The sequence below is a fragment of the Methylobacterium carpenticola genome (assembly GCF_042748905.1).
Taxonomy (GTDB): Bacteria; Pseudomonadota; Alphaproteobacteria; order Rhizobiales; family Beijerinckiaceae; genus Methylobacterium; species Methylobacterium carpenticola.
On record NZ_JBHZEO010000001.1, the window covers coordinates 2,132,475 to 2,188,910 of the forward strand.

At 71.5% G+C, this 56,436-nt stretch carries 46 protein-coding genes and 1 pseudogene (2 of these 47 running past the window's edge); 34 read left to right on the forward strand and 13 right to left on the reverse strand.

Annotated features, from left to right (window positions below; translation table 11 throughout):
* A protein-coding gene (locus tag ACE101_RS10125) for an NAD(P)/FAD-dependent oxidoreductase (RefSeq protein WP_379128693.1) crosses the window boundary here: on the forward strand, positions 1–210 show its 3' end. Its footprint begins 1,050 nt before the window's first position; only the last 210 of its 1,260 coding nucleotides appear in the window; the start codon falls outside the window, past its left edge; it ends in the stop codon at positions 208–210.
* Between the two features lie 58 nt (positions 211–268).
* On the opposite strand, the gene ACE101_RS10130 is transcribed toward ACE101_RS10125, so the two are convergent.
* Positions 269–1,849, reverse strand: coding sequence for an ABC transporter substrate-binding protein (locus ACE101_RS10130; protein WP_379128695.1), 1,581 nt, complete (start codon positions 1,847–1,849; stop codon positions 269–271).
* A 321-nt stretch (positions 1,850–2,170) separates the two neighbouring features.
* Between ACE101_RS10130 and ACE101_RS10135 the strand changes: the two genes are divergently transcribed.
* The gene (locus ACE101_RS10135) at positions 2,171–3,382 is read left to right on the forward strand and encodes an MBL fold metallo-hydrolase (protein ID WP_379128697.1); all 1,212 of its coding nucleotides are present in this window, start codon (positions 2,171–2,173) and stop codon (positions 3,380–3,382) included.
* An 18-nt stretch (positions 3,383–3,400) separates the two neighbouring features.
* Here ACE101_RS10135 and ACE101_RS10140 read toward each other — a convergent pair whose 3' ends face one another.
* Entirely contained in the window at positions 3,401–4,468 is a 1,068-nt protein-coding gene (locus ACE101_RS10140; RefSeq protein WP_379128700.1) for a tyrosine-type recombinase/integrase, read from the reverse strand.
* A gap of 243 nt (positions 4,469–4,711) precedes the next feature.
* Between ACE101_RS10140 and ACE101_RS10145 the strand changes: the two genes are divergently transcribed.
* From ACE101_RS10145 to ACE101_RS10180, 8 genes are all read left to right on the forward strand, one after another.
* Positions 4,712–5,608: a polysaccharide deacetylase family protein gene (locus tag ACE101_RS10145; RefSeq protein ID WP_379128703.1), complete on the forward strand. Its 897-nt coding sequence runs from the start codon at positions 4,712–4,714 to the stop codon at positions 5,606–5,608.
* 184 nt (positions 5,609–5,792) lie between these two features.
* Positions 5,793–6,545, forward strand: coding sequence for an SDR family NAD(P)-dependent oxidoreductase (locus ACE101_RS10150; protein ID WP_379128706.1), 753 nt, complete (start codon positions 5,793–5,795; stop codon positions 6,543–6,545).
* A complete protein-coding gene (locus tag ACE101_RS10155; protein WP_379128709.1) occupies positions 6,517–7,419 on the forward strand; it encodes an ABC transporter permease in 903 nt (300 codons plus the stop codon). Before ACE101_RS10150 ends, ACE101_RS10155 begins: the two co-directional genes overlap by 29 nt.
* Before the next feature lie 10 nt (positions 7,420–7,429).
* Positions 7,430–8,242: an ABC transporter permease gene (locus ACE101_RS10160; protein ID WP_379128712.1), complete on the forward strand. Its 813-nt coding sequence runs from the start codon at positions 7,430–7,432 to the stop codon at positions 8,240–8,242.
* Positions 8,243–8,284: 42 nt separating this feature from the next.
* Positions 8,285–9,385 (forward strand): ABC transporter substrate-binding protein, encoded by a 1,101-nt coding sequence (locus tag ACE101_RS10165; protein ID WP_379128714.1) that lies wholly within the window; start codon positions 8,285–8,287, stop codon positions 9,383–9,385.
* Positions 9,386–9,394: 9 nt separating this feature from the next.
* Entirely contained in the window at positions 9,395–10,507 is a 1,113-nt protein-coding gene (locus ACE101_RS10170) for an ABC transporter ATP-binding protein (protein ID WP_379128716.1), read from the forward strand.
* Between the two features lie 32 nt (positions 10,508–10,539).
* On the forward strand, positions 10,540–11,706 hold the full coding sequence (locus ACE101_RS10175) for a M20 family metallopeptidase (protein ID WP_379128718.1): 1,167 nt from the start codon (positions 10,540–10,542) through the stop codon (positions 11,704–11,706).
* The gene (locus tag ACE101_RS10180) at positions 11,703–12,587 is read left to right on the forward strand and encodes a MurR/RpiR family transcriptional regulator (RefSeq protein WP_379128720.1); all 885 of its coding nucleotides are present in this window, start codon (positions 11,703–11,705) and stop codon (positions 12,585–12,587) included. The genes ACE101_RS10175 and ACE101_RS10180 overlap by 4 nt, the downstream gene beginning before the upstream one ends.
* A gap of 177 nt (positions 12,588–12,764) precedes the next feature.
* Here ACE101_RS10180 and ACE101_RS10185 read toward each other — a convergent pair whose 3' ends face one another.
* From ACE101_RS10185 to ACE101_RS10195, 3 genes are read right to left on the reverse strand one after another with little or no spacing between them, the layout of a single operon-like run.
* A complete protein-coding gene (locus ACE101_RS10185; protein ID WP_379128722.1) occupies positions 12,765–13,601 on the reverse strand; it encodes an ABC transporter permease in 837 nt (278 codons plus the stop codon).
* A complete protein-coding gene (locus tag ACE101_RS10190) occupies positions 13,598–14,497 on the reverse strand; it encodes an ABC transporter permease (RefSeq protein ID WP_379128724.1) in 900 nt (299 codons plus the stop codon). The genes ACE101_RS10185 and ACE101_RS10190 overlap by 4 nt, the downstream gene beginning before the upstream one ends.
* Positions 14,494–15,576: an ABC transporter ATP-binding protein gene (locus ACE101_RS10195; RefSeq protein ID WP_379128726.1), complete on the reverse strand. Its 1,083-nt coding sequence runs from the start codon at positions 15,574–15,576 to the stop codon at positions 14,494–14,496. Before ACE101_RS10195 ends, ACE101_RS10190 begins: the two co-directional genes overlap by 4 nt.
* Before the next feature lie 249 nt (positions 15,577–15,825).
* Between ACE101_RS10195 and ACE101_RS10200 the strand changes: the two genes are divergently transcribed.
* The 7 genes from ACE101_RS10200 to ACE101_RS10230 all read left to right on the forward strand — a co-directional run bounded on the left by ACE101_RS10200 (position 15,826) and on the right by ACE101_RS10230 (position 25,069).
* Positions 15,826–16,863, forward strand: coding sequence for an ABC transporter substrate-binding protein (locus ACE101_RS10200; protein ID WP_379128728.1), 1,038 nt, complete (start codon positions 15,826–15,828; stop codon positions 16,861–16,863).
* A gap of 74 nt (positions 16,864–16,937) precedes the next feature.
* Entirely contained in the window at positions 16,938–18,986 is a 2,049-nt protein-coding gene (locus tag ACE101_RS10205) for a hydantoinase/oxoprolinase family protein (protein ID WP_379128730.1), read from the forward strand.
* On the forward strand, positions 18,983–20,998 hold the full coding sequence (locus tag ACE101_RS10210) for a hydantoinase B/oxoprolinase family protein (RefSeq protein ID WP_379128733.1): 2,016 nt from the start codon (positions 18,983–18,985) through the stop codon (positions 20,996–20,998). Before ACE101_RS10205 ends, ACE101_RS10210 begins: the two co-directional genes overlap by 4 nt.
* 11 nt (positions 20,999–21,009) lie before the next feature.
* Positions 21,010–22,179, forward strand: coding sequence for an NADH:flavin oxidoreductase/NADH oxidase (locus ACE101_RS10215; protein ID WP_379128734.1), 1,170 nt, complete (start codon positions 21,010–21,012; stop codon positions 22,177–22,179).
* Between the two features lie 13 nt (positions 22,180–22,192).
* Positions 22,193–22,948 (forward strand): SDR family NAD(P)-dependent oxidoreductase, encoded by a 756-nt coding sequence (locus ACE101_RS10220; protein WP_379128736.1) that lies wholly within the window; start codon positions 22,193–22,195, stop codon positions 22,946–22,948.
* 35 nt (positions 22,949–22,983) lie between these two features.
* Entirely contained in the window at positions 22,984–24,270 is a 1,287-nt protein-coding gene (locus tag ACE101_RS10225; protein WP_379128737.1) for an NAD(P)/FAD-dependent oxidoreductase, read from the forward strand.
* A gap of 187 nt (positions 24,271–24,457) precedes the next feature.
* Entirely contained in the window at positions 24,458–25,069 is a 612-nt protein-coding gene (locus ACE101_RS10230) for a helix-turn-helix domain-containing protein (protein WP_379128739.1), read from the forward strand.
* On the opposite strand, the gene ACE101_RS10235 is transcribed toward ACE101_RS10230, so the two are convergent.
* The 3 genes and pseudogenes from ACE101_RS10235 to ACE101_RS10245 form a co-directional block, all read right to left on the reverse strand.
* A complete protein-coding gene (locus tag ACE101_RS10235; RefSeq protein ID WP_379128741.1) occupies positions 25,051–25,989 on the reverse strand; it encodes a GntR family transcriptional regulator in 939 nt (312 codons plus the stop codon). The genes ACE101_RS10230 and ACE101_RS10235 overlap by 19 nt on opposite strands.
* 102 nt (positions 25,990–26,091) lie before the next feature.
* Positions 26,092–26,628, reverse strand: a pseudogene (locus ACE101_RS10240) (IS630 family transposase); the annotation flags it as partial.
* A 17-nt stretch (positions 26,629–26,645) separates the two neighbouring features.
* Positions 26,646–27,065 (reverse strand): winged helix-turn-helix domain-containing protein, encoded by a 420-nt coding sequence (locus ACE101_RS10245; RefSeq protein ID WP_379126108.1) that lies wholly within the window; start codon positions 27,063–27,065, stop codon positions 26,646–26,648.
* Positions 27,066–27,366: 301 nt separating this feature from the next.
* On the opposite strand from ACE101_RS10245, the gene ACE101_RS10250 reads away from it, so the two are divergent.
* The 7 genes from ACE101_RS10250 (at position 27,367) to ACE101_RS10280 (ending at position 33,999) form a co-directional block, all read left to right on the forward strand.
* Positions 27,367–28,503: a mannitol dehydrogenase family protein gene (locus tag ACE101_RS10250; protein ID WP_379128742.1), complete on the forward strand. Its 1,137-nt coding sequence runs from the start codon at positions 27,367–27,369 to the stop codon at positions 28,501–28,503.
* Positions 28,500–29,183, forward strand: a complete 684-nt coding sequence (locus ACE101_RS10255; RefSeq protein WP_379128744.1) for an amino acid ABC transporter permease — start codon at positions 28,500–28,502, stop codon at positions 29,181–29,183. The genes ACE101_RS10250 and ACE101_RS10255 overlap by 4 nt, the downstream gene beginning before the upstream one ends.
* 12 nt (positions 29,184–29,195) lie before the next feature.
* Entirely contained in the window at positions 29,196–29,849 is a 654-nt protein-coding gene (locus tag ACE101_RS10260) for an amino acid ABC transporter permease (protein WP_379128747.1), read from the forward strand.
* The gene (locus ACE101_RS10265; protein WP_379128750.1) at positions 29,833–30,561 is read left to right on the forward strand and encodes an amino acid ABC transporter ATP-binding protein; all 729 of its coding nucleotides are present in this window, start codon (positions 29,833–29,835) and stop codon (positions 30,559–30,561) included. Before ACE101_RS10260 ends, ACE101_RS10265 begins: the two co-directional genes overlap by 17 nt.
* Before the next feature lie 38 nt (positions 30,562–30,599).
* On the forward strand, positions 30,600–31,388 hold the full coding sequence (locus tag ACE101_RS10270) for a transporter substrate-binding domain-containing protein (protein WP_379128753.1): 789 nt from the start codon (positions 30,600–30,602) through the stop codon (positions 31,386–31,388).
* Positions 31,389–31,461: 73 nt separating this feature from the next.
* Entirely contained in the window at positions 31,462–32,472 is a 1,011-nt protein-coding gene (locus tag ACE101_RS10275) for a zinc-binding alcohol dehydrogenase family protein (RefSeq protein ID WP_379128755.1), read from the forward strand.
* 6 nt (positions 32,473–32,478) lie between these two features.
* Positions 32,479–33,999: a UxaA family hydrolase gene (locus ACE101_RS10280; RefSeq protein WP_379128758.1), complete on the forward strand. Its 1,521-nt coding sequence runs from the start codon at positions 32,479–32,481 to the stop codon at positions 33,997–33,999.
* 766 nt (positions 34,000–34,765) lie between these two features.
* Here ACE101_RS10280 and ACE101_RS10285 read toward each other — a convergent pair.
* From ACE101_RS10285 to ACE101_RS10295, 3 genes are all read right to left on the reverse strand, one after another.
* Entirely contained in the window at positions 34,766–39,010 is a 4,245-nt protein-coding gene (locus ACE101_RS10285; protein ID WP_379128760.1) for a hypothetical protein, read from the reverse strand.
* A 129-nt stretch (positions 39,011–39,139) separates the two neighbouring features.
* Entirely contained in the window at positions 39,140–40,516 is a 1,377-nt protein-coding gene (locus ACE101_RS10290) for an HlyD family type I secretion periplasmic adaptor subunit (RefSeq protein WP_379128762.1), read from the reverse strand.
* Positions 40,517–40,519: 3 nt separating this feature from the next.
* Entirely contained in the window at positions 40,520–42,286 is a 1,767-nt protein-coding gene (locus tag ACE101_RS10295; protein ID WP_379128764.1) for a type I secretion system permease/ATPase, read from the reverse strand.
* A gap of 369 nt (positions 42,287–42,655) precedes the next feature.
* Between ACE101_RS10295 and ACE101_RS10300 the strand changes: the two genes are divergently transcribed.
* Complete coding sequence (locus ACE101_RS10300; RefSeq protein ID WP_379128766.1) at positions 42,656–42,970, forward strand: helix-turn-helix domain-containing protein; 315 nt, start codon at positions 42,656–42,658, stop codon at positions 42,968–42,970.
* Positions 42,971–43,438: 468 nt separating this feature from the next.
* Here ACE101_RS10300 and ACE101_RS10305 read toward each other — a convergent pair whose 3' ends face one another.
* On the reverse strand, positions 43,439–43,906 hold the full coding sequence (locus ACE101_RS10305) for a YaiI/YqxD family protein (RefSeq protein ID WP_379128769.1): 468 nt from the start codon (positions 43,904–43,906) through the stop codon (positions 43,439–43,441).
* A 235-nt stretch (positions 43,907–44,141) separates the two neighbouring features.
* Between ACE101_RS10305 and ACE101_RS10310 the strand changes: the two genes are divergently transcribed.
* The 5 genes from ACE101_RS10310 (at position 44,142) to ACE101_RS10330 (ending at position 52,155) form a co-directional block, all read left to right on the forward strand.
* Positions 44,142–47,261, forward strand: a complete 3,120-nt coding sequence (locus ACE101_RS10310; RefSeq protein ID WP_379128772.1) for a hybrid sensor histidine kinase/response regulator — start codon at positions 44,142–44,144, stop codon at positions 47,259–47,261.
* Between the two features lie 270 nt (positions 47,262–47,531).
* The gene (locus tag ACE101_RS10315; RefSeq protein ID WP_379138583.1) at positions 47,532–49,862 is read left to right on the forward strand and encodes a TonB-dependent siderophore receptor; all 2,331 of its coding nucleotides are present in this window, start codon (positions 47,532–47,534) and stop codon (positions 49,860–49,862) included.
* A 9-nt stretch (positions 49,863–49,871) separates the two neighbouring features.
* Positions 49,872–50,189 (forward strand): iron transporter, encoded by a 318-nt coding sequence (locus ACE101_RS10320; RefSeq protein ID WP_379128775.1) that lies wholly within the window; start codon positions 49,872–49,874, stop codon positions 50,187–50,189.
* The gene (locus ACE101_RS10325; RefSeq protein ID WP_379128777.1) at positions 50,186–51,769 is read left to right on the forward strand and encodes a PepSY-associated TM helix domain-containing protein; all 1,584 of its coding nucleotides are present in this window, start codon (positions 50,186–50,188) and stop codon (positions 51,767–51,769) included. Before ACE101_RS10320 ends, ACE101_RS10325 begins: the two co-directional genes overlap by 4 nt.
* Positions 51,766–52,155: a DUF3325 domain-containing protein gene (locus ACE101_RS10330; RefSeq protein WP_379128779.1), complete on the forward strand. Its 390-nt coding sequence runs from the start codon at positions 51,766–51,768 to the stop codon at positions 52,153–52,155. Before ACE101_RS10325 ends, ACE101_RS10330 begins: the two co-directional genes overlap by 4 nt.
* Here the strand turns inward: ACE101_RS10330 and ACE101_RS10335 are convergent.
* On the reverse strand, positions 52,139–52,651 hold the full coding sequence (locus tag ACE101_RS10335) for a DUF3016 domain-containing protein (RefSeq protein WP_379128781.1): 513 nt from the start codon (positions 52,649–52,651) through the stop codon (positions 52,139–52,141). The two genes, ACE101_RS10330 and ACE101_RS10335, sit on opposite strands and share 17 nt — an antisense overlap.
* Positions 52,652–52,861: 210 nt before the next feature.
* Between ACE101_RS10335 and ACE101_RS10340 the strand changes: the two genes are divergently transcribed.
* The 4 genes in view from ACE101_RS10340 to ACE101_RS10355 are tightly spaced (at most 6 nt apart) and all read left to right on the forward strand, a layout consistent with a single transcriptional unit that may run on beyond the window.
* Positions 52,862–53,680 carry a GntR family transcriptional regulator gene (locus tag ACE101_RS10340; protein ID WP_379128783.1) on the forward strand — a complete coding sequence of 273 codons (819 nt, stop codon included), beginning with the start codon at positions 52,862–52,864 and terminating at the stop codon, positions 53,678–53,680.
* Positions 53,677–54,897, forward strand: a complete 1,221-nt coding sequence (locus tag ACE101_RS10345; protein WP_379128786.1) for an ABC transporter substrate-binding protein — start codon at positions 53,677–53,679, stop codon at positions 54,895–54,897. Before ACE101_RS10340 ends, ACE101_RS10345 begins: the two co-directional genes overlap by 4 nt.
* Before the next feature lie 6 nt (positions 54,898–54,903).
* Positions 54,904–55,776: a branched-chain amino acid ABC transporter permease gene (locus ACE101_RS10350; RefSeq protein ID WP_379128788.1), complete on the forward strand. Its 873-nt coding sequence runs from the start codon at positions 54,904–54,906 to the stop codon at positions 55,774–55,776.
* On the forward strand, positions 55,773–56,436 hold the 5' portion of the coding sequence (locus ACE101_RS10355) for a branched-chain amino acid ABC transporter permease (RefSeq protein WP_379128790.1). It continues 311 nt past the right edge of the window; only the first 664 of its 975 coding nucleotides appear in the window; its start codon is at positions 55,773–55,775; the stop codon falls past the right edge of the window. The genes ACE101_RS10350 and ACE101_RS10355 overlap by 4 nt, the downstream gene beginning before the upstream one ends.

Consider the following 56,436-nt stretch of genomic DNA (forward strand, 5'->3'; position numbering starts at 1 on the left):
GGCATCGGGGCGGGCACCGTGTTCGGCACGCAGGCGGCCGTCGCGCTCCTCGACGAGGACCCCGACGCGCTGCCGATCACGCCGATCGCGCACCACGCCGAGCGCTTCGCGGGCCTGCGGGCGGCCTATTACGAACTCGGCGCGACGCTCACCCACGCGGTCTCGCCCCCGCCGTTCGGCGGCGTCCCGTCCCGGACCTCCCCCCGCTGACGCTCCCGCCGTGCAGGCCCGGAGGCGATCGGACCGGGACACATCCGGTCCGATCGCCTCAGCCGGCGCGGCGCAGGTTGGTGAACAGCGGCAGGCCGGTGAGCATGCCGGTGAGGTTGCTGCGATAGGCGGTCGGCTGCACGTAGCGGCCGCAGGGGATGTAGGCGCCCACGTCGAGGGCCCGGGCCTGGATCTTGGCGGCGATCGCCTGCTGGGCCGGCAGGTCGGGGGCCTCGAACCACGCGTCTCGGAGGCTCTCGAGGGGCGCATCGGTGAGCCAGCTCGGGATGCCGGCCCGCCCGATGCCCCGGGTGGCGAGGTGGTAGGCCGGCGAAAGCTGGTCGAGCCCGCCCGAGAAGATGCCGAACAGGCTCCAGCCGCCCTGATCGAGCGGTTTCGGGTTGAGGATGCGCTGGTTGACCGTCCCCCAATCGGTGGCGACGTAGTCGAGGTTCACGTCGAGGCGGCGGCAGACCTCCGCCATGACCTCGCACACGGCGTTGATGCGCGGCACGTCCGCCCCCGCGAGCAGGACGACCTTCTCGCCGCGATAGCCGGCGGCCGCGAGCTCGCGCTTGCTCCGCGCGATGTCGCGCGGCCGGGTGAGCACCGCCATCCCGGCCTCGGAGGCCATCGGGCCGCCCGGGGTGAAGATGCCGGCGGGCCCGCGCTGGATGGCCGGATCGGTGCCGGCCACCGCGTCCATCATCTCGGTCTGGTCCACGGCCCCGAGGAAGGCCCGGCAGATCGCCGGGTTGTCGAAGGGCGGCTGGAGGTGGTTGAAGCGGATCTGCCCGATGAGGCCGGCGGGCTCGACCACGCCGACCGTGACGCCGCGCGAGCGCGCGAGCTGCGGCACGAGGTCGATGTTGGGCTGCTCGATCCAGTCGACCTCGCCGGCCCGCAGGGCGCTCGCGGCCGTGGAGGGATCGGGCATGGTGCGCCATTCGACCCGGTCGAAATGCGCGATGCGCGGTCCGGCCGTGAAGCTCGCCTCGCCGTCCTCGCGCGGCCGATACCCGGCGAAGCGCTGGTAGACCGCGAGCGAGCCGGGCACGCGCTCCTCGGCGACGAAGCGGTAGGGCCCGCTGCCCACCATCTCCTTCACGGCACTCGTCGGCGGCGTCGCGGCGAGGCGCTCCGGCATGATCACCGGGACGTAGGAGGTCGGCTTGGCGAGCGCGCTCGGCAGGAGCGGGAAGGGCCGCTTCATGCGGAACTGCACGACGCGGTCGGAGGGCGCGGCGATGTCGTCCACGGCCGCGAACAGGGCGCCGCCGAAGGAATCCCGCGCCGCCCAGCGCTTCAGGCTCGCCACCACGTCGCGGGCGAGCACGGGGGTGCCGTCATGGAACAGGAGGCCCTCGCGCAGGGTCAGGCGCCAGAGCCGGCCGTCCTCCTCCATGGCGTGGCCCGCCACCATCTGCGGGTGCGCGCGGTACTGCGCGTCGAGCCCGTACAGGGTGTCGAAGACGAGGAGCGCGTGGGTGCGCGTGACGTAATTCGTGGTGATGATCGGATCGAGGAGCGCGAGATCGGCGTAAGGCACGAATCTCAGCGTCGTCTCGGCCGCCGCACGGGCGATCGCCGGATAGGCCAGGGCTCCCGCCCCGAGTTTCAGAACATCGCGCCGCTTCATGAGCGTCCTCCCGCCGACGGGCGCCCTGCAAATGGAGGGCCAGATGCGGGCGGCGTTCCGGGGCGCCCACGACCCGGGCAGTGTAGCCGTCGCGTCCTGGCTGAGAACCCGCCCCGGTCCGGGATGCCGTGGATTGATGGCGGGACCGCGCCGACGGGTTCACAGCCACTGGTTACTTGGGACACGCGCCCGACACCTTGATGCGGGTGATCCCGCGTGAGATGATAGGCCGTCCCGGACGCCCGATCAGACCAGCAACGGCTGGTCTTCTCTCGCGCCCCTGCTTTGGATCCGTTCGCCGGCCAATCGCGGGAGGTCGCCATGACTGTCGCGATCGATCCGACCCTGTTGCCGTTCCGCGAGCCCGACCGCCGTCACGCGCGATCGAGGCTCTCCTGTGACGAGCCGGACCGGCGGGACCTGCTCTGCGGCGGCGGGACCGCCCTCCTCGGCCTGCTCCTGGCGGGCCTCCTCGGGCAGGCCCGCCCGGCGCTCGCCGACGCCGTGACCGGATCCGTGCCGGAACTCGACGCCGTCGCGGTCCGCATCGTCACCGACAGCTACCAGTTCGCCGTCGCCCCGGGCCGGACGGTCGAGGGGCTTGCCGTCGAGCATTTCGGCTGGGGGATCGCGCCGGACCATCCGCCGGGTCCGACCCTGAACAGCGAGTTCGGCCTCTCGATGCATGTCAGCTCGCGCCGTGGCGAGGAGACACGCCGCATCCTGGTCGATTTCGGCTTCACGCCCGAGGCGCTCAACAACAACCTGCGGCTCCTGGGCGTGCAGCCCGCCGAGATCGACGCGCTCGTGCTGAGCCACGGCCATTACGACCATTTCGGCGGATTGGCGGGCTTCCTGGCGCAGCACCGGGAGCGCTTGAAGCAGGGGCTGGCCTTCCATGTCGGCGGCGAGGACTGCTTCTGCGCCCGCGAATGGACGGCCCCGCCGGCGAAGGGCGATTTCGGCGTCATCGACCGCGGGGCCCTCGAAGCCGCGAACCTGACCGTCACCTCGACCGAACGCCCCGCGCTCGTCGCGGGGCACGGCTTCACCTCGGGCCAGATCGACCAGCGCAGCTTCGAGACCCTCCTGTCCCCCAGTGCGATGAGGCCCGGCCTGACGCAGGGCTCCGGCTGCGACCCAGCCCGGCTCTCGCCGATGGACCGGAGCCAGGGCCTTGTCCCCGACCAGTTCCGGCACGAGATCGCCACCGCCTTCAACCTGAAGGGCCGCGGGCTCGTGATCCTGACCTCCTGCAGCCACCGGGGCGTCGTGAACGCGATCCGGCAGGCGCAGGCGGTCTCGGGGGTCGAGAAGGTCCACGCCGTGATCGGCGGATTCCATCTGGCGCCCTACCAGCCCGATTACGTCCGCCGGACGATCGCGGCCCTCAAGGAGATCGGCCCGGACTTCGTGGTGCCGCTCCATTGCTCGGGCGAGACGTTCTTCGAGATCGCCAAGGCCGAGATGCCGGCCAAGCTGATCCGGGCCTATACGGGCACGCGCTTGGCCTTCACGGCTTCGGCCTCCTGAGGCGGGACGGCTCGGCCGTCACGCGCGGTTCTGCAGCGTCGCGAGCTTGCGGGCCGCCCCGCGCTGCGCCCTGAGGCGCTCGCCGTAGCGGGCCGGCATGGCGGGCGTCTTCCACGAACCCGCCTGCATGACCTCGAGCAGCTCGAACCCGGCCGCGAACATGTCCTGCGTCGCCCCGACCCGGGTCGAATGCCCGGAGGGCGGGCGGGCGAGCTTCACGCCGGCCGCCGCCGCGATCGCGCGGTAGATCCGGTAGACCTCGGCATCGCCGAGCGCCGCCTCGCCCGCCCGGCCGCCCTTCGTCACCGGCCGGAACAGCGGCCCCTGCTGCTGCGCGAGCCCCGCCGCGGCGAGCCACGCCTCCACATGCGCGATCGTGTCCGGCGCCAGATACTTGACCGCGCCTTCCCCCTCCTGGTCGGTCTTGGTGCGCCGCACCAGGATCGTGCCGGACCCGTCCTGGGCCCGCTCCAGATCCTCGATGCGCAGGGACACCAGCTCGGAGCGCCGCAGCAGCGTGTCGTAGGCCACGGCCACGAGCGCGGCGTTGCGCAGGGCGATCAGCGGCACTGCGCGCCCGGCCTCCGCCACCCGCCGGTGCAGGCGCTCGGTCGCCTTGACGGTCAGCATGCGGTCGATGCTCGGCCGGTTGAGCGGCTCCGCCTGCTTCTGGCGGCGGCCCTTGGCGCGGCTCATGCGCTTCATGGCCAAGCGCACCAGCTCGTCCGTGCAGGGATTGGCCAAGCCGGCCGCGCGGTGAAGCATGGCGATGGAGGAGCGGTAGCGCTCGACGGTGGCGCGGGACTTCGCCTCCGCCTGTGCATCGATGAAGTCGGCGACCGTCGCAGGGCTCGCGGGCAGCATCGTGAGGCCGTTGGCCCGGCACCAATCCGAGAAGATCCGGCCGTCGGCGGCGAGCGCCCGGACGGTGTTCGGCGCGAAGGCCCCGCGCGCCGCGCGGGCATAGGCCTCCAGCCGTTCGATCCCGTCGAGGCCGGGCGGCAGCGCCGCGGCGGCCGGGGCGGGGAGGGCGGCCGACGTTTCGTCAAGCGGCCCGGGGCTGGGATCGGCGGGATCGAGCTCCATGCCGGGATCGTATCCGCCGAGGTCCTAACGCGTCCTCAACTCCCGGCGGCGGGGCTCTCCGGGCGGGTTGGGGGCGCCACGCTCCTGCCGCAGGGGCACCGCGCCCCTGCCGCCGGGGCGCCAGGCCCCTGCCGCATGGCAGGCCCGTGAGGCCCGGGTCTTGCGCGCCGTGGCACGTCCCGGGAACCTGGGTCCCCACCGCCCGCAGCGCCCGGCGGGCCCTCGAGCAGGAGCCGAACGATCATGGCAGATGCCCCCTCACTTGAGCCCTGGCAGTGGAGCGAAGCGGAGTGGCGCCGGCGGGTCGGCCAGGTCCGCGCGGGCCGCTCCTACCGCCCGGCCCGCTGGAAGGACGGCGCGCGTTGCGCCGTCGCCCTGTCGTTCGATTCCGATCACGAGACCAACGAGCTGCGCGAGGGCGGCAAGTCCATCGGCCGGATGTCCTGGGGCCAGTACGGCAACCGGGTCGGCGTGCCGCGGATCGAGGCGCTCCTCGACCGGCACGGGATCAAGGCGACCTTCTACGTGCCCGCGGTGGTGGCGCTGCTCTATCCCGACGAGCAGCGACGCCTCGTGGCGCAGGGGCACGAGATCGGCATCCACGGCTGGATCCACGAACTCAACTCGGTCCTGCCGGGGGAGGCGGAGCGCGACCTGATGCTGCGCTCGGCCGACGCCCTGGAGACCATCACCGGCGTGCGCCCGGTGGGGCTGCGCACCCCCTCCTGGGACTTCAGCCCCAACACGCTGTCCATCGAGACGGAGATGGGGCTCGCCTACGATTCCTCGCTGATGGCCGACGAGGATTGCTACGAACTCCTGCTGCACGGCGAGCCCACCGGCATCGTGGAGCTGCCGGTCGAGTGGGTGCGCGACGATGCGGTCTACTTCATGATGCATCGCTTCCAGTCGCTGCGGCCCTACACGCCGCCGAGCGACGTCCTCGACGTCTTCCGGCGCGAATTCGACGCGGCCTATGCGGAGGGCGGGCTGTTCCAGCTCACCATGCACCCGCACATCATCGGCTACCGCTCGCGGATCTGGATCCTCGAGGAGGTCATCCGCCACGCCAAGGCCAGGGGCGACGTCTGGTTCGCCACCCATGCGGAGATCGCCGCCTACGCCAAGGCCCATGGTTGACGACGACGGTCCGGCGATGAGGGGCTGACAACCGGAGCTTGAGATTCCTGCTGCGCGAATCGGCAGGTGCACCGCTCCGGGCCCATGAAATGGGCTTTACGCTCTGGGGTGCCGATGCAAAGATCTTTGCATCGGCACCCCCGGTTCCCGCGGGTGCCCGTCTCCTCCCTGATGGAGCGATCCCGTGCCCGAGCATCCGCCAGCAGCCATCGTGACCGGCGGAGCGCGCGGCATCGGCCTCGCGACGGCCCTGGCGCTCGCCCACAAGGGCTACCGCATCGCCCTGTCCGATCTCGACGGGCCGGATCTCGCCGCCGCCGTGGAGCGGGTCGCGGCGACCGGAATCGAGGTCCTGGCGCTGCCGGGCGACGTCAGCGCCTTCGCCCTGGTCGGCGGGCACGCGGCCGCCTGCCTCGACCGCTTCGGGCGCATCGACGTGCTCGTGAACAATGCCGGCATCTCGCAGCCGAAATCCCTGGTCGAGATCTCCGAGGACGAGTGGGACCGCACCATCGCGGTCAACCTCAAGAGCTGCTTCAACTGGTGCAAGGCGGTGGCGCCGGCGATGCTGGCGGCCGGGCGCGGGCGCATCGTCAACATCTCGTCGGTGAGCGCCCATACCGGCGGCGCGCGCTCGGCGGTGAGCAAGTTCGCCTATTGCACCGCCAAGGCGGGCATCCTGGGAATGACCCGGGCGCTCGCCAAGGAACTCGCCCCCGCGGTCAGCGTCAACGCGGTCTGCCCGGGCTCGATCGAGACGGCGCTGACCGCAGGCCTGATCGCCGCCAACCGCGAGGCGATCACCGGCACCATCCCGCTCGGCCGCATCGGCACGCCCGAGGACGTCGCCGTGGTGGTGGCCTTCCTCGCCACCGTCGAGCCGAACTACCTCACCGGGGAGATCATCGATGTCGATGGCGGTCAGTGGATTAACTGACGCGCCGGCCGAGGCCGCGCCGCCGCGGCGTGCCTTGCGCCGGCCGGCCCTCGGCCTCGGGCTGCTGCTCGGGCCGGGGCTCCTGATCCTCGCGGCCGGGCTCGTCTGGCCGGTCCTGATGATGCTCCAGGTCTCGTTCCAGGACCGCTTCCCCGATCCGACCGGCTACACGCTGGAGCATTACCGGACCGTCCTCACCGACCCGTACTTCCTGCGCATCATCGGCCGGACCTTCCTGCTCGCCGTCGTGGTCACGCTGATCACCGCGGTCGCCGGCTATCCGGTCGCGTGGTACCTCGCGCGCTCCTCCTCCCGGCGCAAGCACCTGATCTTCCTCGGGGTGATCGCGCCGCTCCTCGTCAGCATCATCGTGCGCACGCTGGGCTGGACCATCATCCTCGGCAACGAGGGGCTGGTGAACGCGATCCTGCACGGGCTCGGGGTGATCGACGAGCCGCTCCGGCTGATGCAGGGCTTCTGGAGCGTGGTGCTCGGGATGGTCCACATCCTGCTGCCGTTCATGATCCTCTCGGTGGCGGCGGTGGTCGGCAAGATCGACCGCAGCTGCATCGAGGCGGCCGCCGTGCTCGGCGCCGATCCGGTCCGCAGCTTCCTCAAGGTCGCCCTGCCGCTCTCGGTGCAGGGCATCGCCTCGGGCTCGGTGATCGTGTTCTGCCTCACGGTCGGCGCCTTCGTCACCCCGGTGATGCTGGGGCGCGGGCAGGTGAGCGTGCTGGCGATCACCATCCACGAGCAGATGGTGGTGCTGGTCGATTGGCCGACCGGCGCCGCCGCCGCGATGATCCTGACGGTCGGAACGCTCGTGGTGCTGGCCGCCTACGGCCTGTTCCTGCGCCGCCATGCCCGCCGCTGAGGAGCCGACCATGGATGCCTCCCCCGCCCGGCCCGTCCCGCTCGGCGAGCGCCTGCTCGCGGCCTATGTCGGCCTCGTCGTGCTGTTCCTCGCCCTGCCGGTGCTGATCGTGGTGCCGCTCGCCTTCAGCAACGACGTCTCGCTCACCTTCCCGCCGCGCGGCTTCTCCCTGCGCTGGTTCGCCAACATCTGGGCGCGGCCGGAATTCATCAGCGCCTTCTGGCTCAGCGCCGCGGTGGCGCTCGTCGCCACCGCGATCTCGACGGTGGCGGGCGTGCTCGCCGCCATCGCGTTCGTGCGCCACACCTTCCCCGGCCGCGAGGCCCTGCTGACGGTGTTCCTCACCCCGCTGGTCTTCCCGGCGATCGTGCTCGCCGCCGCGCTCGCCCTGGTGATGACGCCGCTCGGCCTGTTGCGCAGCTTCTGGGGCCTCGCGCTGGCGCATGTGGTGCTGACGCTGCCCTACATCCTGCGCACCGCGGTCGCGACCCTGCGGGAGATCGACCGCAGCTATCAGGAGGCGGCCCACACCCTCGGGGCCGACCGCTGGCAGGCCTTCCGCCACGTGACGCTGCCGATGCTGCGCCCGGGGCTTCTGGCGGGCGCCACCTTCGCGCTGATCATCTCGTTCGACGAGTTCACGGTGTCGATGTTCCTCGTCGGCCCCGGCCTGATGACCCTGCCGCTCGAGATGTACAATTACAGCGAGTTCACCCTCGATCCGACGCTCGCCGCGATCTCGACGGTGCTGCTCCTGATGACCACGATCGCCATCCTGACCATCGAGAAGCTGGTCGGGCTCGGCCGACAATTCGGCGGGTGAGCTGGTCGCCCGCGGATCCATCCACACCATCAGGGGCTGCACATGGCTGAGACCGACGACCTCCTCGCCGCCTTCGCGGGCCATCCGCACCGTCGCGGGCTCCTCAAGGGCCTGGTGGCGGCGGGTGCCGCGGGCACCTCGCTCCTGCACTTCGCCGAGGCCCTGGCGCAGGCCCCCGCCGCGGAGGTCGCCAAGCTGGTGATCCTGTCCCAGCCCGGCATCGTCCCGGAGATCCTGCGCGACGTCACCGTGCCGGCCTTCCGCAAGGATCACCCGAAGACCGAGGTGAGCTTCGAGGCGGCCTCGAACGCCGTCGCCTATCCGAAGATGCTGGCCCAGCGCGCCAACCCGGTGGTCAGCGGCGCCATGGTCAACGACCTCTTCGCCCAGCGCGGTCTCAACGACAAGATGTGGGCGAAGTTCGACCCCGCCCTGGTCCCGAACGCCGCCGCCCTGCCCGAGGGCCTGTCGACGCCCGGCGGCTTCGGCATCCCGTTCCACCTGACGCCCTGGGGGATCATGTACAACCCCGACAAGGTGGAGGAGCCGAAATCCTGGACCGACCTCTGGAACCCGAAATACAAGGGCCGGGTGTCGATGTGGGACGTCTATTACGACGCCTACATCATGGCGGGCGTCGTCACCGGCAAGGGGCCGAGCGTCGAGGAGGGCATCAAGGCCTGGGCGCCCCACAAGGCGAATATCGGCGCCTGGGTGAACTCGCCGACCATGGAGGAGGATCTCGTCCACCGCGGCGAGATCTGGCTCGCGCCGCATTGGGGCTCGTGGACCGCCATGGCCAAGTCCCAGGGCAAGAACGTCGCCTTCACCATCCCCAAGGAGGGGGCGGTGCAATGGACCGGCCACATGCAGGTCTGCGCCGGCTTCTCGCCCGCCGTCACCGAGCTGACCCAGCGCTACCTCAACACCTGGCTCTCCGACGCGTGCCAGCGGGCCTGGATCGAGCGCGGCTTCTACTCGCCGGCGAGCAGCCGGGTGGCGATCCCCGAGGCGATGAAATCCAACCCCGCCATCGTCTCGGCGGCGGACGCGGTGGCCAAGCTCGTGCGGCCGGACTTCGTCAAGCTCGGCGCCGAGATGCCGCGGCTGAAGACCCTGATCGACCGCACCCTGAAGTCCTGAGGCCCTGCGATGAGCGTTTCCCTGACCGCGGAGGCCGTCGGCGTCGAGCTGCGCGGTGTGAAGAAGTGGTACGGCCCGGTCCAGGCGGTCCGGGACGTGTCCCTGGCGATCCGGCCGGGGGAGATCGTGAGCTTCCTCGGGCCCTCGGGCTGCGGCAAGACCACGACCCTGCGGATGATCGCCGGGCTCGAACAGCCCGATGCGGGCGAGATCCGCATCGGAGGCGCGCTCGTCACCGCGCTCGCGCCCTGGAAGCGCAACATCGGGATGGTGTTCCAGAACTACGCCCTGTTCCCGCACATGAGCGTGGCCGAGAACGTCGCCTTCGGCCTCGCCATGCGGCGCGAAGCGCGCGCCGAGATCGACGCCAAGGTCGCGGCCGCCATGGCGCAGGTGCGCCTGTCGCACCTCGCCGACCGCCGGCCCTCGCAGCTCTCGGGCGGCCAGCGCCAGCGGGTGGCGCTCGCCCGCGCCATCGTGACGAGGCCGAGCGTGCTCCTCCTCGACGAGCCGCTCGCCGCCCTCGACCGCAAGCTGCGCGAGCAGATGCAGGTCGAGATCAAGCAGCTCCAGCGCGAGGTCGGCATCACCACGGTCTTCGTCACCCACGATCAGGAGGAGGCGCTCACCCTCTCGGACCGGATCGTGGTGATGGAGGAGGGGCGGGTGGTCCAGCTCGGCACCCCGGCCGAGGTCTACGAGCGCCCGCGCAGCCGCTTCGTGTCGGACTTCATCGGTTTCACCAACGCGGTGCGCGGCCGGGTCGAGACCGTGGAGGGGGGCACCGCCACGGTGGCGATGGCCTCCGGCCAGATCGTCCGGGTCGCCGCGGAGCCGGACCTCGCCCCCGCCCAGGCGGTGGATCTCGTGGTCCGGCCGGAGAAGGTCGAGGTGAATCCCGGGGCGGATCTCGCCCCCGGCCGCACCCTCGTCGCCGGCACCCTGCGCCACAGCGTCTATACGGGCGCGGTGACCTATCACCACGTCGATATCGGCGGGGGCGAGACCCTGATCGCCATGACGCCGAACGGGGACGGGGAGGAGGCGCCCCCCATGCTCGGCAGCCCCGTCACCCTCGGCTTCCGGCCGGAGAACGTTCTGGTCTTCGCCAGCCGGCCGTGATTTCTGCCGTGATGTCTGCGAGGACGCGCACCATGACGCTGAACGACCGCGAGCGCGCGGTGCTCGACTGGCTCGGCCTCCGGCACGAGGCCATGGTGGCGCTGCTCGCCGAGATCGTGAGCCTCGACAGCGGCAGCACCGACAAGGCCGGCATCGACCGGGTCGGGGCGGCGCTGCGGCGGCACCTGAGCACGGCCGGCATCGCCACGAGGACGGTTCCCCATGCCGCGCACGGGGACAACCTCGTCGCGGATCTGCCGGGGGACGCGCCGGGCGGGCACGCCCTGCTCCTCGGGCACATGGACACGGTTTTCCCCGCCGGCACCGCGGCCGAGCGCCCGTTCCGGGTCGCGGACGGCATCGCCACCGGCCCGGGCGTCGCCGACATGAAGGCGGGGCTCGTCATGAACGTCTTCGTGGCGGAGGCCTTCGCCGCCGCGGGCGGCGCGCCGATGCCGCTGCGGCTCCTCTGCACCGGCGACGAGGAGATCGCCTCGCCCGCCTCGCGGCCGGTGATCGAGGAAGCGGCGCGGGGCGCCCGCCTCGTCCTCAACGCGGAGCCGGGGCGCGCCTCCGGCAACGTGGTGACCGCCCGCAAGGGCGCCCTGTTCCTCGCCATCGCCATCGAGGGGCGGGCGGCCCATGCGGGGGTCGAGCCCGGCAAGGGGGCGAGCGCCATCGAGGCCATGGCCCGCAAGATCCTGCGCCTGCACGCCCTCCAGGACCTCGACGCCGGCACCACGGTCAATGTCGGCCTCGTCCGGGGCGGCACCACGGTCAACACGGTGGCGCCGCATGCGAGCCTGGAGGTCGACGTGCGGTTTCGCGACCACGCCGCCATGGCGGCGGCGCAGGAGGCCATCGCGGCCATCGTGGCGGAGGCGGATCCCCCCGGCACGCGCGCCCGGATCCTGCGCGAGGGCCGCTTCCTGCCGCTCACCGGGAGCGAGGCTGGCTTGGCCCTGTTTCAGGACTACGCCGCCTGCGCGCGGGAGATCGGCTTCCCGGTCGAGGGCGAGTTCACCGGCGGCTCGGCCGATAGCGGCTTCACGGCCTCGGTCGGCGCGCCGACGCTCTGCGCCACCGGTCCGGTCGGCGGCGGCGCCCACTCGCCCGACGAGTATTGCCGGCTCGACACCCTGGTGCCGCGCGCCCAGGCCGCGGCGCTGACGATCCTGCGCCGGGCCGCCCGGCCGTGACGCGGCCGATCCCCGCCGAGACGCCGACCCTGCTCGCCCGGCTGGAGGCGGCCCAGGCGGCGCTGACGGTGCGGGAGACCGAGATCGCCCGCTACCTCGTCGCGCATTACCCGCAGGCCTGCCTCGACAGCGCCTCGGCCATCGCCCGGGCGACGGGGGTCAGCCCCGCCACCGTGGTGCGGCTCTTCGCCAAGCTCGGCTACGAGAGCTTCCAGGCGGTGCAGCAGGAGGTGCGCCGCGACGTCTCGCGCAAGCTGCACTCGCCGGCCGAGCGCGCGCGCCTGCCCGACGACGCCGAGGCCTCGCTCGCGGAGATCATGGCCCGCACCTGCGAGACCGAGATCGCCAACATCCGCGGGACCTTCGCGGCCATCCCGGAGGGCGAGATCGAGGCCATCGTCGAGCGCCTCTGCGCCGGGCGCGGCAAGATCTACGTGATCGGCGAGAAGAACAGCTTCCCGATCGCCTACTACATCCAGACCCACCTGAATTTCAGCCTGCCCGACGTGGTGCTGCTCGATACCGGCGAGGCGCGGATCGCCGACCGGCTGCTCTGGCTCAGCCCCGACGATCTCCTGATCGGGATCAGCATCCGCCGCTACTCGCCCAACACCACGCGGGCCGCGGCCCATCTGCGCGGGCTCGGCGGCGAGGTCGTCGCGCTCACCGACAGCCCGCTCTCGCCGCTCTGCCCGCACGCGACCCACCGCCTGATGATCCAGACGGGCAGCCAGTCGGTGTTCGATTCCTTCACGGCCGCCATGAGCCTCGCGGGCCTCCTCGTCGGCGCGGTCGCCCGGCGCCGCCGCGCGGCGATGCTGGAGGCCCTGCGCCGGGGCGAGCAGCTCTACGCGACCTTCGGCACCTTCCTGGGGCAGTGATACGGTTTCCGGAGGATGGCTTGCGGAAGCCGTCGGGCGCGGGACGGGGCAGGCCGGCCATCGCTCCACCTCTCATACGGTTTCCGGATGATCGCTTCGCGATGCGGAAACCGGCCTCGCTCAGGCGCCGCGCGGGCGCGTGATACGGTTTCCGAAAGTGATCGTCCGGAAACCGTATCACGCCGCCGTCAGCTTCTCGATCCCGTAGACCCGGTCGGTGACGAGGAGCGCCACCACGGCGATCAGCATCTGCACGGTGCTGACCGCGGCGATCGAGGGATCGAACTGGTTCTCCATGTAGCTCAGCATCACCACGGGCAACGTGCTGGTGTTGGCACTGCCGAAGAAGAACGACAGCGGCAGGTTGTCGAGGGAGGTCAGGACCGCGAACAGGCCGCCCGCGAAGATGCCGGGCCGGATCAGCGGCAGGGTGGTGTGGCGGAAGGTCTGCCAGCGCGTCGCCCCGAGCACCGCGGAGGCCTCCTCGAGATCCGGCGGCAGGGCGCGGTAGACGGCGAGCACCGTGCGGGTGACGTAGGGAATGCCCGCCACCGTGTGGGCGATCAGCAGCGCCACGAAGGACAGGCCGAGCGACAGGCTCGCCAGGAAATAGAGCAGGGCGAGGCCGAGCACGATCGCCGGCACGGTGATCGGCGCGAGCAGCAGGTTCGCCACGACGGCCGCGAGGGCGCCGCGGGCGCGGGCGAGCGCGAGCGCCGCCGGCACCCCGAGCAGGGCGGCGAGCAGGGTCGAGGCGACGGCGATCTCGATCGAGACCAGCATCGCGTCGACGAAGGGGCGGTACTCGACGATGCGCCAGTACCAGCGCAAGGTCAGGCCCGGGATCGGGAAGGTGATGAAGGAGGCCGAGGAGAACGACACCATCACCACCGCGGCGATCGGCGCCACGATGAAGCCGAGGAAGACCACCACGTAGGCGCCGAGCGCGATCGCCGCGCCGTTCACGCGCCGCCGCCGGCGGGGCAGGGCGGCCAGGGTCGCGTCCTCGCTCATGACTTCACTCCCTGGCGGCGCAGGAACCGCGCCTGGAGGGCGAGGCAGACGAGGGCGATGAACAGCAGCACGTTCCCCATCGCGGCCGCGAAGCCGGTGTCCCGGGCGACGTTGAACTGCTGGTAGATCAGCACCGACAGGGTCGTGACCTTGCCGCCGCCGAGGAGCAGCATGGTGAGGAAGCTGCCGTTGGTGATGACGAAGACCAGGATGCAGCCGGTGGCGATGCCGTCGAGGCTGAGCGGCAGGGTGATGCGCAGGAAGGTGGTCAGCGGGCCGGCGCCGAGCACCCGCGAGGATTCCTCCAGCCGCACGTCCACCTGCTGGAGCACCGCCACGATCGACAGCACCATGAAGGGCACCAGCACGTGCACCAGGGCGACGTAGACCGCGATCGGGTCGTCCGCGAGATTGACCGGCCGCGCGATCAGCCCCCAATCGTGCAGGAGGAGCGTCAGCGCCCCCTTGCGGGCGAGCAGCACCCGCCAGCCGAAGGTGCGCATGATGATCGAGGTCAGGAGCGGCGCGATCAGCAGGAAGACGATGAGCCCGTTCCAGCGCCCGGCATACCGCACCATGAAGTAGGCGACCGGGTAGCCGATGATCAGGCTCGCGAGCGTCGCCACCACCCCGACCTTCACGGTCTCGACGAGAACCCCGGCGTAATAGGCGTCGCCCACGAGCCGCGTGTAGAAGACGAGGGCGCCCTGCGTCAGCGCCTCGCCGGTGGCGAGGCTGCGCCAGAGATTGGCCCCGAGGGGGATCACGAAGAAGAACCCGAGGAAGACCAGGACCGGCACCGTCCAGCTCGACCGGGCGAGGCGATAGGGATCGCCCCGGCGCCGGGCGGGAGCGGGAGCCGCCACCGCGGCGGCGTCCTCGACGGTGGCGGTCATGGCGCGTCCTGCAGGATGATGGCGCCCTCGGCCGGCCAGGTCAGGCCCACCAGCCCGTCCGCCGGCACCGCCTCGCGCGCCTGGGCGTAGGCGAAGACCGGCCCGTCCTGGCCCGGCACGGCGAGCTCGTAGGCGAAGTAGCTGCCGCGGAAGACCACGTCCTGCACGCGCGCCCGGATCTCGCCCGCCTCCGGCGGGCCGATCCGCAGGCGCTCCGGCCGGACCGCGAGCAGCACCCGGCGCCCGGCCGAGAGAGGCTCCTCCGACTGCACGCGGCTGCGGGGCGCTTGGTCGAGATCGAGGGTGACGGTGAAGTCCCGCGGGCCGGCCCGGTCCGCGATCGTGCCGGAGAAGATGTTGGCCGTGCCGAGGAACTCGGACACGAAGCGGGTGCGCGGGCGCTCGTAGACCTCGGTCGGCGCACCGACCTGGACGATGCGCCCCTCCGCCATCACGGCGACGCGGTCGCTCATCGTCAGCGCCTCCTCCTGGTCGTGGGTGACGATGATCGAGGTGATCCCGAGCCGGCGCTGGATCTCGCGCAGCTCGAACTGCATGCGCTCGCGCAGGTTCTTGTCGAGGGCGCCGAGCGGCTCGTCGAGGAGCAGCACGGAGGGGTTGGTGACGAGCGAGCGGGCCAGGGCCACGCGCTGCTGCTGGCCGCCGGAGAGCTGGTGGATCTGGCGGTCCTCGTGCTGGCCGAGGCGCACGAGGTCGAGCATCCGCCGCACCCGGACCCGCCGCTCCGCCGCGGGCACGCCGCGCATGGCGAGGCCGTAGGCGACGTTCTCCCCCACGCTCATGTGCGGGAACAGGCTGTAGTTCTGGAACACCATGCCGAGGCCGCGCCGGTTCGGCGGCAGGTCGGTGACGTCCTGCCCGCCGATCAGCACCTGGCCGGTATCGGGCGTCTCGAAGCCGGCGATGATCCGCAGCGTGGTGGTCTTCCCGCAGCCCGAGGGGCCGAGCAGGGCGAGCATCTCGCCCCCGGCGATGGTGAGCGTCAGGGGTTTGAGGGCTTGAAGGGCCCCGAAGCGTTTGCTGACATCGGCCAGCTTCAGCGGCACGGCGCTCGTCATCGGCACCTCCGGCTCTCCGCGGGTCGCCCGCCCGCACGGTCATCACATTCGATAGAATGAATACACGGGACTCCGCAACCTCGGATCACTCAGCTTCACGAAAACTCGAAAATTCAGTTCTGAGTTTGAGTTCTATGTGTGCACATGGTGCCTTTGTGGGCAACGGTGATTTTTCCGGTTTACAAGGGGCAGCTCCGTATTCACGATAGTGAATGAACAGAGCGCCGCACACCCGCGGGGAGCCGGTCCATGCGCGTCATCCATCATGCACCATTCCGGGCGGCCGTCGCCGCCGCCGCGGTCCTGGCGAGTTCGGCGGCCGGAGCGGCCGACCTCGTGGTCGGCTCGTTCGGGGGCGTCTGGGAACAGAGCCTGCGGCGCTGCGTGGTCGAGCCGTTCCAGAAGAAGACCGGCAAGACCGTCGACGTGGTGCTCGGCGCGCCGATCCAGTGGCTGAACCAGATCGCCGCGAGCCCGGGCAAGCCCCCGCTCGACATCGTCTACAACCCGTCCGAGACGGCCTACGACGCGATCAACCGCGGCCTCGTCGACCGCCTCACCCCCGACAAGGTCCCGAATCTCGCCAAGCTGGGGCCGCGCTTCAAGGGGCTCGGCGACGGCTACGGGGCGCCGCACAATTACGGCGGCATGGGGATCATCTACAATTCCGAGACGGTGACGGACCCGCCCAAGGACTGGAAGGCCTTCGTGGAGGGCACGGTCGCGGGCAAGTGGAAGGCCGCGATCCCGAACGTGAACTATCCGAGCGGCGGGCTCACGGTCTCGATCTGGAGCTTCGCCACGCTCTACGGCGGCGGCATCGACGACGTCGCGCCCGGCATCGCGCAGGTCAGGCGCATGCAGAAGAGCGGCAATCTCAGCCTCTGGACCGATCCCAACAGCGTCCTCAACGGGATGAAGAGCGGCGACCTCGACATCGCGATGTACTGGGACGGCCGCGCCTGGGCCTTCATCGACGACAAGAATCCGGAGTTCAAGTACGCCACGCCGGAGCCGGGCGTGATCGTGGGCGTGACCTGGATCCAGAAGGTCAAGAACAGCAGCGATCTCGGCTACGCCTTCGCGGACATGTCGCTGAGCGCCGAGGCCCAGTCCTGCTTCGGCAGCGCGATCCGCTACGGCGTGGTCAACGCGGATGCCAAGTTCGATCCCAAGATCGCGCACGAGATCACCGCGCCCGAGCGCCTGATCTTCCCGCCCTTCCAGGATATCCCGCCCCGCCAGGCGAAGTGGGTCGAGACCTGGAACAAGGAAGTGGGACGCTGACCGGGCCGCACGGCCCTTCGGCGAGAGGCGGTGACGAGGAGAGGCCGGGCCGCGCCCGGCCGGGAGGCAGCAGCATGGGTTACCGGGTAGGCGTCGATATCGGCGGGTCGTTCACCGATTTCGCCCTGTTCGACGAGGCGACGCAGAGCCTCAGGAGCCTCAAGGTGTTCTCGCGCCCGGACGAGCCGGGTGCCGAGGTCATCGCGGGCATCAGGCTCGCGGGCGAGCGCTACGGGATCAGCCCGGCCGACATCGCCTATTTCACCCACGGCACCACGGTCGGCATCAACACGGTGATCCAGCGCAAGGGCCTGCGGCTCGCGCTGTTCACCACCGAGCATTTCCGCGACGTGCTGGAGATCGCCCGGCTCAAGATCCCGGACATGTACAACCTGCTCTCGAAGCGTGCGGCGCCGCTGATCCCCCGCGACCGGGTCTTCGGCGTGACCGGCCGGCTCGACGCCGAGGGCAACGAGCTGACGCCCCTGGATCCGGACAGCCTCGCCGCGGCGGTCGCGGGCGCCAGGGCCGCGGGCGCCGAGGGCATCGTCGTCTCCTTCCTGCACGCCTATCGCAACCCGGTCCACGAGCAGGCCGCCCGGGCGGCGATCGGGCGCCTCGCGCCCGAGATCCCGGTCTTCCTGTCGAGCGAGACCTGGCCGATCATCCGCGAGTACGAGCGCACCATCACGGCGGCGATCGGCGCCTACGTGCAGCCGCGGGTCGCGCATTACCTCGGCTCGCTCCAGGCCGCCCTGACCTCGATCGGCGTCTCGCCCGAGCCGCGGCTCACCAAGTCCAACGGCGGCATCATGACCGCCGAGCAGGGCAAGAGCGAGTGCGTGCAGATGATCCTCTCGGGCACCGCCTCGGGGGTGATCGGCGCGAGCTACGTCGCCGAGACCTGCGGCATTCCCCGCTGCATGAGCCTCGACATCGGCGGCACCTCGGCGGACGTCGCCATCATCGTCGACGGCCAGCCGCAATACGGCGTCGGCGAGCAGATCGGCGACTTCCAGATCTACATCCCCTCCGTCTCGGTCTCGTCGATCGGCGAGGGCGGCGGCTCGATCGCCTGGATCGACGGGCAGGGCGTGCTGAAGGTCGGGCCGGAGAGCGCGGGCTCCCGGCCGGGCCCCGCCTGCTACGGGCGCGGCGGAACCCGGGCCACGATCACCGACGCCTTCGCGGCGCTCGGCCTCGTCGGCCTCGCCGAGATCGGCTACGCGGCGGTGACGATCGACCGGGAGCGGGCCCGCGCCGCCGTCGCCGACCTCGCCGGCCCGCTCGGGCGCACGATCGAGGAGACCGCCGAGGCGATCATCCGCATCGCGGTGTCGGGCATGTACACGGATGTGAGCGCCCTGGTCTCCCGCTTCGGCATCGACCCGCGCGAATTCGCCTGCCTCGCCTTCGGGGGCGCCGGGCCGATGATGGCCTGCTTCCTCGCCCGGGAACTCGGCATGCGCGAGGTGGTGGTGCCGCTCACGCCCGGCGTGCTCTCCGCCCTCGGCGGCCTCATCGCCGACCTGAAGAACGACTTCATCAAGACCCTCTACGCCGACCTGACCCCCGATCTCGGCTCCACGATCCGGGAATCCTGCGCGCTGCTGAAGGCGGGCGCGCTGACGTGGCTGCACACCGACCAGGGCTATGACGGGGAGGCCGTCATCACCTGCTCGGCGGAGATGCGCTATCGCGGCCAGTCCTTCGAGATCGACACCCCGATCGGCCTCGCGGTCGCCGAGGCCGGCGACGTGGCGGCGATCGCGGCGGCCTTCCACGCCGAGCACGAGCGGGTCTACGGCCATGCCGACCGCCACGCCCCCCTGCAACTGGTCTCGCTGCGCCTCGTGATCAGCGGCCGCACCGCCAAGCCGAGCCTGCCGCGCCACGACCTCCGGCCGGGTCCGGCTCCCGTCGTCCGCACGGCCCGGGCCTGGCTCGACGGCGCGGATCGCGACGTCGCGGTCTACCGCCGCGCCGATCTCGTCCCCGGCCAGACCTTCGCCGGACCCGCCATCGTCACCCAGGACGATTGCACCACCGTGATCCCGCCGGGCCTCGCGGCCCGGGTCGACGAATACGCCAACCTGCGCATCAGCCCGGAGGTCGCCCGGTGACCCTCGACAGCACGACCCTCCAGGTCCTCGCCAATTACTGCGCCGCCGCCGCCGAGAGCATGGGCTGGACGCTCATGCGCACGGCCCATTCCACCTTCGTCAAGGAGACCGAGGACTTCTCCTGCCAGGTGCTCACGCCGGAGGGCCTGACCGTCGCCTCGCCGAAGACCTTCGGGGCGACGTGGTACACCGGCCTCGATTACGGCGATGTGATCAAGCTCTTCGACTACCGCGAGGGCGACATCTGCCTCACCAGCGACCCCTATGCGGGCTACGTCGCCACCCACACCCCCGACATCCACATCTGGAAGCCGGTGTTCCGCGACGGCGAGATCGTCTGCTTCGTCGGCTGCCACATCCACAACACCGATGTGGGCGGCGCCGTGCCGGCGACCCTGTCGCGCAGCCTGACCGAGATCCATCAGGAGGGCCTGCGCATCCCGCCGATGCGGCTGATGCGCGACGGCGTGATGAACGAGGATCTGCTGCGGCTCATCGCCAACAACGTCCGGCTGCCCGAGCAGAACTGGGGCGACCTCAACGCCCAGATCGCCTGCGTCAACGTCGGCGAGCGCAAGATCCACGAGATCATCGACCGCTTCGGCAAGGACTCGTTCCGCACCGGCCTCCCGGCCCTGCTGGACTACGCCGAGCGCCAGGCGCGGGCGGTGATCGCGAAGATCCCGGACGGGGAATACTTCTTCGCCGACTATGCCGACGAGGATCAGGCCGGCGGCTACCCGGTGCGCGTCGCCGTGACCCTGCGGGTCCACGGCGACGCCCTGACGGTCGACTTCACCGGCAGCGACCCGCAGCTCGCCTCCTCGCTCAACATGCCGACGGGCGGCAAGGAGCGGCACGCGCTCGCCATGGTGGGCGTGGTCTACGCCCTCTACGCGCAGGACCGCACCGCGATGCTGAATGCCGGCTTCGTGCGGCCGGCCCGGGCGATCCTGCCCGAGGGCTCGGTGATGAACGCCGTGATGCCGGCGGCGGTGGGCATGCGCAGCCTGATGTGCAACCTCGCCCAGACCGTGGTGCTCGGCGCCTTCTGCCGCGCCCTGCCGGACCGGATGCCGGCCTCGCCCGGCAGCGGCATGAGCCTGATGAACGTCAAGACCACGACCCGGACCGGGCGCTCGGTGATGGCCTCGATCGGCCCGGTCGGGGGCGGCGGCGGCGGCAGCCCGGGGGCGGACGGCGCCGAGGGCTGCGGCGCCAACATGTCCTACCTCAAGAACACCCCGGTCGAGATCAACGAGGCTGAGGTGCCGGTGCGGATCCTGCGCTACGGCCTCGTGCCGGATTCCGGCGGGGCCGGGCGCTGGCGCGGCGGCTCGGCGCTGGAGATGGAGTTCCAGCTCTTCGCGCCCCAATCGATGGTGACGGCCCGCAACCGCGACCGCTCGGTGTTCTCCGCCTGGGGACTGAACGGGGGCCTCTCGGGGGCGCCCTCGCGCTTCGCGAAGAACCCGGGCACCGGGGCCTGCGTCGAACTCGGCTCCACCGACATCGTGCCCTGCGATCCGGGCGACGTGATCCTGATCCAGGGCCCGGGGGCGGGGGGCTACGGCGACCCGCTGGAGCGGCCGCCGGAGGCGGTGATCGCCGATGTGCGCCGCGGCTTCGTCTCGGCGGCGCGGGCGCGGGAGGATTACGGGGTCGTGCTGACGCCCGACCTCGCCCTCGACGCCTCCGCCACCGCGCGGCTGCGGGGCGAGACGGCCCGGCGGCGCGGCTCCCGGGACTTCGGCCACGGCCCGGGCCGGGTCGCCTTCGAGCGGGTCTGGACGCCCGAGCGCTACGAGACCCTCACCCGCATCCTCGCGAGCGTGCCGGTGACGTGGCGCTTCTTCGTCAAGCACCAGGTCTTCGGCGCCCTGAAGGGCCGCGAGGCGCCGGCCGGGGGCGGGGCCGCGGATGTCGAGGCCGCCTACGAGGTCCTGTGCGACCGCTTCGGCGACCTGCCCCGGCTGGCCGAGATCCGCACGCCGTCCATGGCGGCCGAGTAGGGGAGGACGCGATGCCGGATTCCAGCCTGCTGTTCAGCCCGTTCCGCCTGCGCGAGGTCACGTTCCCCAACCGGATCGTGATCGCCCCGATGCAGATGTACAAGGCGCGGCCGGACGGCCTCGCCACCGACTGGCACTTCCAGCACCTCGCCAAATACGCGGTCGCCGGGGCCGGCACGGTGATGACCGAGGCCCTGATCGTCGATCCGGTCGGGCGCAACACCTACGGCGACCTCGGCCTCTGGTGCGACGAGCAGATCCCGCCGCTCGCGCGCATCGCGGGCTTCGTCCAGGAGCAGGGCAGCCTCGCGGCGGCCCAGCTCCACCATGCCGGCCCCAAATCCTCCCGCCAGCGCCCCTGGGAGGGCCTCGGGCCCCTCGGGGAGGCCGAGGCGGCCCGGGGCGAGGCGCCCTGGCAGCCGGTGGCGGCCTCGGCCGGGCGCAGCGTCGCGGGCTGGCACCAGCCCCGGGCGATGACCACGGACGAGATCGCCCGGCTCGTCGCGGATTACGGCCTCGCGGCGGCGCGCGCCGCCAAGGCCGGCTTCGACGTCCTCGATATCCACGCCGCCCACGGCTACCTGATCCACTCCTTCCTCTCGCCGGTCTCGAACACCCGTGAGGACGCCTATGGCGGCGACCGGGCCGGGCGGATGCGCTTCGCCCTCGAAGTCGCCGAGAGCGTGCGGGCGCACTGGCCCGCGGGCAGGCCGCTCCTCTTCCGCATCTCCTGCGTCGACTGGCGCCAGGACCTCGACGACCGCACCGACGGCTGGACCATCGCGGACAGCATCGTGCTGGCGCGCGAACTCGCGGCCCGCGGGGTCGACGTGATCGACTGCTCGTCCGGGGGCATCCGGGCCGAGAACTCGATGATGGACTTCGCGAAGAAGCGCACCCCGCTCAGGCGCGGCCATCAGGTGCCCTACGCGGAGGCGATCCGGCGCGAGACCGGCATCCCGACCATGGCGGTGGGCGTGATCCTCGACGGGCCGCAGGCGGAGGCGATCCTGCGGGCGGGGCAGGCGGATCTGATCGCCATCGGCCGCGAGGCGCTGACCGACCCGCATTGGGCGCTCCACGCCGCCCAGGCCCTCGGGGTCGATCCGGGCTGGCGGCACTGGCCGCCCTCCTACGGCTGGTGGCTGGAACTGCGCGAGCGCATCGGCATCTCGGCCTGACGGGAGGAACGGCATGGATCTCCGCCTCGACGGGCGCGTGGTGCTGGTGACCGGCGCCGCGCAGGGCATCGGGCGCGCCATCGCGCTGGCCTTCCGGGAGGCCGGCGCCCGGGTGCGCCTCACCGACCTCGACCGCGACGGCGTCGAGGCGGCGGGGCGCGACCTCGGCGTGCCGGCCCATGCGGGCGACCTCTCCGACCGGGAGGTGGCGCACGAGCTCGTGCGCACGATCCTCGCCGAGGAGGGGCGCCTCGACGTGCTGGCGCTCGCGGCCGGGGGCGTGCGCGGACAGGCCGGCCGGCCGGTCGAGGAGATCACCGAGGCGGCGTGGCGGGCGCTGTTCCAGGCCAATGTCGATGCCGCCTTCTGGGTGGCGCAGGCCGCCGCCCCGCATCTGCGGCAGGCCGGCTGGGGCCGCATCGTCGCCATCGCGTCGAGCGCGGGCCTGCGGCCGAGCCTCACCGGCATCCAGGCCTACGCGGCCGCCAAGCACGCCCTCGTGGGGGTGGTGCGCCAGCTCTCCTGGGAACTCGGCCCGCACGGGACGACGGTCAACGCGGTGGCGCCCGGCCTCATCCTCACCAACCCGGCGACGCACGCGCAATGGGAGGCCTACGGCGAGGCCGGGCGCCAGCGGGTGCTCGAGTCGCTCCACACCCGCCGCCTCGGCCGGGCCGAGGACATCGCGGCCGCGGCCCTGTTCCTGGCGAGCGAGCAGGCGGGCTGGATCAGCGGGCAGATCCTCGCCGTCGACGGCGGCCGGCTCTGACGCGACATGAAGGGCATCAAGGGAGAGACGACGCCATGACCGAGCGCGATGCTTATTGGTGGCAGGCGGCGCCCCTGGCCTCGGAGCCGCAGCGGCCGGTCGCGCCGTCTTGCGACGTGGTGGTGGTCGGGGCCGGCTATACGGGCCTCAGCGCCGCCATGACGCTCGCCCGCGCCGGGCGCTCGGTGCAGGTCTTCGACCGGCTGCGGCCGGGGGAGGGGGCCTCGACCCGCAACGGCGGCATCACCAGCGGCAACCTGCGCCTGAGCCGGGCCGAGATGGTCCGCCGCTTCGGCGAGGCGCGGGCCGACGCGGTGCTGGCCGAGGCCAAGGCCGCCCGGGAGGATCTCTACGCCTTCATCGACCGCGAGGGCATCGACTGCGACTTCGCGCTCACCGGCCGCTTCGCGGGCGCCGCGACGCCGGGCGACTACGACGGGCTCGCCCGCGAGGCCGAGCACCTGCACCGCAGCCTCGGCATCGAGGCCCATGCCGTGTCGCGGGCCGAGCAGCGGCGCTACATCGGCACCGACTACTATCACGGCGGCAACGTCCGCATGGATATCGGCGGCCTGCACCCCGCCAAGTTCCACGCCGGGATGCTGCGGGTGGCGCAGGCGGCGGGCGCCACCATCCACGGCGAGACGGCGGTGCTCGGCATCCGGGCCGAGGGCGGCGGCTACGAGGTCTCGACCGCCCGCGGCACCGTGCGGGCGGGCCACGTCATCGTCGGGACCAACGGCTACACGGATACGGCGGACCGCTGGCTGCGGCGGCGGCTGGTGCCGGTGCGCAGCCGCATCATCGCGACCGCGGCGCTCTCGCCCAACCTGATGGGCGAATTGATGCCGACCCGGATGATGTACACGGAGACGCGCCGCCTCCACTACTACTACCGGCCCTCGCCGGACGGGACGCGGATCCTGTTCGGCGGCCGCGACGGGACGGTGGCGGGCGATCCGGACTGGCCGACCGCCAACCTGCGCCGCGCTCTGGCCGACATCTTCCCGACCCTGGCGGATGTCGATCTCACCCAGAGCTGGTACGGCTACGTCGCCATGAACCGCGACATGATCCCCCGCCTGTTCACCCGGCGGGGCGTGCGCTACGCCGCGGGCTATTGCGGCTCGGGCGTCGTCTGGGCGCGCTGGGCCGGCCAGAAGGCGGCGTTGCAGGTCATGGGCGACCAGGCCGGCGCCTCGGCCCTCGATTTCCGCGCGCCGGGCTTCGTGCCGCTCCTGAACGGCAAGGCGTGGTTCATGCCCGGCGTCTTCGCGTGGCTGAGCCTCCAGGACCGTCTCGCGGCCCGCCGGGCGGCGTGATCCAAGGCGCCGGGCCGCGGATGGCATCCCTCATCCCGGCTGACCTGCCCGTGAGTTCGTCTGCCCTTCCGCAGGGAATCCTGCGCAGGGGACCCTGCCTCCGGGATCGCCCGGTTGAGCAAGTCCCGGCCGTCAGATTATGGGACGGCCTTGCAGGGCGGGAGGCACACCGCCGGAGAACGACCCCATGGATCCCACCACGACGGAGCCCGCCGAGGCCGACGGCTCCCTCGACACCGCGGCGATGGGCGCGCGGATCCGCGGCCTGCGCCATCGCGCCGGCCTCTCCACCGCCGAACTCGCCCTCAAGGCGGGCGTGTCGGCCGGGGTCATCAGCCAGATCGAGCGCGGCCTCGGCAATCCGAGCCTCAAGACCCTGGAGCGGCTGCGCATCGCCCTCGACGTCCCGCTGATGACGCTGATCGAGGGCGCGGCGGCCGCGGGCGCCGATCCGGCCTTCGTCCGGCGGCGCGGGGCCCGGCCGCACCTCACCGTCGGCCCGGCCGGCATCGACAAGGCGATCCTGTCGCCGCCCGCCACCGAGGACCTGCGCTTCCTCCTCGTCAGCATGCCGCCGGGCTCGCAGCTCGACGAGATGATCCGGGACAAGGGGCAGAAGGCCGGGCTCGTGCTGCGCGGCGCGGTCCGGCTCGCCGTGGGGGAGGAGGCCTGCGTGCTCACCGAGGGCGACAGCTTCCAGTTCAGCGGCGAGCTGCCCCACCACCTCTCGAACGAGGGCGGCCGCACCGCCGAACTCGTCTGGATCATGGCCGGCCCCGCCTACGCGACGCCCGATTGATCGCGGCCCGCGCTCGCGACGGCGCTCATCGGCCCGGCCGCGATCGAGCGCAGCAGCGTGGCGCGCGCCGTGCGCAGATGCGCGCGGCAGGTGGTGTCGATCCGCTCGAGATCGCGCGAGCGCAGCGCCGCGATATAGGCGAGATGCTCGTTGATCGCGACGATGTTGCGCTCCTTCTCGTCCGATTTGTTCCACTGGTAGTGGTAGTGGAAGATCAGTGAGATCACGTCGTAGAACTCGCGGATGAAGCGGTTGCGCGACGATTCCAGGATGAGGCGGTGCAGGCGCTCGTCCAGGGGCGAGAAGTCGCCGTAGCGGCGGTCGATGTCGGAGAGGAGCGCGTGGTGCTCCGCCTCGATGCCGTCGAGCTGCCCCCAGGCCGGCGCGTGGGGCGGCAGCGCGACGAAGCGGTGCGCCGAGGTCAGCTCGAACATCTCGCGGATCTCGTAGATCTCGGCGGCGAAGTCGGGGGTGACGCCCGCGAAGATCCAGCTGCTGTTCTCGCGCCGCTCGAGCAGCCCGAAGCGGCTGAAATGGGTCAGGAACTCGCGCACGGCCGTGGTCGAGACCCCGAAGGAGCGGGCGAGTTCGGCGGTGTTGATCACCTGCCCGGGCTGGCGATCCCCCTGCAGCACCCATTGCATGAACTTCCGCTCGACCTGATGGGCGACCGTCTCGGTCTGCATGTCGGGGAAGTAGTCGGCCTGCGCCGGATGCCGGACGAGGTGGCGCCGCCCCCGGCTCGCCTGAACGATGCCGGCATCGGCGAGCGTCGCCAGGACCGCCCGCACGGTGGTGCGGCTCACGTCGAGCGCCTCGGCCACCTCCGCCTCGGAGGCCGGCCAGTCCCCGAGCGGGCGGGCCGCGAGGAGCGACAAGCATTGGTTGTAGGCCCGCTTGTAGACCGTGTTCGCCTTCATGGACCGCCCCCCCTCCGCCCTGCCCCGGACGAGGGTGGCACATCCGCGCCGCTCGCCCACCCCTGTTCCTTGAACACAAAAAACCGATTGATACCGCCGCGCTTATGAACTGATCTGTTTCAGGTAGGGGTAGGCGCAGAGGGACTTGATGCGGCCGGTCTCTGCCGCGAGCGCATTCCAGGCCCGGCAGCACGCCTCGACGACGGCCTCGTAGTCGGCCAGAAGCCGGTGGGAGAGGTAGCGCTCGCGCAGGTAGAGCCAGACACGCTCGACCGGGTTCAGCTCGGGACTGTAGGGCGGCAGCGGCACGAGGGTGAGGTTGGGCGGGAGCGTCACCGCGCGCGGATCGTGCCAGCCCGCACCGTCCAGCACCATCACAGCGTGGGTGTCGGCTGGGATGCTGGCCGCAAAGTCGGCCAGGAAGCGATCCATGGCCTGAGTGCAGACCCGCGGCAGCACGAGGGCGAACTCCTCGCCTGTGGCGGGCCGCACGGCTGCGAAGATGTAGGCTGAGGCGAAGCGCTTGTCGCACAGCCCTGGTGGGCGTTGGCCGCGCACCCACCAGCGATGGCCGGTCCGGCCCTTCTGGCCCACGCGCGCCTCGTCCATGAACCAGAGCGCGATCGTCTTGCCCGGATGGGCTTGGGCCGCCGCCGCTACGGCGGTGCGAAGCCCCCTTTGGCGAAAGCGGCCGCCGCACGGGCGTTCCGCTTCGGGTGAACGGGCCTGGCCTTCTGCTTCGACAGCCCGAGCCGACGCACGACCCGCGACATGGATTGCGGGCACATCGTCTTGTCGAACCGCTCCTCGATGAAACGGCAGAGGTCCGGCAGCGTCCAACTCGACGGCTCCCCTTGCTCGGGATCTGGCCCAACCAGGATCCGATGCACCAGAACTGCTTGCTCACCCTCGCTGAGGATCTCTCGCCTGTGGCCGTGCGGACGATCCACCAGCCCGGCCAACCCCTCGGCATTGAACCGGATCACCGCATCGCGCAGAGCTTGGCGCTCCATCCCGGCCGCCCGTGCCGCCTCGGCGCGGCTCATGCCTTCCAGCGCATTGGCGATCGCCAGCATCCGCTGCGCTGTCGAACGGCGAGGCTCTTTCCTGGCCCGCCGCCTCAACTCAGTCGGCGTCGCGACATCCTCCCGGATTGGCAAACCGCGTCCCATTCCGACCTCCCGCTCAGGCAGGAGCCAATTGAATCAGCTGCTTCCTTCCCGGGGAACACCCATCCGAGTCACCTCAATCGCGCGCCGGTATGACACCACGGCCGGACTCGGTTTTTTATGCATCATAATACAAATTCCAGGTCTGGAGGGAACGCGCCGATGAACCATCCTTCGTGCTCGTCCGGCCGTTCTCGGCTCTAGCGCCATGAGCCGGCGCATTCTTCAGTTCGGCACCAGCCGCTTCCTTCAGGCCCATGTCGCGCTGTTCGTGCATGAGGCGCGCCTCGCCGGGCAGGAGGTCGGACCGATCACGGTGGTCCAGATTTCGGGGTCGGCCGATCGGGCCGGCCGGATCGCCGCCTTCGGCGCGCCGGAGGGCTATCCGGTCGTCATCCGCGGCATGACGGAGGGAGCGCCCGTCGCGCGCACCCTCCAGGTCCGGAGCGTCGCGGGGGGCCTGTCGGCGGCTGCCGACTGGGAGGCGCTGGCCGCGCTCTTCTGCGGCGATACCGGCTTCGTCGTCTCGAACACGGGTGATTCGGGCTACGCCGTCGCCGCGGCGGATCACGGCCCGGCGCTCCTCGCCGGCCCGCCGCCCCTGTCCTTCCCGGGCAAGCTCACGGCGCTGCTCCACCGCCGCTGGCGGGCGGGGGCGCCGGGCCTCGTCGTCCTGCCCTGCGAACTCGTCAACCGGAACGGCCGCGTCCTCGAAGGCCTCGTCGCCGACCTCGCCGAGCGGGCGGGCGCGCCCGCGGCGTTCCGGGACTGGCTCGCCCGGGAGGTGGTCTTCGCCGACACGCTGGTCGATCGCATCGTCTCCGAGCCGATCGATCCGGTCGGGGCCGTCGCCGAGCCCTACGCCCTCTGGGCGATCGAGCGCCGTCCCGGCCTCGTGCTGCCCTGCGAGCATCCCGCCATCGTGGTCGCGGACGACCTCGAGCCCTTCGAGCGGCTGAAGCTCCACATCCTGAATCTCGGCCACACCGTGCTGGCCGAGATCTGGATGCGGGAGGGACGGGCCGCCGCCGAGACCGTCCGGGAGATCCTGGCGGATCCGGGGATCCGCGCCCGCCTCGACGCGCTCTACCGCGACGAGGTCGTGCCGGGCTTCGCCGCCCGCGGCATGGGACCGGCGGCCGAGGCCTACGTGGCGACGACCATGGACCGCTTCCTGAACCCCTTCCTGAACCACCGCATCGCCGACATCGCCCAGAACCACGCCGTGAAGGTGGAGCGCCGGATCGACGCCTTCCTGGCCTGGGCGGCCGTCGACGGGGCCGCTCTGCCGGCGCCGGTCCTGCGGGAGATCGCGGCGCGCCAGCGCACGGACGCGGCCGCATGACCTACCAGTTCGACTTCGCGGCCCTGCTGCCGTTCTGGCGCGACTTCGCGGCCGGCGTGCTCCTGACGCTGCAGCTCTCGGCCTTCGCGACGGTGCTCGGCTTCGTGGGCGGCGCCCTCTGCGCCATCGCCCGCGCGGACGGGCCGCCCTGGCTGAAGCGGATCGTCGGCGCCTACGTGGAGCTCATCCGCAACACCCCGCTCCTGGTGCAGATCTTCCTCGTCTATTTCGGCATCGCCGTGCTCGGCGTGCGGATCGACGCCAACCTCGCCGCGGTGATCGCCCTCGTCGTCAACGTCGTCGCCTATACCTGCGAGATCATGCGCGCCGGGATCGAGAGCGTGCACAAGGCGCAGATCGAGGCCGGCGAATGCCTCGGGTTGAGCCGGACGCAGATCTACTGGCACGTCGTGCTGCGCCCGGCGATCGAGCGGGTCTATCCCGCCCTGGTCAGCCAGTACGTGCTGCTGATGCTCGCCTCCTCGATCTGCTCGCAGATCTCGGCCGAGGAACTCACCGCGGTGGCGAACCGCATCCAGTCCGACACCTTCCGCAGCTTCGAGACCTACATCGCGGTCGGGCTGATCTACCTCGCCCTGTCCTTCGTGGTGCGCTGGGCCTTCTGGGGCTTCGGCCTCGTGGTCTTCACGCGCCGCCGCCGGCTCGGCACCGCGCTGTAAGGGGGGAGCGCCATGGCCACCTTCGGACCGCAGCACCTCTGGTTCCTCCTCACCGCCGCCGGCTGGACGCTCGCCCTCTCGGCCATCGCCTTCCTGGGCGGCGGTCTCCTGGGCTTCGCCGTCGCGCTCGCCCGGATCTCCGACAGCCGGGCCCTGCGCGGGCTCGCCACCGCCTACGTGCAGGTGGTGCAGGGCACGCCGCTCCTGATCCTGCTGTTCATGATCTATTTCGGCCTCGCCATCGCGGGCTTCGACCAGCTCCCGGCCCTGATCGCCGCGGGCGCCGGGCTCACGGTCTACGCCTCGGGCTTCCTCGGCGAGATCTGGCGCGGCTGCATCGAATCGGTGCCGAAGACCCAGTGGGAGGCTGCCGAATGCCTCGCCCTGTCGCGCTGGCAGCGGATGACCCGGGTGATCCTGCCCCAGGCCATGCGGCTCGCCACCGCCCCGACGGTCGGGTTCCTGGTTCAGATCGTCAAGAACACCTCGCTGGCATCGGTGGTCGGCTTCGTCGAACTCTCCCAGGCCGGCAAGCTCATCAACAACTCGATCTTCCAGCCCTTCATCATCTTCGTCACCGTCGCAGGGTTCTACTTCGTCATCTGCTATCCGCTCTCGGCCTGGAGCCGCGGGCTGGAGAGGAGGCTCAATGTCGGCCGTCGTTAAGCTTGCCAACGTCCACAAGAGCTTCGGTCCCCAGAAGGTCCTCGACGGCATCTCCTTCGAGGTCGGCCGCGGCGAGGTGGTGGCGATGATCGGTCAGTCGGGCTCGGGCAAGTCCACGGCCCTGCGCTGCATCAACGCCCTGGAGACGATCGAGCAGGGCGCGATCGAGGTCTGCGGCCACGCGATCCACAGCCCGGACCTCGACAAGCGCGCCCTGCGGCTCGCGGTCGGGATCGTCTTCCAGAGCTACAACCTCTTCCCGCACCTCACGGCGCTCCAGAACATCATGCTGGCGCCCACCTGCGTGAAGGGGCTCAAGGCCAGGGAGGCTCGGGCGCTCGCCATGGACAGCCTCGCGCGGGTCGGGCTCGCCGAGAAGGCGGAGCACTATCCCGAGCAGCTCTCGGGGGGCCAGCAGCAGCGCGTCGCCATCGCCCGCTCGCTCGCCATGCAGCCGCAGGTGATGCTCTTCGACGAGGTCACCTCCGCCCTCGATCCCCAGCTCACCGGCGAGGTGCTGAAGGTGATGGAGGATCTCGCCCGCGGCGGCATGACCATGATCCTCGTCACCCACGAGATGGCCTTCGCCCGCAAGGTCGCGAGCACGGTGATCTACATGCGCCAGGGCCGGGTCTGGGAGATGCTGCCCGGCCACGCCCTGGCCGATCCCCGGACCGAGGAGCTGCGCGACTTCGTCGGCAGCGGCCTCTGACATTCAACACGACAGGCAACACGATAGGGAGCACAGGGATGAAGCGCAGGACCTTCCTGGCGGGCGGGCTGTCCGCCGTGGCGGCCTCCGGCCTGGCGATGCCGGCGCTGGCCGACACGCTGGACACGATCCGCAGCCGCAAGAAGCTGATGGTCGCCCTCGACCTCGGCTCGCCCCCCTTCGGCATGACGGATGGCAGCATGCAGCCGACCGGCTCGGACGTGGAGACCGCCCGGCTCCTCGCCGCCGACTGGGAGCTGCCCCTCGACATCGTGCAGGTGACGAGCCCCAACCGCGTGCCGTTCCTGCTGACGGGGAAGGCCGACATGGTCATCGCCAGCTTCAGCGTGAACGAGGAGCGGCAGAAGGTGATCGATTTCTCGGATCCCTACGGGGTGATCCAGGCGGTGGTCGCCGGGCCGAAGAACCGCGAGGTCAAGGATTACGCCGCGGTCGCCGGCAAGCGGCTCGGCACCACCCGCGGCAGCACCAACGACAAGGAGGCGACCGCCCGCGCCCAGGGCGCCCAGATGGTGCGCTACGACGACGACGCGACCCTCATCACCGCGATGATCGCCGGCCAGGTCGATCTCGTGGCGACCTCGCCGCAGGTGATGAACGCCGCCAACGGCCGCAATCCGCCGGTGCCCTTCGAGACCAAGATCGTGATGCGGACCTTCCCCTACGCGATCGGCATCCGCAAGGGCGAGACCAAGCTCCAGACCGCCCTGAACGAGTGGGTGCGCAAGAACCTGCGCAACGGCAAGCTCAACGCGATCTACAAGACGTACCACGGCGTCGATCTGCCGGCCGAGATGCTGGCCTGACCGCGCATACCGGGGGCGGCTCCTCTCGCGGAGCCGCCCGGTTCCCTGCATTCATCCTGCGAAAGACGAGATCATGAAGGCGCTCATCTGCGACGAGCCCGGCCGGCTGCGACTGGTCGAGCGGCCGGAGCCGGTGCCGGCCGCGGGCGAGGCGCTGGTGCGCGTCCGGCGCGTCGGCATCTGCGGAACGGACTTCCACATCTTCCAGGGCAAGCACCCGTTCCTGCAATATCCGCGGGTGATGGGCCATGAACTGTCCGGCACCGTCGAGCGGGCGCCGGCCGGCAGCGGTCTCGAACCGGGGCAGACCGTCTACATCGTGCCCTACCTGTCCTGCGGACGCTGCGTCGCCTGCCGCAAGGGCGTGACCAATGCCTGCCAGGCGATCAGCGTGCTCGGCGTGCATTGCGACGGCGGCATGGCGGAGCTGATCAGCGTGCCGGCGGGGAACGTCGTGCCGGTGGGCGACACGCCCCTCGACGACGCCGCCATGATCGAGTTCCTCGCCATCGGCGCCCACGGGGTGAAGCGCGGAGGCATCGGGGCGGCCGACCGCGTCCTCGTGGTCGGCTCGGGGCCGATCGGCATGTCGGCGGTGATCTTCGCCAAGGCGCGCGGCGCCCACGTCACCGTGATGGACCTGCGCGAGGACCGCCTCGACTTCACGCGCGCCGAACTCGGGGCGGACGCGCTCCTCCTCGCCGATGCCGAGGCCGAGAGCCGGGCGGAGGCCGCCACGGACGGGGATTTCTACGATTGCGTCATCGACTGCACCGGCAACCGGGCGGCGATGCAGCGCGGCTTCGGCTTCGTCGGCCATGGCGGGCGCTACGTGCTGGTGAGCGTGGTGCGCGACGACATCGTCTTCTCGGACCCCGAGTTCCACAAGCGCGAGACCTCGCTCTTCGCGAGCCGCAACGCGCAGCCGGACGACTTCGCCGAGGTGGTGGCGCAGATGCGGGCCGGCCGGGTGCCGACGCGGGCCCTGCGCACCCATCGCGGCCCCCTCGCCGAGGGGCCCGACCTCTTCCGCGACTGGCTGCGGCCGGAGGCGGGCGTCATCAAGGCGATCCTGGAGATCTGACGCGCGATGGCTCCCCGCATCCTGCGCCTGCACGAGGCCGACAACGTCGTCATCGCGGTCGAGGCGATCGCCTCCGGCGCGGTCCTGCCCGGGGGCCTCACCGTGGCCGAGCGCGTGCCCAAGGGCCACAAGCTCGCGACGGACGGGATCCGGCCCGGCGAGCCCGTCCGCAAGTTCGGCCAGGTCATCGGCTTCGCGAGCCGGCCGATCCCGCCGGGCACCTGGGTGCACGAGCACAACGTGGCGGTGCAGGATTTCGACCGCGACCACGCCTTCGCCAGCGAGGCCCGGGAGGACCGCGCCTTGCGCCCCGGCGAGGTGCCGGCGCATTTCGACGGCTTCCGGCGCCCGGGCGGCCGGGTCGGCACGCGCAACTACATCGGCATCCTGAGTTCGGTGAACTGCTCGGCGACGGTGATCGACTTCATCGCCGACGAGGTCGCCCGCTCCGGCATCCTGGCGGATCATCCCGACATCGACGGCGTCGTGCCCTTCACCCACGGCACCGGCTGCGGCATGGGCGCCAAGGGCGAGGAATTCGACCTCCTGGCCCGCACCCAGTGGGGCTATGCCAGCCACCCGAACTTCGCGGCCGTGCTGGTCGTCGGGCTCGGCTGCGAGGTGTTCCAGATCGCCCGGCTGAAGCAGGACTACGGCCTCACCGAGGGCGACCACTTCCAGAGCCTCACGATCCAGGAGACCGGCGGCACCCGCAAGGCCATCGCGGCCGGCGTCTCCCGGATCCGCGAGATGCTGCCGGCGGCGAGCCGCGTCGCCCGCGAGCCGGTGCCGGCCTCGGAACTGATCCTGGCGCTCCAGTGCGGCGGCTCGGACGGCTATTCGGGCCTCACCGCGAATCCGGCCCTCGGCGCGGCGGCGGATTGCCTCGTGCGCCAGGGCGGCACCGCGATCCTCTCCGAGACGCCCGAGATCTACGGCGCCGAGCACCTGCTCACCCGCCGGGCCGAGACTCCCGCGGTCGGGCGGAAGATCGTCGACCTGATCGAGTGGTGGAAGGCCTACGCGGCCCGGGGCGGGGGCGAACTCAACAACAACCCCTCGCCCGGCAACAAGGCCGGCGGGCTGACCACCATCCTGGAGAAGTCGCTCGGCGCCGCCGCCAAGGGCGGGACCGCGACGCTGCGGGAGGTCTACCGCTACGCCGAGCCGGTCACCGCCAAGGGCCTCGTGTTCATGGACACGCCGGGCTACGACCCGGTGGCGGCGACCGGGCAGGTGGCCGGGGGCGCCAACGTGCTCTGCTTCACGACGGGCCGGGGCTCGGCCTATGGCTGCAAGCCCACGCCCTCGATCAAGCTCGCGACGAATTCCGACCTCTACCGGCGCATGCAGGACGACATGGATCTCGATTGCGGCGACGTGCTCGACGGCGTGTCGATCGAGGAGAAGGGCCGCGAGATCTTCGAGATGATCCTGCGCGTAGCCTCCGGCGAGCGCTCGAAATCCGAGCAGCTGGGCTACGGCCGCAACGAGTTCGTGCCCTGGCAGATCGGCGCGACGATGTAGCGGGCCCGGGCGGGGCCGCCCTGGTCCGGCCATCGCGGGGGGGCGGGGCGGCGAGGGGGCCCGACGTCGGCCCGCTCTCGACAAGGCCGGCGACTTCAAGAGCCGCGGCGGGATCCTCTCTCCCGTCGCGGCATGGGACGGGCCGATGTCGGTGCGATCCGGCCTCGGCGACCGATCGGACGGCGGAACCGGCCGTCGCGGTTCAAGCCGGGCGCACCTGTCCGGGTCCGACCTGAAACCTGCTCTGGGCAGTTTTTCGAGGAATATAAAGCCGTTCTCTCATCGAATAGAGGTGCGAAGCCCCACGATGGCGTCACTTTTGACTCGATACCGTGGGCTGATCCTTGAGTCTGGAATCGTGGACAAGCTTCAGGACGACCCTGCGTATATGGGTCCGGACCTGGGACGGCGATTCGTCGCGAGGGAGAATTTCGGTCGAGGCGAGTAAATTTCCGACGTAAGACATAGCGTTTCGCTCCTCATCCTCTACGCACACTTTCCAGATTCACCTCGTCTTCTACCGGCCTCCGTAACGCACCATTCGGGACGGGATCGCCGTTGCTGCCCGAGGAGGGGGGACCGGAACCTCGAGTGTCATACAGCAACGACCTATTATGGTTTCACTGTACACCTGTCGTGTGGCAGAGATCAAGCCTCAATCCCGCTCCATCCCTCAATTCCGGGATGATCAGGCTCCGACGTCGCGGCGCCCGTTGCAATGGATCCGTGCGATCGATGTCAACGGGCGCCGGTCATGCCGCCATGATCAGTGAAGCTCCAGATGATGCGGCATCGCATGATCCTGAGCGATACCGACGAGTCCCACTTCCGGGTGGAGTTCTGCATCCTGCGGTGCATGGCCCGGTGCAGGCGGCACCGAGGATCCGGTCGGTGAGGATCCGGTCGGTGCGGAGAAGACGAGATTGCCGTCCGGGCCGATCGCGGCGTGCATGGCGCCCGGTTCGGCTTTCGCCGTGGCGTCTTGAGCCGGCGGGCCGCCCTGCACGGCCGGTGCCGGGGCGGACGGAGGGGCGCCCGCCGGCGGCACGGGCGCAGGGCCCGGCGTCTCCGTCACTCCACCCGGAGCGGCAGGCTGGGTTGCGGCCGCCGGGCCGTGATCCGCACCGGCGTCGGGCGCCTGCGGCTGGCTCGCATCGGCCGCCTTGGCCCCGATGCTCGCCGCTCCCGGCGAGGCCTCCGTTCCGGTGCCATGACCGGCGGCGCTCCCGCTCTCCGGGGCGCTGCCCTCCGCCGTGGACATGGCGACGGTCGCGGGCTGACTGGCAGCCGCGCCGTCCGCTGGCGCGTGGCTGACCGCCGAGGCCGTGGTTTCGCCGGCCGCCTCGCTCGATGGGGGCGGAGAGGCCGCGGCCGTCGCGCCGTGGCTGCCGGTGCTGTCCACGGCCGCCGCGGCCGCGCTCTGGAGGTGATCCGGGGCGGCGCTGTCCGCGTGTGAGGAACTCGCCTCCGCGCCGGCTCCGGGGCTGGCCGGGCCGTGGATGTCGGGGCCGGCGCCCTCCGCCGGGGCGGTGGGGCCGGTGACCGCGGCAGCGCTCGGGCTCTGGCCGGACGCTGCCGTGTCCGCCGGGGCGTGGCTCGCGTCCGGAGCGGGGATCTCCGCGCCCGCGTGGCTTGGTGCGTCCGAAGAGGGCGCCGTCGAACTGCTGCCCGGGCTGGTGCTCTCCAGGGGCGTCGAGGTGCTCTCGACCGCGGGCTGGCTTGGGCCCTGGCCGGACGCGACCGGATCCGCTGGCGTGTGGTTCGCCTCCGAGACAGGGGCCGCGGCGCCCCCCGGGGCAGCCGAGGATGCCGCCTCGGGGCCGTGTGTGCCAGAGCCGGTGTTCTCCACCGGGGAGTGAGCGCCGCTGCCAGCAGGCTGGCTCTGGCTCGGGCCGGACGCAGCCGCATCCGGGGAATGGCTCGCCTCCGGCGTGACGATCCCGGAACTCGCCGGCGTCGCCGGTGGGGCCGCCGGACCGTGACCGCTCGAGCCGGCGTTCTCCACCGCTGCCGAGGTGCCGCTGACCGTCGATTGGCCGTGGCTCTGACCGGAGGCGGCTGCATCCGCCGCCGTATGGCTCGTAGCCGGGGCGCTCGGTTCGATGCCGGCCGGGTTCGGCGCCGGCGCAGTGACGGCCGGGCCGGGCCTGTCGGCGCTCACGCTCTCCACCGAAGTGGGCGTGCCGTCGAGCGCGGATGGGCCCTGACCCGCCGCTGCCCTGTCCGCCGCTGCGTGGTTCGCCTCCGGCGCGCTCGCGTCGCTGCCGGCGGGGCTGTGCGGTGCCGCCGCCGCTGCCGGGCTGGCGCCGGCACTCGCTACCGACCCGTGGCTCCCCTCCGCGGCGCTGGTCGCGGCGCTGGCTTGGCTCGGCGTTGCCGAGGCCGGCGGATTGCTGGTGTTGCCCGAACTGGCGCTCTCCACCGGCGTGGCGGCGCTGCCGATCGCGGGTTGGCCCTGACTGGCCGCCGCCGTGTCCGTCGACGCGTGATTCGCCCCCGGCGCGTCGCTCACCGGGCTCGCGGCGGACGATGAAGCCGCCGGGGTGGCGGCGCTGCCGGCTGCGGAGGGGCCTTGGCTCTGGCCCGCCGCGGTCGTGTCGGCCGGTGTGTGGCTCGCCTCCGCGCCGGTCGCGGCGCTCGTCGGGCTCGCGGCGGACGATGAGTCCGCCGGGGCGGCCGCGCTGCTGACGGAGCCTTGGCTCTGGCCCGCCGCGGCCGTGTCGGCCGGCATGTGGCTCGCCTCTGCGCTGGTCGCGGGGCCCGCCGGGCTCGGCGTCGGCGCGGTGGCCGCCGGGCTGCTGGTGCTGGACGTGGTGCTCTCCACCGGCGGGGCGGCGCTGCCGGTCGCGGCCGGGCTTGAGCTGGACGCCGTCGTGTCCGTCGACGCGTGGCCCGTCTCCGCGGCGCTGGTCGCGGGGCTCGCCGTGGACGACGAAGCGGTCGACGGGCTGCTGCCGGCGCTGTCCGTCGGCGCGGCGGTGCTCGCGGGTGCGGGCTGGCTCTGCCCGGAGGTCGCGCCGTCCGCGGCCGGCTGGCTCGCGGGCGATGCCGTGGCTTCGGCGGCCGCCGCACTCGACGGCTGCGAAGAGGCGGCCGTCGCCTCGTGGGTGACCGAGCCGGCGGCGTTCGCGGGCTTTGCCGCGACGGCGGCCTTGGCGTGGTCCGGGGCGGCGCTGGTGCCGGTGCTCGCCGGGGACGCGGAGACCGTCGCCGGGCCGTCGTTGCCCGAGCCGGCGCCCGTCGCCGCCGCGGACGCGACCGCGCTCGGGCCGTGATCCGCTGTCGCGGCGTCCGCCTTCGGGGCGCTCGCCTCGGACAGGGAGGCGGTCGTCTGGATCGGCGTCGCCGAGGACACGGACGCCACCAGGACGAGGGCCTTCGAGACGGCGGCGGAGGCCGTCTCGGCCAAGCCGACGACCCCGCTCTGGCTCGTGCCCGAACTGCCGGCGGGCGACGCGGCGCCGGTCCCCTGAAGGCTGCTCGCTTCCGCGACGGCACTCGACGGCAGGGCCGGGAGGCTCGCCTTCATCGGGGCGGAACCATCGAGGCCGGTGGCCGATGCATCGCTCTTGGCGGCGCCGGAATCGGCCGGACTGACGACCTCGACGCTCTTGCTCTCGGACACGACGGGCAGCTTGACCTTATCGAGGCGCGCATCGGCCGCGATCGCCATGATCGGTGTCGCGGTGACCTGGATCGCCGATTGCGTGGTCACCGTATGCTGGAGCTTGGATACCGCGTCGTCGTCCGAGACGGTCGATGGGGATGTCGCCGACGGCGAGGCCGTCGTCGTGGAGGCCACCGTCGCGGAGGCCGTCGTCGTCGAGGCCGCCGATGGGGACGGGGCGGACGCCGACGCGGCTGACGAGGCCGAGGACGTCGATGAAGCCGACGAGGCCGAAGGAGCCGACGCGGTGGATGACGCCGAGGCGCCGGCCTGCTTCACCTCGCTGCTGCCGTCCGAGGCGACCGACGACGTTTCCTCGGGGCGGCGCTCGCTCGACGGGTGGTCGGACGTCGAGCGGGCGTGTCCCGTCTCGACGTTCCTGAAGTGCCTGGCACCGTCGAGCCTCAGGCCTGCGAGCTGCTCGGCCGCGGGCAGCTTCAGGGATTCGAACCCCTCGAAGCCGGAATCGGGCCGGCTCTGGTGGATCGCCCCGGCGTGATCCGTCCCTTGGGGCATCGCGTCCTTCGGCCCCTGACGCTCCATGGCGGGGGGGGCGGGGGAGGCGGGCTGAGCGGACGGCTCCGCCGCGCGGCCGCTGCCCGCGGCCGGAACCGCCGGCAGCACGACGTCCCCCTGCGTCATGTGGTCCGCCGTGTGGCTCATCGGCCCGGTCGGGGGCAGGTCGGGATCCGTCCGCAGGCCCAGCTCGTCGACCGCGGCCGTGTGCGCGGCGAACAGCATCGCCGAGAGCACGATCGCCTCGACCTGCCGGCGATGGTCGCCCTGCTCGTGCGCCTCGCCCGAACTGCGCGGCTCCACCATCCGCACGGGGGCCGCCGGCCCGGCCTGACCGCCGCCGGCCGCGGGCATCGGCGGCACGGGTCCGCTCGGCTCCATCGAATCGACCGCCCTGGCGAAGGCGTCCTCGGGAGACAGGTTCAGCGCCGCGGCCGCGACCAGCGCGGTCAGCAGGGCGGCCGGATGCAGAACGAGCTTGCCGCGCGCGCCGGTCTCGGCCTGCGGGATGGGCAGGAGCGTCGGGTACTGGGTCGAGATCTGATTGAGGAGGCTGCGGAAGTCGGGACCGCGCATCGGATGGTCCAGCGCCTCGGAGGCCACGACGTAGCTGCCGTCGATCCGGGCGAAATGCATGATCGTGTCGCCGTCCGGCCGGCAGAACACGAACCAGGGATCGCCCTCGTCGCTCAGGCCCTGCTCGGTGGTGACCCGCATCCCGGCCCGGATCAGGGCGGCCTCCACCCGGTAGAATTCGGCAAGCTCCTGCTGCGACCAGTCTCCCTGGGTCGTCGGAGCAGGGCGGAAGAAGGAGATGACCGCACCCATATCAACCTTCCTCCCCTGGATCCGCGTGATCACTCGGCGGGCGTGCCGCGGCGCGGGATCCGCGCCTCCTGCTGTCGATGGGCCGCGGATTCCCGCCGGGGCACCGCAGGGCCTGCTCGCGCGATCGGCTCAGCGCTCATGGAAGGCCCGTCCCATGGCGTCGAAGAAGGGCGAGACCATGTAGTCGACCACCGTCCGCTCGCCCGCGGAGACGATGATCTCGGCCGGCAGCCCCGCCAGCAGGCGGTGCTTGACCTCCGCCGGGACCTGGCGCTCGTCGATCTCGACGATCCCGGCGAAGTAGGCCTGCTTGGTGGTGTCGTCGATCAGCCGGTCCCGGGACACCGTCTTGAGCGTCCCGAGGATCGTCGGGGTCCGGCGCGTCTGGAAGGTCGGGAACTTGACCTCCGCCTTCATCCCCGCATGGACGGCCTCCAGGTCGTTGGGCGAGAACTGGACGCTGACCACGAGCCTGTCGTTGGTCGGGACGATCTCCATCAGCGCCTCGCCCGACCGGATCACCTGCCCGATCGTATAGACCTTCAGCCCCTGGACGACACCGCTATGCGAGGCGCGGATCTCGTGCCGCCGCAGCACGTCCTGCGCGACGAGGAGCTTCTCGCGCAGTTCCGCGATCTTCTGGCGCGTCTCCAGGAGCTGGGCGCTGACGGTCTCCTGCAGCTTCTGCTTGATCTGCGTGATCTGCATCCCGGCTTCGCCGATGGCGTTCTCGGCCTTGGCCGTCTCCGCGACCGAGCGTCCGATCACGCCCTGGAGCCGCGTGCGCTCGCGCTCCATGACGAGCAGCCGCGAGAGCGGGATCAGGTTCTTCTCGCGCAGGCTGCGCAGGCCGCCGAGTTCCTCGTCGATGAACGCCACCTGCGCCTCGACCGAGGCCTTCTCGACCGCGAGCCCCACCATCTCGGTCTGCATCTGCTTGACGCGCGCCGCGATGAGGTCGAGCTGGGATTGCAGGGACTTGCGCCGCTCCGCGAGCTGGTTGGTCTGGTCCCGGATGGTGCGGGCGATCGCCGGCTCCTCGCGCCGCGCCACGATGTCCGGCGGCAGCTCCAGCTCGCTCGTCAGGTCCTGCTCGGCGCGCAGGCGCGCCTCCAGGATGAGGGCGGCGTCGAGCTGGGTTCTGAACAGATCCGCGCTCGCGCGGGATTGCAGGGGATCGATGCGCAGGAGGACGTCGCCCTCGCGGACGCTCTGGCCATCCCGCACCAGCACCTCCGAGACCATCCCGCCCTCGAAATGCTGGACGACCTTCCGGCTGTTCTCCGCAATGATGATTCCGGGGCTGATGACGGCGCGATCCAGGCGAATGACGCAGGCCCAGCTGCCCATGACCCCGAAGGTCGCGGCGATGAGCGCGTAGCCCGCGATCGCGTATCGCCGCCAGCCGGTCAGCTCGGCCACGTCCCGCCGTCCGGCATCCGCGCGCGGCTCTCCGAGGTGGGGCGGCAGGGCGGCCGGCAGGGTTCTGAGGGATCCCGTCGCCATGGCTCAACCCGCTGCGGCGCGCGGCCGGTCGAGGAGCCGGCGGTCGACGGCCGCGTCCGAACCCGCCGCCGGCCCGGCGGGCGGGACGGGCCTCGGGCCGGTCACCTGCGCCAGGATCTGCTCCGCCGTGCCGAAGGCCTGGACGCAGCCGCCATTCATCACCAGCACGTGGTCGGCTTCGGCGAGGATGCTGAGCTTGTGGGTGACGAGGACCACCGTCGCTCCCTGCCGCCGCAGCTCCGACACCGCGTCCATCAGGGCGGCCTCGCCGGCTTGGTCGAGGCTCGCATTGGGCTCGTCGAGCACGACGAGGCTCGGGTTGCCGTACATGGCCCGGGCGAGCGCGATGCGCTGCCGCTGCCCGCCCGACAGGCCGTGCCCGCCGGGCCCGATCCGGGTGTTGTAGCCGTCCGGCAGGCCCTGGATGAGCGCGTGGCAGCCGGCCCGCTGCGCCACCGCGATGATCGCGGCCTCGTCCTCGACGGCGAAGCGCGCGATGTTCTGCGCCACGGTGCCGTCGAACAGTTCCACGTCCTGCGGCAGGTATCCGACATGGCGGCCGAGCGCCTGCGGGTCCCAGTGCCCGAGCTCGGAGCCGTCGATCCGCACCGTGCCGCCGAGGAGCGGCCACACCCCCGTGAGCGCCCGCGCCAGGGTCGATTTCCCCGCCGCGCTGGGACCGATCACGCCGACGACGCTTCCCGGCTCCAGCCGCAGGCTGACGCCGTGCAGGATCGGCGCCGTGCTGCCGGGCGCCGCCACGACCACGTTCTCGGCCTCGATCCGCCCCTGCGGCCGCGGGAGATCCATCCGGTGCGGCTCGGACCCGGCGACCGAGACCAGATCGGCCAGGCGGCGATAGCTGGCGCGGGCCGCGGTGAAGCCCTTCCAGTTCGCGATCATCAGCTCGATGGGCGCCAGCGCGCGGCCGATGATGATCGAGGCGGCGATCATCGACCCCGCGGAGATCTCCCGGTGGATGGCCAGATAGGCGCCGAGGCCCAGGATCATCGTCTGCAGGAAGGTGCGGACGAACTTCGTCGTGGCGACGATCATGCTGGCCCGGTCGCTCGCATGGGCCTGGAGCAGCAGCACCTCGTCGTGGCGCCGCCGCCAGAGCGCGCGCAGGGCGGCGTGCATGCCCATGGACCGGACCACGTCGGCGTTCCGGACGCTCGCGCGCGCCTGCTGGCCGGCGGCGGCGGAGGCCCGGCCCGCCGCATCGAGCGCGCGGCGCGTCGCGACCTCGTTGACGAGGGTCAGCCCGAGGATCACCGACCCGCCCGCCACCGCCATCCACCCGAACCAGGGATGCAGGACGAAGCAGGCGAGGAGGAAGATCGGGGTCCAGGGCGCGTCGCAGAAGGCCAGGAGGCCGCTGCCCGTCAGGAATTCGCGCAGGGTCTCCACGTCGCGCAGGGCCGTCTCCTGGCCCGTGGCGGGCCGGCGCAGGAGGCTGCGATGCAGCGCGTCGTAGATCGGCCCCGCGATCCGCTGGTCGAAGACCATGCCGCTGCGGACCAGGATGCGCGAGCGCAGCATCTCGAGGACGGCGTAGACGGCGAGGGCGAAGGCGGCGATGAGGGTGATGCCGAACAGGGTCGCCTCGTTCCGGCTCGACAGCACCCTGTCGTAAATCTGCAGCATGTAAAGGGGACTAACAAAAAGCAGAATATTGATGAAGAAGCTGAATATGAAGGCGGTGGCGAGCATCGGCCGCATCGACCGAATGCCATTTTGAAGTGTGGACGAGGCTCCGCTGCCGGTCATGAGCATGTCTCGCCATGGGATTGCCGCTGGGGCAACAACACCCAATCATATTGGAGCATTCCAGGATACCCCTATATTGATTCTGCAGCAACCCTATTGCCGATCTAGCGCTCGTCGACGGACTCGTTCAGATCATCGTGGTGCAATTTCAGATTTCGTGCGGCGTGCTCCTCGGCGGTGAGCCGCATCGGCTCCGGCATGGCGCAGCCGATGATAAGGCATATTAGATTCAATCCAAGCGATGCTATACCGATGAGCGCGGTTGTCTCATCCGAATGTTGTAGACACGGCCCGGCCGATCGGCCTATATGCATGTTGCTGTATAGGCCGGAAACAGGCCGTGCGAGCTCGCAGGAGGGCGCCGTCATCGTGTATGCCCATCACCAGCGCTTGGACTCGGAGGAAGTCCAGGAACTGCGCCGAGAAGGCGGGCGGTACCTGAAGGAGTTGCGCGAAGCGCGCGGCCTCTCCCAGCGACAGCTCGCGGCCTTGATCGGAGCCGAGTACTACACCTTCATCTCCCAGCTCGAGACCGGCCGCGGCCGCATTCCGCCGGACCGGTATCGCGTCTGGGCGGAGGCGTTGGATGTCGACGTCCGGCTTTTCGTCCAGACCCTGATGCGCTTCTACGATCCGATGACGCACGAGATCCTGTTCGAGACGGAGACGGCCGCGGAAGCCTGACATCGCGCGGGGGCCCCGGGCGCCCGATCCGGAGCATCGTCCGAGACGACCGTTCGTGTCGGCCTCGACCCTCGGTCGGAGGGCCGCCGAGACGATCGGATCGCGCGGTCTCCGGGAGCCCGTCCGACGGCTCTCGGCCCTTGGACGCTCTCCATCCCGTCCTCGACCTCATCCTGACGGGCTGGGCGATCGACGCTCGCGCGGCCTCTCATACGGTTTCCGGATGATCGCTTCGCGATGCGGAAACCGGCCTCGCTCAGGCGCCGCGCGGGCTCGTGATACGGTTTCCGAAAGTGATCGTCCGGAAACCGTATCAGGAGGGCTCCCGACGTCTCCGTGCTTTCCGGAGACCGGGGTGGAGGACGGGCCGAGAGGGCTCCGGCGGGCCCGTGACCGGCCGGAATCCTCCCTCGAAATTGCCACCGATAATGGCAGTTATCGTCCGGAATATCCGACCCGGGGCGGCGCTCACCGGGCCCGCTGGAGCCGGACGACGGCCCGGTCGAGCGCTCCCAGGAAGGCCGACCGGTCCTTGGCGGCGAAGGGCCTGGAGCCGCCCGTGACGAGCCCGGCCTCGCGCAGATCCTGCATCAGGTTGCGGGTCGCGAGCGCCATCCCGATCGAGGCCTCCGAGAATGCCTTGCCCGTGGGGCCGAGCACCGTCGCGCCCGCCTTCACGCAGCGGCTGGCCAGGGGCACGTCGGCCGTGACGACGATCGCCCGCGGTCCCGCCCGCTCGGCGATCCAGTCATCCGCCGCATCGAAGCTGCCGGGAACCACGACGCGCTCGATCCAGCTCTCCCGCGGCAGGTTCATGAAGGCGTTGGCGACCACGAGGACGTGCAGCCCGTAGCGCCCTGCGACCCGGTAGACCTCGTCCTTCACCGGGCAGGCATCGGCGTCGATGAAGATGGTGATCGGGTCGGGCTGGCTCATGGGGTCCGTCTTACGGGTCGGCCGGGTCGTGCGCCAGCCGGCCGCTCACCCCGGGACGAGGGAGCTGACGCGGCGGTGCCGGGCAGGCTATGAGCGGGACCCGACAATGTCTTCCATCGGTATGCCGCATCCTCCCCCGCCGTTCGACGGTCCCGAGACTGATCCTGCAAGCGCATCGGGGGCCGGTGCCTTCCTCGACCCGCCTCCGGTGGACGGTTTCGACGATATCGTTCGGTTGGCCACCCGGCTCTGTGCCGCGCCGATGGCGCAGGTCGCCTTGATCGAAGGCGGCTGGGTGGAGGCCGGGCGGGACGGCGCCGGCGCGGCGGACGATCTGCTGGTGGTGCCTGATCTCGGCCGCGACCCGCGCACGCGGAGCCACCCGCGCGTCGCCGGGGAGCCGCGCCTGCGCTTCTATGCGGGGGCGGCCCTGCGCATGCCCGAGGGGCCGGTGATCGGGCGCCTGGGTGTGTTCGACACCGCGCCCCGGCCCCAGGGACTGACGGCGGCCGAGGCGAGCGGCTTGCGGGCGCTCGCCCGCCAGGTGGTGGGCCAGCTCGAGATCCGCCGCGCCATCGCGGCGCGCGACGCGGCCGGGGGCAGCCCGGTCCGCCGGCAGGGCGTGCGGGAGCCCCTCGACCCCTCCCCATCGGGCGGCACGGGCGAGGCCCTGCGCGCGGCCGAGGCCGACCTGCGCCGGGCCCAGGAGGCCGGCGGCATCGGCCTGTTCTCGGTCGGCATCGACGACGGCATCCTCGTCCCGACGCCGGAATTCTGCCGCCTCTACGGCATGCCCGAGCGGGCGAGCTACCCGGCCGCCGTCTTCGAGCGGCTGGTCATCCCCGAGGATCGCCACTTGGTCTCGACGGCGGAATCCCGCCGCCGCGGCGAGCCGCCCCGCGACGTCGCCTACCGCATCCGCCGTCCCGATACCGGCGCGGTGCGCTGGATCGCCCGCAAGGGCGAGATCGAGCGGGATGCGCAGGGGCGCCCGGTCCGGTTCGTGGGCGTGGCGCGCGACATCACGGCGGAGCGGCAGGCGGGGGACGCGCTCGCCCGCAGCGAGCAGCGCTACCGCGCCCTGTTCGAGGCCATCGACGACGGCTTCTGCATCATCGAGTTCCTGGACGGCCCGCACGGTCCCTTGAGCGACTACGTGCATGTCGAGGCCAATCCGGGCTACGCGCGGCACACCGGCATCCCGGACATCGTCGGCCGGCGGCTGCGGGAGATCGCCCCCCTGGAGGCGGACGGGTGGGCCGAGCTCTACGGCGGCGTGCTGCGCACCGGCACGCCCATCCGGTTCGAGCGCGACTTCATCGCCGCGGGGCGCTGCATCGAGGTCTCCGCCGCGCGGATCGAGCCCCCGAGCCGGCGCCAGGTCTCCGTGCTGTTCCGGGACATCACGGCGCGTAAGGCGGCGGAGGCCGCCCTGCGCGCGAGCGAGGAGCAGTTCCGCGTCTTCGCCCAAGTGGTGCCGAGCCATGTCTGGGCGGCGCGGCCGGACGGCCGCCTGTACTGGTTCAACGCGCAGGTCCACGCCTATACCGGCCTCGATGCGGGCGACCTCGACGGGGCGACGACCTGGGGCCGGGTCGTGCATCCCGACGACCTGCCGGCGGCGTTGGCGGCGTGGTCCCGCTCGCTGGGGAGCGGGGCGGTCTACGAGGTCGAGTTCCGCATCCGCCGCACGGACGGCGTCTATCGCTGGTTCCTCGTCCGGGCGGAGCCCATCCGAGACGCGGACGGCGCGGTCACCGGCTGGGTCGGCACCAACACCGACATCGAGGAGCGCAGGCAGCAGGCCGCCTTCCTGGAGGCGGAGGTGGAGCGGCGCACGCGCGACCGCGACCGGATCTGGCGGCTCTCCACCGACGTGATGCTCGTTGCCGATTTCGAGGGGCGGATCACGGCGCTCAATCCCGCCTGGACCTCCCTGCTCGGCTGGCCGGCCGAGGCGATGCTCGGCGAGAACTTCCTCGATCTCGTCCATCCCGAGGATGGTGCGGCGACCCTCGCGGAGGTCGGCAAGCTCGCTGCCGGGCAGACGACCCTGCGCTTCGAGAACCGCTACCGGCATAGGGACGGCAGCTACCGCTGGCTGTCCTGGACGGCGGTTCCGCACGAGCAGCTCATCCACGCGATCGGCCGCGACGTGCAGGGCGAGAAGGAGGCCGCCGAGGCCCTCGCCAAGACCGAGGAGGCGTTGCGGCAGGCGCAGAAGATGGAGGCGGTGGGCCAGCTCACCGGCGGCATCGCCCACGACTTCAACAACCTGCTCACCGGCATCATCGGCAGCCTGGAGCTTCTGAGCACGCGCATCGCCCAGGGGCGGCTCAAGGATGTCGAGCGCTACACCACCGCCGCGCAGGGGGCAGCCAGGCGGGCGGCCGCCCTCACCCACCGCCTGCTGGCCTTCTCGCGCCGGCAGACCCTCGACCCGAAGCCCACCGACGTGAACCGGCTGGTCGCCGGCATGGAGGATCTGATCCGCCGCACGGTCGGCCCCGAGGTCGCCATCGAGGTGGTCGGCACCGCGGGCCTGTGGCCGACGCTGGTCGATCCCAACCAGCTCGAGAACGCGCTCCTCAACCTGTGCATCAATGCCCGCGACGCGATGCCGGAGGGCGGGCGCATCACCATCGAGACCGCCAACCGCTGGTTCGAGCCGCGGATCGCCCGGGAGCGGGACCTGGAGCCCGGCCAGTACGTGTCCCTCTGCGTGTCCGATACCGGCACCGGCATGACGTCCGAGGTGATCGCCAAGGCCTTCGAGCCGTTCTTCACCACCAAACCCCTCGGCGAGGGCACCGGGCTCGGCCTGTCGATGATCTACGGCTTCGTCCGCCAGTCGGGCGGGCAGGTGCGGATCTATTCCGAGGTCGGCCAGGGCACGAATGTCTGCCTCTATCTGCCGCGCCATCTCGGCGAGGCCCCGCCCGCCGACCCGTCCCAGGACCTTGCCGAGGCGCCCCGCGCCGTGGTGGGCGAGACCGTCCTGGTCGTGGACGACGAGCCCACCGTGCGCATGCTGGTGGGCGAGGTGCTGGAGGAACTCGGCTACGCTGCGATCGAGGCGGTCGACGGCGCCTCCGGCCTGACGATCCTGCAATCCGACGTGCGGATCGATCTCCTGGTCACCGATGTGGGCCTGCCCGGCGGCATGAACGGCCGCCAGATGGCCGATGCCGCCCGCGTGAGCCGGCCGGATCTGAAGGTGCTGTTCATCACCGGCTACGCCGAGAACGCGGTGGTCAGCCACGGGCATCTCGCGCCGGGGATGCACGTGATGACCAAGCCCTTCGCGATGGAGGCGCTCGCCGTGCGCATCCGCGACCTCATCGCCGGGCCCTGAACGGCGAGGCGCTCCGTCACCCGCGGGCCGCCCCGGCTTGTCCACATCGCCGCGCCCGTCATCCGGCAGAGCGGTGATCGAAAAGCCACAATCGCAAGCGCTGATCATCAATCGAAAAAAGGCCGAAAAGGTCATGTCTTTAAATTAGAATAATAAAAATTCCGAAACAAAGCGCTTGCATTCACTCTATCAATGTAGCCATTCGGACAACGGACATAGGCCGATCGATCTAGCCTTTCGGCCGCAGCCTCATCCGAAGTGAGCAATACAATGCAATGCGCCGCGTCACTGCGTTCCGGACGTAACGGCAACCGTCATGCCTGGTTGTATACGACGGCAGTGACAAGTCTCTTCCTCATCTCCGGACATAGCCTGCCCGCCGGGGCGCAAGACGCGAGCGAGGTCGCGCTCGACACGATCAACGTCGAGGGAGCCGAGCTGAAGCCCAATGCGGCGGGCACGCAGCTGGGCGGCGCCCGCGGCCCGGTGCCGGGCTACGTGGCGTCCCGGAGCGTGGTCGGTACCAAGACCGATACGCCGCTCATCGAGACGGCCCAGTCGATCTCCGTGATCGGCCGCCAGCAGATCGAGGACCAGAACGCGCTCACGATCAACCAGGCGCTGCGCTACACGCCGAGCGTCACGACGGAACAGCGCGGCGGCGCGGGCGCCTCCCGCCTCGAGCAGTTCTTGATCCGCGGCTTCACCGCGCCGGTCTACGTCGACGGCCTGCGCCTGCCCACCAGCCGCGACGCCTTCCCCTCCGTCGACCCGTACCGGATCGAGCGCATCGACGTCATCAAGGGCCCGGCTTCGGTCCTGTACGGGCAGGCCGGTCCGGGCGGCATCGTCAATCTCGTCTCCAAGGTCCCGCAATTCGTCCGCCACGGCGAGGTCTTCGTCCAGGGCGGCGGCTACGGCGAGGTGCGCGGCGGCTTCGACATCGGCGGCCCGATCGCCACGGAGGCGGAACTGCCCGGGAGCGAGCAATTCGCCTACCGCCTGGTCGGGTTCGGCTGGAACGGCGACGCCCAGGCCGTGACGACGCGGGTCGAGCGGGCCTTCATCGCGCCGAGCCTCACGTGGCGGCCCTCCGCCGACACCTCGCTCACCCTGCTCGGCGTCTACCAGCGCGATCCGTTCTCGGGCTTCTACGGCGGCTTCCCGGCGGTCGGCACCCTGTTCCCGCGCAATTTCGGCAATGGCCGCATCGGCTTCCTGCCGTCGAACTTCTACGACGGCGACCGCAGCACCGAGCAGTCGGACCGGACGCAGGCCTCGATCACCTACATCTTCGACCACCGCTTCAACGACAGCTTCCGGTTCCACTCCGCCGGCCGCTACCTGAGTTCCGACGGGCAGTACCGGAGCGTCTACAGCGCCTTCAACGCCAGCAACGGTCCTTTCGCCACCGGCCCGCTGCTCTCCCGCTCGCGCGGCGGCTCGGACGTCGAGATCGACGCCTTCACGATCGACAACTACTTCGAGGCCAAGTTCGACACCGGCATCTTCAGCCACACGGCGCTCCTGGGCGTCGACCACCAGACCATCCGCACGCGGACCTTCGCGACCCCGTTCCCGAGCGCGCCCTCGCTCAACATCCTGGCGCCGAACTACGACATGAACATCGGGATTCCGGCCTATACGTCGGAGGCCCGCATCAGCGCCGAGCAGACCGGCGTCTACCTGCAGGATCAGGTGAAGTTCGACCGCCTCGTCCTGACGCTGGGCGGACGCTACGACGTCGCCCGCCAGTCGGGCCCGACCCGCACCCTCGCGACCGGCGCCGTCGCGACGCAGGACGTCCCCGCCGATGCCATGACCTATCGGGCGAGCCTGCTCTACCTGTTCGACAGCGGCGTCGCCCCCTACGTGTCCTACAGCGAGGCCTTCGAGCCGATCACCAACAGCCGCATCTTCGATCCCGCCTTCGGGAGCACGGGGCGCATCCCCGACCCGATCTCCAGCCGGCAATACGAGGCGGGCATCAAGTACCAGCCCCCCGGCACCGACATCCTGCTCACCGCGGCGGCCTTCGACATCAAGCGCTCGAACGCCCTGAACGCGGATCCGGCCAATCCCGGCTTCAGCCTCCAGACCGGCGAGGTCGGCGTGCAGGGCGTCGAGTTCGAGGCGCGCGCCACCCTGGCCGAGGGGCTGAGCCTGGTCGGCGGCGTCTCCTTCCTCGACGCCCGCAACACCCGCGACGCCAGCACGACGCTGAACGCGCTCACCAACCAGCCGGTGCCGCTCGTCGGCCGCGGCCCGATCCAGGTGCCGGACAAGACCGCCTCGCTGTTCGTCGATTACCGCATCCAGTCGGGCCCCCTTCTCGGCCTCGGCCTGGGCGGCGGCCTGCGCTATCTCGGGTCCTCCTGGGGCGATCCGGCCAACACCTTCCGGGTGCCCGAGAGCCTGCTCGTCGACGCCATGGTGCGCTACGACCTCAAGCACCTCGACGCCTCGCTCACCGGCTTCGATCTCCAGATCAATGCCCAGAACCTGCTCGACGAGCGCTACGTGACCGGCTGCCTCGACTATTCGGGCTGCTATTACGGCCCGTCGCGCACGGTCTATGCGACGCTGCGCTATCGCTGGTAGGGATCGGGCATGACCGACCAAGCCTCCACCCGGGCGGATCTCCGCGCCTGCGCCGCCGTGGCGGGACGGATCCTGCTCGCCGCCGGCGGCGGCTACGGGATCGCCGCCCTGGCGACGGCGCTCCTGTCGCTCACCCTTCCGCTCGCCCGGGCGGAGGCGGTCACGGCGGCGACGCTGCTCAGCTTCGCCGTCATGATCGGGGTGGTGGTGTTCGTCTTCGCGGCGCGCTCGCTCCTGCGGGCATTCGTCGGGGTTGGGGCGGCCGGCCTCGTCCTCGGCGCGCTCCTCTGGATCGTCATGTCCGACGCGACGGGGATCGCCGCATGAGGAAGGGGTTCCGCCAATCCATGGCCTGGCTGCACACGTGGTCGGGCCTCGTCGTCGGCTGGGTGCTGTTCTCGGTGTTCGTCACCGGCACGGCGAGCTACTACCGGCCCGAGATCAACCGCTGGATGCAGCCCGAGCTGCGGCAGGAGGCGGCGATCGGGCCGGAGGCCCTCGCGAAGGCGGCCGACCTCGCCGTCGCCCACCTGCAGGCGCAGGCCGGCGCGGCGCGCACGTGGTTCATCACCCTGCCCCAGCCCGAGCGGCCGCTGATCGAGCTGTTCTGGCGCACGCGGCCCGGCACGCCCCCGGGCCGGGCGGTGCTCGATCCGAACACCGGCGAGCCGGCCGCCCTGCGCGACACCAAGGGCGGCGACTTCTTCTACCGGTTCCACTTCGAGCTGCACCTGCCCCCCCTCTGGGGACGCTGGATCGTCGGCATCTGCGCGATGATCATGCTGATCGCGCTCGTGAGCGGCATCATCACCCACCGGCGCATCATCGCGGACTTCTTCACCCTGCGCCGGGACAAGGCGGCGCAGCGCGGCTGGCTCGACGCGCACAACGTCGCCGGCGTGCTGGGTCTGCCGTTCCACCTGATGATCACCTACACGGGCGTCGTCACCCTCGCCCTGATGTACATGCCCTGGGGCGTCACCGCCGCCTACAAGGGCGACATGCAGACCTTCTTCGCCGAATCCGGCCAAGTCACCCGGCCGCGCCCGCCCGCCGGCCGCCCCGGCACCCTGGCGCCGGTCGGGCCGATGGTGCGGCAGGCGATCGCGACGATCCCGCAGCCCCTCGAACGGCTGACCATCGTCAACCCGCGGGACGCGAACGCCACCGTGGTGGCCGTGTTCGAGGAGCCGCACGGCCTCTCGCACGAGCACCCGCAGGTCGCCTTCGACGGGACGACCGGCGCGGTCGTCGAGGTGCGCGCAGGGGGCCTGCGCCCCGCCGCCAAGACCTTCACCACCATGGTCGGCCTGCACGAGGCGCATTTCGCCGGTCCCGCCCTGCGCGTGCTGTTCTTCCTGTGCGGGCTGATGGGCTGCGCCATGGTGGCGAGCGGCCTCGTGCTCTGGACGGTCGCGCGGCTGCCGAAGGCCGGGCAGGCGCCGGGCCCGGGATGGCGCCTCGTCCACAGCCTGAACGTCGGCACCGTGGCCGGCCTGCCGGCCTCGGTGGCGGCCTATTTCCTGGCGAACCGGCTCCTGCCGCTCGATCTCGCCGGGCGGGCGGAATGGGAGATCTGGGCCTTCTTCGGCACCTGGATCGCCACCACCCTGGCGGCGGGCCTGCCGCCGCCGCGGCAGGCCTGGAGCGGGGCGATGCGCCTCGTAGCCGCCCTCTTCGCCGCCGCCGCGGTGGCGGATGTCGCGCTGGTCGGGGCCTCCTCCGCCGAGCCCCTCCGGTATCTCGCCTTCGATGCCGCGCTCCTGGCCCTGGCCGCGGCCTTCGCCGTCATCGCCCGCAAGGTCGCCCGCTACGAAGGGCCCCGCCGGCGTCGCGGCGAGGCCTCCCGCCCGATCCTCGACCCGGCCCCGCACCGGGACGACACCGGACATTTCGGACGCGCATGACCCCCGTCGTTCTCCTCGCGAATCTCGGCCTGGGCTTCCTCGGCCTGAGCGCGCTGTGCTTCAGCATGGGCCGGCACCACGCCGCCGCCTTCGAGCGCCCCCTCGATCCGCGGCGGGCCCTGCGGCTGCGGGCCCTCGGCTGGGGCCTGATCGCCCTCTCGCTCGCGGCGGCGATCCTGTTCGAGGGTTGGAATTTCGGCCCGGTCCAGTGGCTCGGCTCGCTGAGCGGCGCCGGTCTCGCCCTGATCGTCACCCTGTCCTACCGGCCGCGCGCGCCCTGGTGCGCCGCCGTGCTCGACGCGCTGCTGCGGCTCACCGCCCTTCCCCCGCTCCGGGCGGAGCGGCGGGCGGGGCGGGCTTGCGACCAGCTCACCCGCCCGTCGTAGGGGCGGGGAAGCGCTTGGCGAACCAGTCCCGCAGGAGCGCGCGCTCGTAATACAGGCCGCCGCCCGAGAAGCGCGGGTTGGCGCCGAGCAGGAAGTTGATGTCGCTGATCGTCTCCTCCCCCTGCCGGACAACCTGCCGGCCGCGCCGCAGCCCATAGGCGAGGCGGATGCGGGGCGGCGTCGCGTCCGTGACGACGCGGATCCCCGTCGGCGCGCCGAGGCCCGGCCGCTCGAAGCCGGCGAGGTCGATGTCGAGGACGGTCAGGTCGAGGCTCTCGCCCGGGCGCAGGCGGGCCCGTCCGAGTTCCTCCAGGATGCGGGTCATCTCGGCGAGCGTCGCCCGCAGCGACAGGCCGGAGCCGAACATGGTCTGGGCATCGGTGAAGCGCTCGGGCGCGACGTAGCGCACCCGGACCTGCTGCGCGGCGGCGGGGCCGGCGCCGAGAAGCCCAGCGGCGACCGCCAGGCACCGGACGGCGTGCAGAGTTCCGATCATGGAGCCCCCTCGGTGATCATCCCCGGGGAGATAGGGCGGCGCGGGTCCGGCTCCTCTCCGGACATCCGGGCGCGCTTGCGCCACAGCTTCCTGTCTGGATTGACAGACAGGAAGCTGTGCGCATAACCATACAGGAGACGGTCCTGTCCCGGTGATGCGCGCCTCGGCCGAGGCGAGGGCCGAGGCAAGACGCGAGCCAGGGAGCACGGGATGGCGGCGGCCATCGAACCCCACAAGGCGCGCCGGCTCTACCTCCTGCTGCGGGACCGCATCGCAGGGGGACGGCTCGCGCTGGGGGCGCGCCTGCCGGGCGAGCCGGCGCTCGCCGCCGAGCACGGGCTCTCGCGGGCCACCGTGCGGCGCGCCCTCGACCTCCTGGCGAGCGAGGGGCTGGTCGAGCGGCGAGCGGGGTCGGGCACCTTCGTGCGCGAGGCGGGCGCGGCCCGGCCCGTGGTCGCCGACCTGCCCAACCTCCTTTCCGGCCTGATCCAGATGGGCCGCGCCACCGGCGTGAAGCTGCTGTCCTTCGCCTACGAGCCGGCCTCCCCGGCGATCGCCGAGGCGCTGGTGCTGGAGCCGGGCGAGCGGGTGCAGCGCTCCGTGCGCGTGCGCCTCATCGACGGGAAGCCGTTCTCCTATCTCACGACGCACGTGCCCGAGCGGGTCGGCCTGTCCTACTCGGAGGCGGACCTCGCGGCGACGCCGCTGCTCGAACTCATGGAGCGCTCCGGCGTCGTCGCCGCGCGGGCCACCCAGGCCATCACCGCGACGCTCGCCGGCCCCGAGGCCGCCTCCGCCCTCGGCCTCGATCTCGGCGCGCCGGTCATCGACCTCACCCGGGTCGTCTACGACCCGGCCGGGCGGGGCGTGGAGCACCTGCACGCCCTCTACCGGCCCGACCGCTACGCCCTGCGCATGGACCTCGTCCGCACCGGCGAGGCGGGCGAGCGGCACTGGGCGCCCGCCGCGCCACCGCCCTCGCCGCCCGGGACCGCCCGCGCGGCCACCCAGAGGAGATCCGCCCGATGACGTCGCCCGCCCTCGCGCCCACCCGCCGCAGCCTGCTCGCGGGCGGAGCGGCCGCCGTCTCCCTCGTGGCGAGGCCGGCGGTCCTGCGGGCGGAAGGACCGGTGGTGAAGCTCGGCATCATCCAGCCGCTGACCGGGGCGCTCGCCAATGACGGCGATCTCGGGCGGCTCGGCGCGGAACTCGCCATCGCGGACATCAACGCGGCCGGGGGCCTGAAGGCCCTCGGCGGCGCCCGGATCGAGGCGGTGATCGCCGACAACCGCTCGAACCCGGAGGCCGCCGCCCAGGAGACCGAGCGGCTGGCGGGCGAGGGCGTCGCGGCGGTGGTGGGCGGCTTCGGCAGCGGGCTCTGCGCCACCGCCACCCAGGCCGCCGCCCGCTACGACCTGCCCTACATGATCGACGTGGGCGTCGCCGACCAGCTCACCCAGCGGGGCCTGAAGAACACCTTCCGGTTCGCCCCGAGCTTCAGCATGGTGACGCGGAGCGCCCTCGACCGCCTCGTCGCCCTCAACGCCGGGGCCGGCAAGCCCGCCCGCACCGTCGTCATCGTGCACGAGGACGGCCTGTTCGGCTCCGGCCTCGCCAAGCTGCTGCAGGCCGAGCTGCCCAAGCTCGGCTTCGAGATCCTGGAGACCATCGCGCATCCGACGCCCGCGCGCGACATGGCGAACGTGGTGCTGCGCATCCGCTCGCTCCAGCCCGACCTCGTGATCCCGTCGCATTACTACGGCGAGTTCGTGCTGATGGCCCGCACGCTCCTCCAGCAGCGGGTGAGGCCGAAGGGCATCTACGCGATCCTCGGCGGGGCCGCGTCGAGCCTGCGCTTCGTCAAGGAGTTCCCGCAGGCCGCCGAGGGCGTGATGGACTGCAACCACTGGCCCGATCCGAGGAACCCGCTCTCGGCGGAGCTGCGCCGCCGCACCGAGGGCACCGGCCGCGCCTTCGCCTACAACGTGCCGCTCAACTACTCGGCGGTGCGCCTGATCGCCGAGGCGATCGAGCAGGCCGGCGCGCCCGACCGCCGCAGGATCATCGACGTGCTCGCGACGGGGGAGTTCGGCAGCGGCGTCATGCCCTACGGCCGGTCGCGCTTCGCGGACGGGCAGAACGCCAGCGCCCTGCCCCTCAACACCCAGGTCCAGGGCGGCGACGTGAAGGTGATCGCGCCCGACGCCTTCGCCGAGGCGAAGCCCGTCTTCCCGCTCAAGGCCTGAGACCCCGTGTACGCGCCCCAGATCCTGATCGAGGCGGCCCTGAACGGGCTGATGACGGGAGCGGTCTACGCCCTCGTCGCGCTGGGGCTCACCCTCGTCTACGGGGTCTTGCACATCATCAACTTCGCCCACGGGGCGCTCCTCACCTGCGCGATGTTCGCGGTCTGGGGCGCCTTCGCGTGGTTCGGCGTGAACCCCTACGCGGCGATGCTCGCCGTGGTGCCGCTGATGTTCGCGGCCGGCTACGGGCTCCAGCGGGCGGTGATCGGCCCGGCGAGCCACGGGCGCGACGACAACATCCTGCTCGTCACGCTCGGCCTCTCGATCATCCTGGAGAACGGGCTGCTCGCCATCTTCCGCTCGGACACCCGCACGCTCGATTCGGCGGCGGCCCTCGACGTGGTGGAGGTCGGCCCGCTCCTCCTCTCCGCGCCGCGGCTCATCGGCTTCGTCACCGCGCTCGCCGTCACGGCCCTGCTCTGGCTCCTCCTCAACCGGACGGATCTCGGCCGGGCGATCCGGGCCGTCGCCCGGGAGAAGCTCGGCAGCCGCCTCGTCGGCATCGACGTCGACCATGTCTACGCCGTCACCTTCGGGCTCGGCTGCGCCTGCCTCGGCGTCGCGGCCTGCCTCCTGATGCCGACCTTCTACGTCACGCCGCGCTCGGGGGCGGCCTTCGTCCTCGTCGCCTTCACCATCGTCGTCCTCGGCGGCATGGGCTCGATCGGCGGCGCCCTCGTCGGCGGGCTCCTCATCGGCGTGGTCGAGAGCCTGTCCGGCCTCTTCCTCGGCGACAGCCTCGGCCAGCTCGGCATCTTCCTGATCTTCATCCTGGTCCTGCTGGTGCGCCCGACCGGCCTGTTCGGAGGGCGCGGATGAGCCTGCGCGATCTCGCACCCCTGGCCGCCGTGCTCGGCCTGCTCGCCGCCCTGCCCTTCCTGGTGCTGCCGGGCAGCGCCCTCAACTTCCTCGTCACGACGCTGATCATCGCGCTCGCCGGCCTCGGCTGGAACGTGCTCGGCGGCTTCGGCGGCCAGTTCTCCTTCGGGCACGCCGCCTTCTTCGGCACCGGCGCCTACGCCACCGCGGTGCTCCAGACGACCTTCGGCTGGAACGCCTGGGCCGCGGCGGGGGCGGGGATCGGCCTCGGCACCCTCGCCGGCCTCGTCATCGGGGCCCTGAGCTTCCGGGCGGGCCTGCGCGGCTCCTACTTCGCCCTGGTGACGCTCGCCTTCGCGGAGGTGCTGCGCATCCTGGCGAACGCCGCCGATCTCACGGGGGGCGCCGCGGGGCTGCTGCTGCGCCTCCAGCCCGGCGTCGCCCATCTCCAGTTCGCCGACCGGCGCCACTTCTACCTCCTCGTCGTGGCGGTCCTGGGCCTCGCCCTCCTCGCTTGCCGCTGGCTCGAACGCTCGCGCTTCGGCGCCCATCTGGTGGCCGTGCGCGAGAACGAGGAGGCGGCCCGGGCCCTCGGCGTCGACGCGCTCAAGGTCAAGCTCGGCGCCATCGCGCTCTCGGCGGCGATCACGGCCGCCGCAG

What these genes read in the sequence shown, in the direction of transcription:
- ACE101_RS10160 (WP_379128712.1), top strand. Translation starts at nt 7,430, where the DNA reads ATGGATGCCTCCCCCGCCCGGCCCGTCCCGCTCGGCGAGCGCCTGCTC.
- ACE101_RS10205 (WP_379128730.1), top strand. Translation starts at nt 16,938, where the DNA reads ATGGGTTACCGGGTAGGCGTCGATATCGGCGGGTCGTTCACCGATTTC.
- ACE101_RS10215 (WP_379128734.1), top strand. Translation starts at nt 21,010, where the DNA reads ATGCCGGATTCCAGCCTGCTGTTCAGCCCGTTCCGCCTGCGCGAGGTC.
- ACE101_RS10200 (WP_379128728.1), top strand. Translation starts at nt 15,826, where the DNA reads ATGCGCGTCATCCATCATGCACCATTCCGGGCGGCCGTCGCCGCCGCC.
- ACE101_RS10250 (WP_379128742.1), top strand. Translation starts at nt 27,367, where the DNA reads ATGAGCCGGCGCATTCTTCAGTTCGGCACCAGCCGCTTCCTTCAGGCC.
- ACE101_RS10220 (WP_379128736.1), top strand. Translation starts at nt 22,193, where the DNA reads ATGGATCTCCGCCTCGACGGGCGCGTGGTGCTGGTGACCGGCGCCGCG.
- ACE101_RS10305 (WP_379128769.1), bottom strand. Translation starts at nt 43,906, where the DNA reads ATGAGCCAGCCCGACCCGATCACCATCTTCATCGACGCCGATGCCTGC.
- ACE101_RS10320 (WP_379128775.1), top strand. Translation starts at nt 49,872, where the DNA reads ATGACCGACCAAGCCTCCACCCGGGCGGATCTCCGCGCCTGCGCCGCC.
- ACE101_RS10340 (WP_379128783.1), top strand. Translation starts at nt 52,862, where the DNA reads ATGGCGGCGGCCATCGAACCCCACAAGGCGCGCCGGCTCTACCTCCTG.
- ACE101_RS10285 (WP_379128760.1), bottom strand. Translation starts at nt 39,010, where the DNA reads ATGGGTGCGGTCATCTCCTTCTTCCGCCCTGCTCCGACGACCCAGGGA.
- ACE101_RS10265 (WP_379128750.1), top strand. Translation starts at nt 29,833, where the DNA reads ATGTCGGCCGTCGTTAAGCTTGCCAACGTCCACAAGAGCTTCGGTCCC.
- ACE101_RS10330 (WP_379128779.1), top strand. Translation starts at nt 51,766, where the DNA reads ATGACCCCCGTCGTTCTCCTCGCGAATCTCGGCCTGGGCTTCCTCGGC.
- ACE101_RS10245 (WP_379126108.1), bottom strand. Translation starts at nt 27,065, where the DNA reads ATGCTGGCGATCGCCAATGCGCTGGAAGGCATGAGCCGCGCCGAGGCG.
- ACE101_RS10175 (WP_379128718.1), top strand. Translation starts at nt 10,540, where the DNA reads ATGACGCTGAACGACCGCGAGCGCGCGGTGCTCGACTGGCTCGGCCTC.
- ACE101_RS10130 (WP_379128695.1), bottom strand. Translation starts at nt 1,849, where the DNA reads ATGAAGCGGCGCGATGTTCTGAAACTCGGGGCGGGAGCCCTGGCCTAT.
- ACE101_RS10290 (WP_379128762.1), bottom strand. Translation starts at nt 40,516, where the DNA reads ATGGCGACGGGATCCCTCAGAACCCTGCCGGCCGCCCTGCCGCCCCAC.
- ACE101_RS10225 (WP_379128737.1), top strand. Translation starts at nt 22,984, where the DNA reads ATGACCGAGCGCGATGCTTATTGGTGGCAGGCGGCGCCCCTGGCCTCG.
- ACE101_RS10155 (WP_379128709.1), top strand. Translation starts at nt 6,517, where the DNA reads ATGTCGATGGCGGTCAGTGGATTAACTGACGCGCCGGCCGAGGCCGCG.
- ACE101_RS10335 (WP_379128781.1), bottom strand. Translation starts at nt 52,651, where the DNA reads ATGATCGGAACTCTGCACGCCGTCCGGTGCCTGGCGGTCGCCGCTGGG.
- ACE101_RS10135 (WP_379128697.1), top strand. Translation starts at nt 2,171, where the DNA reads ATGACTGTCGCGATCGATCCGACCCTGTTGCCGTTCCGCGAGCCCGAC.
- ACE101_RS10195 (WP_379128726.1), bottom strand. Translation starts at nt 15,576, where the DNA reads ATGACGAGCGCCGTGCCGCTGAAGCTGGCCGATGTCAGCAAACGCTTC.
- ACE101_RS10270 (WP_379128753.1), top strand. Translation starts at nt 30,600, where the DNA reads ATGAAGCGCAGGACCTTCCTGGCGGGCGGGCTGTCCGCCGTGGCGGCC.
- ACE101_RS10140 (WP_379128700.1), bottom strand. Translation starts at nt 4,468, where the DNA reads ATGGAGCTCGATCCCGCCGATCCCAGCCCCGGGCCGCTTGACGAAACG.
- ACE101_RS10275 (WP_379128755.1), top strand. Translation starts at nt 31,462, where the DNA reads ATGAAGGCGCTCATCTGCGACGAGCCCGGCCGGCTGCGACTGGTCGAG.
- ACE101_RS10325 (WP_379128777.1), top strand. Translation starts at nt 50,186, where the DNA reads ATGAGGAAGGGGTTCCGCCAATCCATGGCCTGGCTGCACACGTGGTCG.
- ACE101_RS10315 (WP_379138583.1), top strand. Translation starts at nt 47,532, where the DNA reads ATGCAATGCGCCGCGTCACTGCGTTCCGGACGTAACGGCAACCGTCAT.
- ACE101_RS10230 (WP_379128739.1), top strand. Translation starts at nt 24,458, where the DNA reads ATGGATCCCACCACGACGGAGCCCGCCGAGGCCGACGGCTCCCTCGAC.
- ACE101_RS10235 (WP_379128741.1), bottom strand. Translation starts at nt 25,989, where the DNA reads ATGAAGGCGAACACGGTCTACAAGCGGGCCTACAACCAATGCTTGTCG.
- ACE101_RS10260 (WP_379128747.1), top strand. Translation starts at nt 29,196, where the DNA reads ATGGCCACCTTCGGACCGCAGCACCTCTGGTTCCTCCTCACCGCCGCC.
- ACE101_RS10185 (WP_379128722.1), bottom strand. Translation starts at nt 13,601, where the DNA reads ATGAGCGAGGACGCGACCCTGGCCGCCCTGCCCCGCCGGCGGCGGCGC.
- ACE101_RS10345 (WP_379128786.1), top strand. Translation starts at nt 53,677, where the DNA reads ATGACGTCGCCCGCCCTCGCGCCCACCCGCCGCAGCCTGCTCGCGGGC.
- ACE101_RS10255 (WP_379128744.1), top strand. Translation starts at nt 28,500, where the DNA reads ATGACCTACCAGTTCGACTTCGCGGCCCTGCTGCCGTTCTGGCGCGAC.
- ACE101_RS10165 (WP_379128714.1), top strand. Translation starts at nt 8,285, where the DNA reads ATGGCTGAGACCGACGACCTCCTCGCCGCCTTCGCGGGCCATCCGCAC.
- ACE101_RS10190 (WP_379128724.1), bottom strand. Translation starts at nt 14,497, where the DNA reads ATGACCGCCACCGTCGAGGACGCCGCCGCGGTGGCGGCTCCCGCTCCC.
- ACE101_RS10295 (WP_379128764.1), bottom strand. Translation starts at nt 42,286, where the DNA reads ATGACCGGCAGCGGAGCCTCGTCCACACTTCAAAATGGCATTCGGTCG.
- ACE101_RS10280 (WP_379128758.1), top strand. Translation starts at nt 32,479, where the DNA reads ATGGCTCCCCGCATCCTGCGCCTGCACGAGGCCGACAACGTCGTCATC.
- ACE101_RS10145 (WP_379128703.1), top strand. Translation starts at nt 4,712, where the DNA reads ATGGCAGATGCCCCCTCACTTGAGCCCTGGCAGTGGAGCGAAGCGGAG.
- ACE101_RS10170 (WP_379128716.1), top strand. Translation starts at nt 9,395, where the DNA reads ATGAGCGTTTCCCTGACCGCGGAGGCCGTCGGCGTCGAGCTGCGCGGT.